The organism is Arthrobacter sp. Leaf337 (assembly GCF_001423745.1).
Lineage (GTDB): Bacteria > Actinomycetota > Actinomycetes > Actinomycetales > Micrococcaceae > Arthrobacter.
This window is the reverse complement of record NZ_LMPC01000012.1, coordinates 339,612-395,399: the sequence shown is the minus strand read 5'-3', so window position 1 is coordinate 395,399 and position 55,788 is coordinate 339,612. Positions and strand designations below refer to the sequence as shown.

The window sequence follows — 55,788 nt, the reverse complement described above, 5'->3', positions numbered from 1 at the left end:
ACCGGGGCAAAAAGAATGGCCGAATCGAGCGGGACGGGAGGTTCGTCGTCGGCGTCCCCGGCGAAAGCCGCCCCGAGTTCCAGGGCGAGGCGCCGGGCCTCCTCGGAGCGGGTCATGACGTACACGCTGGCTCCGCGGTGCATGGCCACCTGGGCGGCCAGGTGGGCGGAACCGCCGAAACCGTAGATGCCGAGGCGCCCGCCGTCCGGGACCTGGGCCCGGCTCAGTGCGCGGTAGCCGATGATCCCCGCGCACAGCAGGGGAGCGGCCTGTTCGTCCGAAAAGACCTCCGGGATCCGGTAGGCGTAGTCCTCGTTGACCGTCACCCGGTCCGCGTAACCGCCGTCCCGGTCCCAGCCCGTGAAGGTGGGGGACAGGCACAGGTTTTCCTGCGAACGGAGGCAGAAGCGGCAGCGTCCGCAGGTTGCCCCAAGCCAGGCGACGCCCACGCGTTCCCCGATCCGGAACCTGGTGGCACCTTCGCCGAGCTCCAGCACTTCCCCCACCACTTCATGGCCCGGAATGATGCCGGGCTGGCGGGGCGGCAGGTCACCTTCTGCCAGATGGAGGTCGGTGCGGCATACTCCGCACACGCGCACGGCAAGCAGGACCTCTCCCGGCCCGGGGATTGGATCAGGGCGCTCGCCGAACACTAACGGATGCCCCGTCACCACGGGCCCCGGTTTGCCAACCCACCAAGCACGCACGGCACACTTCCTCTTCTGCTATTCCGGCACGGTTTTTACCGCGTGATCAGCAGGTTGCACAGCGCCCGCTCCAAGGCCGAGGACACGGTGCTCCCCGGATGGCCTTCCCGGTGATGGGCGCCCAGGACCAGGACGTCGGCCTGCGCCGCGGCGGTCAGGAGTTCCTTGGGAACGGGGTGGGTCTCCAGCAGGATGCCCTCCACGGGAACGTCGGGGGCGAGGCTCCTTGCGAGTTCTACCGCCTGGTCCAGGAGTTCCTTGCCATGCAGCGGCGCGTGCCGCCCGTGCGCTGCGTGGTGCTGATCCCCGGCCACATGGATCAACTGAAGGGGCACGTTGAAGGCGGCAGCCAGCCGGGCCGCCTCCGCCACCACCTGCTCACGCCGGGGTTTTTCGTCTATCCCGGCCGCGACGGGCTGGCCGGGACGGTTCGGGTAGCGGACCACCATCAGGGGGCACGGTGAGTGGACGGCAAGGTCGAGGCAGGCGGAACCCACCAGCTGCCCCAGGAAGCGGCCCATGCCGCGGTGGCCCACGGCGAGGACACTTGCGCCGTCCGCCGCAGCGCGGAGAACCTGGCCGGGAAGCCCCGGCTCGATGACGCCGTCGATCTCCAGGGGGTGCGCCATGCCTTCGGTGTCCTCCCGCCCGGCTGCCACTTCGGAAGCCACCTCGTCAGCCACCGAGCGGGCGAGGTCCAGGCCTTCCTGGAGGGTGGCTTCGGCGGCGTGCCGGAGCCCGCTGCCCTCAACGCCTTTTACGGGACCAAGGTTTTTGGTGAAGACGGGCCATACCCACGCATGGATTACCTTCAGTTTTCGGTTGGTGGCGGCGGCATATCCGGCGGCCCAGCGGACGGCAAGCTGTGCCGGTTCGGACCCGTCGTAGCCCACCGCGACCGGTCCGTCCGGAATCGGCGCGTTCCTCGGTGAGGCCGTCGGCATGGGCCCTCCCCTCCATAGGCGATGGCGGCGCAATGTCCACCCAGTAGAGTCGGGAGTGCCCGTCCGCGCTAGGGGCTTTGGTCCCGTTCGTCGTCCCGGCGTTTGCGCTCATGGCGTTCGCGCAGGTCGCGTCCGCGCCGGATGTCCTCTTCTTCCCGGAGCTGAAGTTTGTCGCTTTGCTTGGTGTCCCGGGGCGGCAGCTGGATCGTTTCCTCGGCTTCAATACCGGCCTGCAGCTGGCGGCCGCGTTCCATCTCGGCGTCGAACTCGGCGCCGAACAGCAGGGACATGTTCAGGATCCACAGCCAGAGCAATGCGATGATGACTCCACCGATTGCGCCGTAGGTCTTGTTGTAGCTGTTGAAGTTGGCCACGTAGAAGCCGAACGCCAGGGAAGCCAGCAGGAACACCACAACAGCGATGGCGGATCCCATGCTCATCCAGCGGAATTTCGGCTGTTTGACGTTTGGGGTGGCGTAGTAAAGGATGGCGATCGCCGCGATGACCAGCACCAGCATCACCGGCCACTTGGCGATGTTCCAGACGGCCAGGAACGCTCCGCCCAGGCCGATGACGTTCCCGACGGACTCCGCCACCGGCCCGCTGAGCACGAGCATCGCGGCCAATACGACGACGATCAGCAAATTGACGAGAGTGACGCCGAGCATGGTGCCACGGAGCTTGAGGAACGGCCGGCCCTCATCGATCTCGTACACCCGGTTCATGGCCCGCCCAAAGGCCCCCACATAGCCGGACGCGGACCACAGGGCCGTCAGGATACCGATGATCAGGGTGAGGCCGGCAGCCGAGGAGCTTGCCAGGTCTTCAACCACCGGGCGCATCGTGTTTACGGTCTCGCCCGGAGCGATGCCCTGGACGATGTCGAGCAGTGCGGCGGTGGTTTTCTGGGCGTCTCCGAAAATACCGAGGAGGGACACCAGCGCCAACAGCGCCGGGAAGATTGAAAGCACGGAGTAGTAGGTGAGGGCCGCAGCGAGGTCCGGGCACTGGTCCTTCGTGAACTCCCGCAGCGTCTTCTTCGCGATGTACTTCCAAGAGGGCTTGGTGACGTCGCCGGGGCTGTCGGGCTTACGGGAATCATCCGGCGCGGGCGCCGTGCGGGCCTTGGCGGTGCTGCTCTCAGCGGTCTCGGCGTCGTCCATGGAGCCAGTTTGCGCCTGGGTGAAGTTCTTGGCCATTGGAATCTTCTTTCGTGGTTAAGCGCAGCGGCCGGCTGCCCAGCGCATCAGCGAGGGCAACCGGCCGTCTTCCCGGTCGGGCTACACCTGCTGGACGTTGTCCTTGGCGTCCGCGGCGCGGTACTTGACGTCGTCGACGGCGCCTTGGCCCTCGGCCTTGACATGGTCGGTGGCTTGGGCGGCAGTAGCCTTGACGTTTTCCATGGCGTCCTGCGCGGGTGCCTTCAGGCCTTCAGCGACTTCCTTGGCGGCTTCAGTCAGCTCCGTGGTGAGCGGCTCGGCCTTGGTCTTGAGCGCGTCGGCGGCCTCGCGCTCCTTCTCACTTGCCGGGATCAGCGACGAGAACAGCATTCCCGCGCCGAAGGCGATCAGCCCGGCTGCCAGCGGATTGCCCTGCGTTTTGGCACGGACCTGGCGGGGAGTGTCCCCGATGGCCGCGCCGGCGTCCGACATGTGGGCTCCGGCGCCGCTGGCGCCCGAATGCACCCGGTCAGTGGTGTGATCCGTTGCTCCCATGACTTTCTCCTTCACGCCGAACACGGCGTCCTTCACTTTGTCCGTCTGGCGGTGGACGATATTCGACGGGGTAACTTTGTCAGCCACGGCGTCGACGTTGGTGCCGAGCCGCGCGCGCGTTGCTTCGATGTCGGCGCGGATGGCGTCCGGGTTTTCACTCATCGTGTGTACCTCGAGCTCTCTTGTACCTGGGTCTAGTGGCTGGGTTTGAGGGTGGGGGGTATTTCCTGGAGCGTCTCCGCCGTCTGCGGCATGCCCTTGATCGCGTTGAGCTGCTTGCGGCCAACGGACGCCAGGACGGCGGCGATGATGCCCCAGAGAACGGCGAGGACGACGGCGGACCAGCCGAGTCCCATGACCGTTCCCAGTGCCCACCAGATGGCCAGGGACAGGAACAGGAGGACGAAGTGGCCGGCCACGCCGGCCCCGGCGAGCATCCCGCCGCCTTTCCCGGCACGGGAAGCGGACTGCTTCAGTTCGGCCTTGGCGAGGTCCACCTCCTGGCGCATTAGCGTGGAGAGGTCCCGCGTCACGTCGCCCAGCAGGTCACCGAGGGAGGTGTTGTCAGCCTTCGCATGCGCGGCCGTGGAAGGTGTTTCGGGATACTGGCTGCTCATCGCTGCCCTCCGCGCCAGGGGTCATCGCGCAGGGCGTCCCCACGGGACGGATCGTCGGCCAGGGGGTCGGCGGCCAGCGGATCCTTCGCCAGCGGATCTGCGGCCCACTGATCCTGCTGCGTTTGATCCTGCTGCGTTTGGTCCCGGTGCATTCCTTCGTCCGCCAGCGGGTTGGGCGGGTAGGTGTCCGCCGGATAGCCTTCGGCACCGGTCTGGGGGCTGTCAGCGTAGGCGCTGTCGCCATAATCGGTGTCGGCATAAGCACTGTCGGCGTAGGCACCTGTGCCCGCTCCAGCCACTCCTGCGCCGGCCATGCCCGCGGTGGTCGCGTTCGGGGCCGGCATCTGCACCGGCGGCGGGGGAACCGCTGTCCCGGTGTCCGGGACGTAGCCGGGCACGCTGGAAATGGGTGCGGTAGTGGTACGGCCGCCGGCTGAGGCGTCCGTCGATTCGGGTGCGCCCGCACTGAGGCTGCGTGTCAGCCGGCCAGCCAGGATGCCAGCTCCGGCCGCCAGCATCAGGAACGTGCCCGGCCGCTGCCGGGCGAAAGTCTTCACCTCGTTCAGCAGTGAGCCGGGGTCGCGGCCTTCCAGCCATGACGCCACGGAGGCGGACCGGTCCGCAGCCTGCCGGATGAGGTCCGTGGCCACGCCGGGCTGTTCGGACGCGTCAGCCATGGTGCGGAGTTCCCCGGAAATTGAGTGGAGGCCGTGCGCTACCTTTTGCTGCTGTGCGCCAGCCTGGTCCGTGAGGTCCGTCTTGGCCTGGTAGAGCAGATCCTTGGCGTTTGCCTTGACCTCGCCGGCGACGTTGGCTGCCTCGGCTTTGGCGGTTTCCGCCACGTGCTGGGCGGAATCGGTTGCCTGGTGGGCTAGGTCCCCGGCCTCGTGTTTGGCCGTCTCCGTCTTCGACGGCGTGCCTTGGGTTATGGGAGCCGCCGGGTAGGCGGCGTCGTTTACCGAAGTTGCCGGGTAAGCGTCGTCGGTTTCCGGAGTCACCGGGTAAGCGGTTTGCTCTGCAACCCCAGGGGTGCCGTAGCTACCGTCCTGCGGCCATCGGTTCTCTGACATCTTCGCGCTCTCTTTCCAAGAAGGTCGGCTGCTGATCAAGAACCAGTAAGAACTGGCCGTTAAATAGTAAGCATGATTACTATCAGATAGTAAGTACCCTTGGTGTATTAGTTTTTCCGAGACTGGATCTTCCGGTGCATTAGCCGTCCAGCCGCCTCCGCGGATCAGCTGCGGGGGTGCAGCAGGGGAGAGCCCGCCATCCCGCGTCCGCCCGTCAGGCCTTCGATCAGCTCGCGGATGGCGTCCACCGAGGAGGTGCGCGGCTCCCACCCGAGCACCTGGCGGGCGCGGGTTGTGTCCATCACGGGCGCGCCTTCAGCCATCGCAATCCAGCCGGCATCCGTTGGCTGCAGATGTAGCCGCCAGCTCAGGTCCACGGCCGCGCGGACCAGTGGGAACGGAATGGGCAGCCACCGCCTCGCATGGAAAATCCGCGCGAGTTCCACCGGCGTAATGACAGGCTCGGCGGCAATGTTGAATGCGCCGGCGGCGCGGCGGTCGAGAACGCGCCAGTACGCGTCAGCGAGGTCGTCGGCGTGAACTGCCTGGAAGGCCAGCCCGCGGGGCAGCGGAACGATCGGCAGGCTGGGATTCCGCGGCAGCAGCCGGGGGATGAGGCGGCCGAGGAAGTACCGGCCGATCTGGCTGCCTGCCTCAGCCTGGAAGGAGAGCGCCGGACGCAGCATGGAGACGGTAGTACCTGGGTTCTCTGCCGCAAAGCGGTCCAGCAGGGCTTCCTGTTCGGCCTTGTGCCGGCTGTAGTGGGATTCCTGGATGCCGGTGACCGGCCAGTCCTCGGCCCGCCGCGTTTCCTTGCCGGAACGGCTGTACGCCCCCATCGAGGACGCGCACACCACATGCCCCACCCCGGCTTCTCTGGCGGCGCGGAGGACGTTGGCCGTCCCTGTCACGTTCGTTCGGTGCAGGACCGCCTCGTCGCGGTTCGGCTGGAGGATCCACGCGAGGTGCACCACCGCATCCGCCCCGGAGAGCGCCGCGCGCAGCGGCCCGCCGTCGTCGTCCGCTATGTCCAGCGAGTGCCATTCCACGCCGGCGTACGGCGCCACCGTGTGGTCCGGCGTGCGCCGTCCGATTCCCACAAGTTCCAGCGTGCCCGGCCGTTCGGTGCCGGGGCGCGCCGACCGCTCCCGCTGGAGGCGCCGCAGCAGGGCCGTGCCCACATTTCCGCTGGCGCCAGTGATGACGATCCGCATGCCCGTCCGCCTTCCGAATGGCTGGAAGCACCGGCCGACGTACCGGTCGGGCCGGCCAGCGTGTTTGGTTCGGAATTAACGCTACCGGCGATCACACAATGAGCAACCGTATGGCTTTCCGCTTCAGTCCGCCCTGCGCCGAGGCTACGGCCGGGGCGCCGCGGGCGTCGGCGGAGGTGCGCCGGTCAACTAGGGTTGAGGCATGAGCAACACGGTGGCCGGCTAAATGGCACGTAAGGGCCGGTCTGCCGGCAGGAACGCTGAACGTTCGACGCCGGGAGTCGTGGAAGTGCCGAAGGGAACCCGCCCTGACGGGCCGGTTGAGGGCGTGTATTACATCGACACCGGGGACTGCGAGCTGATCGCGGACCAGGACAACTCGAACGGCTGGCTCCTGCGGATCAACGGCGTCATGAGCTCGCACATCGACCTGGCGGACCCGCTCTTCCTCGATTTCGAGTACATGCGGTGGATGGCCGCCCTGGTGGAATCGCGGTGGCCCCGGGAGGCCAGGCCCAAACTGCGCGCCCTCCACCTGGGCGGCGGTGCGTGCTCGCTGGCGCGCTACTTCCACGCTGCGTACCCGGAAGCCCGCCAGGTGGTGGTTGAGCTGGACGGCAAGCTTGCCGAATACGTCCGAGGCTGGTTCGACCTGCCCAAGGCCCCGTTGCTGCGGCTGCGCGTGGGCGAAGCGCGTGAGGTGACGGAGTCGCTGACGCCCGAGACCCGCGACGTGATCATCCGCGATGTGTTTGCCGGTGCCCTGACCCCCCGGCCGCTGACCACTGCCGAGTTCAACGGGCACGCCCAACGCGTGCTGGCTCCCGGCGGGATCTACGTGGTGAATTCCGGCGACGCTCCGGACCTGAAGAATGCACGTGAGGACGCCGCCACCATCGCGGCGGTCTTCGAACACACCCTGATCATCGCCGACCCCGCCATGCTCAAGGGCAGGCGCTACGGCAACATGGTGATGGCCGGCAGTGACCAGCCGTTCGACGACGACCCCCAACTGGCCCGCAGGCTCCTGGGCGGCGGCGTCCCGGCCCATATCTGGGATGACGCCAAAGTGCGTGCCTTTGCAGCCGGCGCAGCAGTCCGTCATGACCCTGCACCGCCGGCACCCGGCTCGTCGGCTGCATAGCCGCCACCTATATAGCTGCCACGCAACGTAGGCGCAAGGCCGGTGCAACAAAAGCCCCGGCAGCCGCAAAGTTGACTCAAGAATCGGCTTTTGTGCCCTTTTTCGCCATCCGGGCCCTGTACTCGCTGTAAGTTTGTGGAAGCTCTCCGCTTTCCCCCAAGACCGGAGGGCAGGAAGCCCCCGCGCTTGAGTCCACTGACTCGCGCAGGGGCTTCCTTCATTCCTCCCTTGTCGCGGTCAGCCCTTGCCGTCGGGAAGTTCGGATGTCCGCGGCGATGGTGTGAAGCTTGTTGTCGCTGGCCCGTGCCGCCAGGTGCAGGAGCTCCATGGCCTGGTCCCGGCTGCAACGGTTCTGCAGCATGACCAGGGACACTGCGGCGTCAATGACAGCCCGCGATTTGAGGGCTGAGCGGAGGTGCTCGGGATAGATCTCCGCCGGATGGACACGCAGCGCGAGTCGGAGGATCCGGGAGATCGAGTCAGTGTGCTCCTCGACGGAGGCGATCGTGGCGGCGTCGAATGCGTCGGTGCTTCGGGCATAGCAGTTCAGCGCAGCAGCGGCGCCGAGGTCGGTGCGGATCGGAACGGCGAGGACTGACCGGATGCCCTCTCCCGAGACGGCTTGCGCATAACGTTCCCACCGGCTGTCATTCAGCAGATCCGGCACCAGCACCGTGTGCTGTTCCCGGAGGGCCGTCAGGCAAGGACCGTCGTCGAAGGCATACTGCTTCTCATCCATCCGCAGCGCCTCTTCGCCACTGCTGGCCACCGTTGCCGGGCTGCCGTTGCGCTCAACCGTGATGGCACACAGCATCGGATCGCGGCCGCCCAGGCGGGAGGCGGAGATGGTGGTCAGGCCGAGGAGGAATTCCGTGAACCCCGGGCTGTCCAACAGCAGGTCCTGGAGTTGCTCAGCTGTGGGTGCGTCGTCTGTCTCGGGAGCCATGGCGGCCTCGATCCTTGAAAGCCGGGCCTCTTGGGGCTGGGCGCAGGTCGCGGACTCTTGATCGCCCGCAACCACGATGGTGGATATAGACAGATTCGACGCACTCACACCAGCGAAGGCTCTCCGACATCTCCTACTTTTGACACTACGCTGTGTGGGGGCCCGAACATAGTGCTCAGCGCCTGCCCAGCAAGGCCTCCCGGTGCTCTACTGTCTGGTCCCGGAGTGCCTGCACGACGGCGGCCACCGCCGGCCGCCGCATGGAATCGGGACGCAGCACCATCCAGTAGGGGAGCCGCTCGGAGAAGGCCTCCGGGAGCAGCCGGACCAGGTCCTGGTGGAGGTCTCCCATGAAGCAGGGCAGGAAGCCGATGCCTGCGCCGGCCCGGGTCGCCTCCACGTGGACGAAAACGTTAGTGGAGCTCAGGCCGTCCTTCATGGCGGGGACGAGCCGGCGCGGGGCATCGAGGTCATCCACCTGGAGCATCGAGTCGACGAAATAGACCAGCGGATGTTCGGTTAGCTCCTCCACTGTTGCCGGCGTTCCGTTTTCGGCCAGGTACGCCCGGGAGGCGTACATTCCCAGCACATACTCGCCCAGTTTGAAGGCCTCGGCACGGTGCACCTGGGGCTCGCCCACCACCACCTCGATGTCGAGTCCGGAGCGCTGCTGCAGGGCCCGCCGGGTGACGGTCACGATCTCCACGCTGAGCCCGGGGTGCTGGCGGCGCAGCCCCGCCACCGCCGGGGCGGCGATGTAGGCGCTGAAGCCGTCAGTGGCGGTCATGCGGACAACACCTGTGATGGGGTCCGGTGCTTTGCCGGGCTGGCCCAGGCTGCGCACGGCCTGTTCAACCTGCTCGGCCACCAGCACGGCCTCCGCGCCGAGTTCAGTGAGCTCCCAGGCGCCGGCCGCGCGGGAGAGGACACGGCCGCCCAGTGTTTTCTCCAGCGCCGCTATCCGGCGCGAAACGGTGGTGTGGTTCAGTCCCAAGGCCTGCGCCGCCGTCGTGAATTTGGCTGAGCGGGAGACGGCCAGCAGGACCAGAAGGTCATCGGGATTAGTGTCCATATCTGCAATTCTGCACACAAGGGGTGCTGGTTTGGCCATTGAAGCGCAGAGTTTCTGCGGCAATACTCATCTGAGCCCATTCAGTGCTGTGGATCACAGCGCGTGTCATCGTGGACACTAAGGAGAACAAACATGAGCGTAGAACAACGCTCGGCAACACCGGCCGATTCCGCCCCAAAGGGCGCGGGCCTCAAGAAGATCGTCGCAGCATCCATGGTTGGCACCGTGGTGGAATGGTACGAATTCTTCCTCTACGCCACCGCAGCAACCCTGGTGTTCGGAAAATACTTCTTCCCCGCCACCGGCAATGAGCTGGACGGCATCATCCAGGCCTTCATCACCTACGCCGTTGGCTTCGTGGCCCGCCCGCTCGGCGGTATCGTCTTCGGCCAGATCGGCGACAAGCTGGGCCGCAAGCCCACACTGCAGCTCACCATCGTGATCATCGGTGTGTCCACCTTCCTGATGGGCTGCCTCCCCGGTTTTGCCGAGATCGGCTACCTCGCACCGGCACTCCTGGTATTCCTGCGGTTCATCCAGGGCTTCGCGCTGGGCGGCGAATGGGGCGGCGCGGTGCTTCTGGTGGCCGAGCACAGCCCCAACAAGTCACGCGGATTCTGGTCCAGCTGGCCGCAGTCCGCCGTTCCCGTGGGCAACCTGCTGGCAACCCTGGTCCTGTTCATCATGTCCAACGTACTGAGCAGCGCGGACTTCCTCAGCTGGGGCTGGCGCGTGGCGTTCTGGCTCTCCGCCGTGATCGTGTTCGTCGGCTACTACATCCGCACCAACGTCTCCGAGTCGCCGATCTTCCTCGAAGCGAAGGCGCAGCTGGAGCAGGAACAGGCTGTCAGCTACGGCGTCGGCGAGGTCATCCGCAAGTACCCCAAGGGCATCCTGCAGGCCATGGGCCTCCGGTTCGCGGAAAACATCATGTACTACCTCGTGGTGAGCTTCGCGATCGTGTACCTCAAGAGCGTCCACAAGTACGACACTTCCTCGCTCCTGCTGGCGCTGCTGATCGCCCACCTCATCCACTTCCTGGTCATCCCGCAGGTGGGACGGCTCGTGGACAGCTGGGGCCGCAAGCCCGTCTACCTGGTCGGCGCCATCACGGGAGCCACCTGGCCGTTCTTCGCCTTCCCCATGTTCGATACGCGCAACCCCGTCATCATCGTGACTGCCGTGACGATCGGCCTGTGCCTGCACGCCTTTATGTATGCCGGCCAGCCCGCCCTCATGGCCGAGCTCTTCCCCACCCGGATGCGCTACGCCGGGGTGTCCCTGGGCTCACAGGTCACCTCGATCTTCGCCGGTTCGCTGGCGCCGCTCCTGGCCACCCAGTGGCTCAAGGACACCGGATCATGGGTGCCCACCGCCATCTACCTGGTAGTGGCGTGCGCCATCACCACGGTGGCAGTGTTGAGCCTCAAGGAAACCAAGGGCATCGCCCTGGAGGACGTGGACCGGGCCGACGCCGAACGCGAAGGCCTGCCTGTAGCAGCCACACGCTGAGCTGCCTGAGTTTCTTGGCCGGCTCCAGCCCCGCTGGAGCCGGCTGGCTCGTTGAAAAATCTTTGAACTGGAAGGCTGGTTATGGAAAACACGCTGAACGGCCGCAAGGCTCTGGTCACCGGGGGAGCCGGCGGCATCGGCGCTGCCAGTGTGCGGGCCCTCGCCGCGCGGGGCGCCAAAGTGGTGATTGCCGACGTCGACGAGGCCGCCGCTGCGACACTTGCCGATGAAGTGGGCGGCACCGCCTGGGCGGTGGACCTGCTGGATGTGGATTCCCTGGCAACCCTCAGCCTGGACTGCGACATCCTGGTCAACAACGCCGGGATCCAGCGCATCAGCCCCATTGAGGAATACGATCCGGCCGACTTCCGCCGGATCATCACCCTCATGCTCGAAGCGCCGTTCCTGCTGATCCGGGCGGCGCTGCCGCACATGTATGCGAACAACTTCGGCCGGATCATCAACCTCTCGTCGGTGCACGGAATCCGCGCCTCCCCGTTCAAGAGCGCGTACGTTTCCGCCAAGCACGGCCTGGAAGGGCTCAGTAAAGTGACGGCACTGGAGGGCGGGGAACACGGGGTCACTTCGAACTGCATCAACCCCGGCTATGTTCGCACGCCCCTGGTGGAGTCGCAGATCGCCGACCAGGCCAAGGTCCACGGCATCCCCGAATCCGAGGTGCTGGCGAAGATCATGCTGACCGAGTCCGCCATCAAGCGGCTCGTGGAGCCGGAAGAAGTCGCCTCGCTGGTCGCCTGGCTCGCCTCGAACGACGCCGGTATGGTCACCGGCGCCAGCTACACCATGGACGGCGGCTGGTCGGCTCGCTAGTTTCCGTGCCGCCCGCAGTTGCGGGCGGCACAAACTAGTGCTTTGTGCCTGTTAAAGCGAGCGTTCCTCCCAGGGCGATCATCATTGCTCCTCCTGTGGTGCTGAGCGTGGAGATGCGCCGGGGGGAGCGGGCGAACCACTGGCGGGCGGTGCCTGCTGCCAGCGCCCAGATGCTGTCCGAGACGAGGGCGATCAGCAGGAACACCGCCCCCAGGGTGGCCAGCTGCAGCGGGATTCCGCCGGCGGAGTACTCCACGAACTGCGGAAGGACTGCAACGAAAAACACCAGCGATTTCGGGTTGGTGGCACCCACAACGAATCCTTGCCGGAGGACCCGGAAAGTGTCGCCGGCACGCGAAGGATCGGCCGCCGTCGTACTTGTTCCCCGGTGCCGGATGGCCTGGATGCCGAGGAACACGAGGTAGGCGGCGCCGGCGAACTTCACGATGGTGAAGAGCAGGACGGACTGCGCCAGGGCAACACCCACACCGAACGCCACCGCAACGATCTGCGGGACCATTCCCAGCGCGTTTCCCAGGACACTCAGCAGTCCGCCCTTGCGTCCCAGAGCCAGGCTTCGTCCGATCACGAACAGCACGCTGGGCCCGGGGACGGCAATCAGGACAGCGGCGGCCAGGGCAAAAGTCAGCAGATTGCTCAGTGGAACCATGACTGATTTTAGCGCCGGGCGGCCCGCTAGTCCGGCGTCCTGACCTGCCGATAGTCGTAGTAGACCACCTCGGGCACCAGGTCGGGGTGGGCGTCAGCCGCCGTCCGCAGGCCCAGCGACGAGCCGTGGATGACTGTCACCACGCCAAGCCGGCGGCCGTTGAACGGGTCGTCGCCTAGGACCACGTCCCCGATCTTGAACGGCACGGTTGCCGTTCGCACTTTTTCGGCGGCGGCGTTCAGCCACGAGATCAAGCGGCGCCGGTCACGGGGGAAGGGAGGCCGGGAGGCTGGATGATCCTTCATCAAAACCACTCCTTTGCAGTGCCTGAACCAGCACGACTCGCAGGCGGTCCGGATGCTGCGACAAGTAGTTCAAGTCCGGTCTGCGCCTGGTGTCCAAGCTAAAGCCAAATCCCACCCGTCGCTTGCGTAACTCCTACCTCTTCTGTACCGTCCAACACTCGAAATTTATTGCGGACTACTTGCCCTGTTCTACAGTCCTCGACGCAGTCTCATCCACGAGTTCGGCGCGGGCGCGGCCATGGCCGCGGACCCACAGGCGGTAGGCCACCACCAGCAGGCCAAGCCACACTGCACCCACGTAGAGGGCAACCCGGGAATCCTCGAACGCACCCAGGATCGCGATCACCAGTGCCATGAACGCGATGGTCAGGACGGAGGCTGCCGGCCACCACGGGGACGGGAATTCCGACGCCGGGAGCCCCCTGCGGGCGATCTCGCGTTTCATGGCCACATGCGATGCCAGGATCATGACCCAGACCCAGACAGTGGCAAAGGTCGCGATCGAAGCGATCAGCAGGAACACGTCCTCAGGCATGACGGCGTTCAGGAACACGCCCACCAGCAGGACGCCGGCCATCATCACCACAGTCATCCACGGCACTCCGTGGCGGGACACCTTGCCGAAGCTGGCTGGAGCATGGCCCTGCCGGGCCAGTCCGAAGAGGATGCGGCCGGCTCCGAATATGTCGCTGTTGATGGCGGAGAGGGCCGCGGTAATCACCACGGCGTTGAGGATGTGCGGTGCGGCGGGAATGCCAAGGCCACTGAAGATCTGGACGAACGGACTGCCGTTGGCGCCCACCTCGTTCCACGGAAACAGGCTCATCAGCACGGCCAGGGTCAGCACGTAGAACAGCAGCACCCGCACGGGCACGGTGTTGACCGCCTTGGGAATGACCTTCTTGGGGTCGGCCGCTTCACCGGCCGTGACGCCGATGGTTTCGATCCCGCCAAAGGCGAACATCACGACGGCGAACGAGGCCAGGAGCCCTTCGAAGCCGTTGGGGAACAGGCCCCCGTGCTCGACGAGGTTGCCGATCCCCGGAGCGACCGTTGCCCCGCCGGCCTGGAAACCAAAGACGATGATGGCTGCACCGCCGGCGATCATGGCGATGATCGCCACGACTTTGATCAGCGAGAACCAGAACTCCAACTCCCCGAAAACCTTGACGCTGAGCAGGTTCAGGGCCGCCAGGAAGAAGATGATGGCCAGGACCCAGATCCAGCGCTCCACGTCGGGGAACCAGAACCCCATGTAGATACTGAAGGCCGTGACGTCCGCGATGGCCACGATCGCCATCTCGAACACATACGTCCAGCCGGTCACGAATCCGGCCAGCGGACCGAGGTAGCGGCTGGCGTACTGGCCGAACGAGCCGGAAACGGGGTGCCGCACGGCCATCTCGCCCAGCGCCCGCATCACCATGAACACGGCGGCGCCACCGATCATGTAAGCCAGGAGGACCGCCGGACCGGCCTTCTGGATCGCGGAGGCAGAGCCGTAGAACAGTCCTGTGCCGATGGCCGACCCCAGGGCCATGAAGCGGATGTGGCGGATGTTCAGTCCGCGGTTCAGGACGGTGTTGACGGTGGTGCCGGCAGCGGCGCGGACAGTGCTTCCGGCGGTGCCGGGTGACATTGTGGTGTCTTCGGGCGCGGCTTGTCCTGCTGTTTTGCTTGCTGTTGGGGCTTGTTGCATGCGAATACCTTCTCGTCATTGGGAGGGGGATCGCTATCCAGCAGACCATTTTCGCGCCCTACGTGATGAGCCTCACGGCGCTTTGGTGTCTTTCATCTCAGACTGTCCGGGCGGCTTCCGGGCGTATTGGCGCGAACGGACAGTTGCGGCCCCGTGGAGGCGTCATGAGTGACACCCTGAATGTCGGTGCCTCCGGAGATACTTTGGGTATGGAAAGCAAAGCAGCTGTGAAGACGATGGAGGCCGTCGAGGCCTCCGTCTCCGCGTTGGCTGTTCTTGTTCGCCGCGGGACGGGAAACTTTGGTTCGACCAGCGCTGACCCTCTTCGTGACCAGGCAGATGCGTGCCTGGACGGACTGGCCGAGGTGGCGCGGGCGGAAGCCCGACTGGCTGCCCTGAAGGTGCACTTCGCCGCCGGCTACGCGGATGCTGCCATAGCCTTGGCGCCGCCCGCCGTGTCCCCGCAAGCCCACACCGCGCAGGACATGGCTGTGACCGCTGAGGTTGCGTGCGTCCTGACGGTCAGCGAACGCACCGCCGGTGCCCTCCTGGCCGAAGCCCAAACACTGACCAATACCTTGCCGCTGACGATGTCCGCGCTACAGTCCGGGAGTATTTCGTGGCAGCATGCCCGGATCATGGTGGACGAAACCACCAACCTCGACAAGGCGGGGGCTGCGGGGTTGGAGGCACATTTCCTGGACCCGGACGCGCCCGCCGCTGCGCGTGGCTGCCCGGCCGGAGAACTTGTCCCGGCCCGGTTCCGGGCGAAGGTCCGTACCTGGCGGGAACGGCACCATCCGGTCAGCATCGAAGTGCGCCATGCCCGGGGCGTCGCTGACCGCCGGGTGGAATACACCCCGGACCGCGACGGCATGGCCTGGCTCTCCGCGTACCTGCCCGCCAGCCAGGCGGCAGGTATCTGGGACCGCACCACCGCCGCCGCAAGGGCCCTCCAAGGAGCGGACGAGGCCAGGACCCTTACCCAGCTCCGTGCCGATGTTGCCGCGACGTGGCTCCTGACTGCAGGGCGCGAAACTGCGGCCCGTGAGTTGGCTGGCAAGGTTCCTTCCCCTGCGGCGCAGGTGCTCATCACCGTTCCGGTGCTCTCGTTGCTCAGCCTATCCGAGGAACCGGCCATGTTGGACGGGTACGGCCCGGTCCCGCCGTCCATGGGGCGCGCCCTTGTCGCTGACGGGGCATCGTCGTTCCTGAGGGTGTTGACGGACCCCCGTGACGGTGCGCCGTTGGAGATCGGACGGGCCAGCTACCGCATCTCCAAAGCGCTGCGGCAGTGGCTGCGGCTAAGGGACGGGAAATGTCCGTTCCCTGGCTGTAACAACCAGTCACTGGACAATGACGCCGACCACCTCCTCGCCTGGGCTCGTGGCGGGACCACGGGGATCAGCAACCTCGGCCAACCGTGCCGCAAACACCACCGCCTCAAACACACCACCGGGTGGACACCCACCAGTGCCAGCGCCAATGAACCGCCGGGCTGGACTTCCCCCGCAGGCCGCCATTACGCCAGCGAACAACCAGACTGGGAACCACCTCTCTGGCCAAGCCAGATCCTGGCCATGACCATTAGCGCCGATCCGGGCACACTTGATCCGGACATACTTGGCCCAGGCATGCCCGACTACCACGACGACCCGCCGCCCGAATGCGATCTGACGGACCGTCCGCTAGCCGAGGACCCTTTCACGGACTGGGAGCTCTTCCTGGCATACGACTCGTACGCTCCTGCTTAGGAAAGTGCTGTCGGCCCCCGCGCGCTGCGCCCAGTACCTTGCCGCAGCAGAAGCTGCCGCCCAGGCTGAAAAGATGCATCGTCCTCGACCGGACGGGAACAGCCGTCCGCCGACACGGCCCCGGCTTCCGGGAACAAGCCCGGCGGCCTCACCGGCTGGACCATCCTGCTCATTCTCGGCGTGGCAGTTCTTGCTGCAGGGGCCATCTTCGGAGTCCTACGGCAGCGGAACGGAGCACGCTAATCGGAGCACGCTCAACGGGCGGACGTCAGCGGTAGCCGGTGGCGTCCGCCGGGCGCCCCGTTTCCTGGACCTCAACCAGATAGCGCCAGCAGTCCGGCCGCGAGCCGTCGATATCAGCGAAGCCGTACTCCCGTGCCAGGCCTCCGGAGGAGTACGAGCCACCGGTCCGACCATGCACGTCCGGGTCCGCGGCCAAGGCCGCGACCGCGCGGCCCACAAAGCGCGGGCTTTCAGAGATAGCGGCGAAATGGGGCTGGATGGCCGCAGCATCCCGCCAGTTCTCTTCGGTGACGCCGAAATGCTCCAACATCATTTCGGAGCGCATCCAGCCCGGCGTGAGCGCCACCGCGGTGCAGCCGAACTGCTTCAGTTCCTCCGCCTGGCTGAAGGCGAGCCGCAGCACTGCATTCTTGGCGAGGTCGTAGAACGTCGACACCCGGTAGCGCCCGGCGTTGTACTCCCGCGTGCCGTCGGTCATTTCCACCACCAGGCCGCCGGGGTTCCGGATGAGCAGCGGCAGCGCGAAATGGCTGGTGATCAAGTGAGTATCGACGGCGGTGTGCAGCATCCGCAGGCCGGAATCCAGGTGGTGGGCCCACACCGGAGCGTCCCATTCGATGAGGTTTTCCCCGCCCCAGATGTCGTTGACCAGAATGTCCAGGCGTCCGTGGTCAGCGTCGACCCGCTGCACCAGCGACTGTACGGCCGCAGGATCCAGATGATCCACCGCCACGGGAATGCCGACTCCACCGGCGGCATTGACCTGCACCGCTGTTTCCTCGAGGGTCTCCGGCCGGTTGTAGTCGGACTTGCGGCCGCCGGCGCTTCGGCCGGTGCAGTACACGGTGGCGCCCGCTTCGCCCAGTGCGACGGCGGTGCCCCGGCCGGCGCCCCGCGTGGCCCCCGCCACCAGGGCGACTTTCCTGCCAGCGGTTTGGTCATGGCTGAGTTCCTAGCCCTTCTGCTGCACGGCCAGCACGATGATGGCGGCGTTGATGCCGAGGGCAATGAGCCACCACCTGTTGAAGGTCAGCAGGAGCAGCGCGGCTGACAGGGCTGCTCCCGTGATGGTCGCCGGCAGCCACCATGGTGCCCCGGCGATAAGTCCCACGCCGCCGGCCGTCAACACAACGGCGGCCGCAACGGCCAAGGCGGCCGCGGTGCGCCTGACATTGCCGGCGAAAGGGGAGTGGCCGGCGTCGAACGGGGCCTTCGGATCGGCCTTCGGCAGCCAGATGGCGAGATGGATCAAGCCGTGGGCGATCAGGAAGAGCCCGGCAATCCAAACCATGGGGGCCTCCTCGCAGCAGTCCGTGACCTCCATCGAAGCACCGGATGGGGGAAACGGCATAGGGGCGGAAGTCCCCGGCCAGTCCCCGGCCTCCCGCTGGCCGCGCATGTCTGGTATCCCGGACGGCAAAGTGGTTCGATGGCCGTCTACGGTGTCACGCAGGGAACACGCTTAAGTACGGGATACCGGACACCCCTTGATCCGGCGCGAACGATGGAGGAAGCATGGCGGACAGCGAATCGCCCGCACGAACAGCGGCTAAGGCGCCTGTGAAGGTGGCGTCGAAAGTCCCGGCGGCGGAAAATACCTTGCGAATCCTCAAACTCCTGGCTTCCAAGCGCGGTCCGATGGCGGCGTCGAACATTGCCACGGCTCTGGGGTTGCCGCGCTCAAGCGTCTACCACCTGCTCGGCGTCATGGAGGCCAACGGCTTCGTGATGCACCTGCATGAGGAGCAACGGTACGGACTGGGCATCAGCGCCTTCGAACTCAGCTCCGCGTATTCGCGGCAGGAGCCGCTGTCCCGGATCGGCCGGCCGATGCTCGCCTCGCTGGTGGACGTCGTTGGCGAAAGTGCGCACCTGGCAGTGCTGCACGGCCGCGATGTGTTGTACATCGTGGAGGAGCGCGCCAAGAACCGGCCGTCCCTGGTGACCGACGTCGGCGTCCGGCTGCCCAGCCACCTCACTGCCAGCGGGCGGGCCATCCTCGCGGCGCTGCCCAAGTCGCAGGTCCGCGCGCTGTACCCGAATGCTGCCGCCTTCACCGCCCGGCATGAGGTGGAGGGCGCCATCATGAAGTACTCGGCGCTGTCCTCGCACCTGGACCAGGTCCGTCAGCGCGGCTACGCCACCGAACACGGTGAGGTGACTCCCGGTTTCGGCTCGATTGCTGCCGCGGTCACGGACCACGTGGGATGGCCGACGGCGGCCGTCGCCGTCACGTTCCTCGAGGACAAACTGCCGGCTGACCAATGGCCGGCACTCGCTGCCCGCGTCCGGAAAGTGGCGGACGAGTTGTCCATACGCATCCACGGCCGCCCGGCCACGTAAGTCCCGCCGAGTAAGCCCGCAGCTCCACCCAACTGACTGGCAGTTAACGTCGTCAAACCGGCGTTTCGCGACGTTAACTGCGAGTCAGTTGGGTAAGGAGGGGCGCGTCTGGAATCCCGGACAGCACCGGCTTCAACCCACTGTTTCCGGGGCTGCGGACACGCTTTAGTTGATACAGAACCTCAACGAGCCGGCGGACGCCGGACAAACCATCAAGCACACGAAGGAGCGCCTCATGGCACCCGCCGATTTCACCGCCGGTGCCCGCCCGGTCAAAGCAGCCCGCGGCACCGAGCTCACCGCCAAGAGCTGGCAGACGGAAGCACCGCTGCGCATGCTGATGAACAACCTGGACCCCGAGGTCGCCGAGCGCCCCGATGACCTGGTGGTCTACGGCGGCACCGGCCGGGCAGTTCGCAGCTGGGCCGCGTTCGATGCGATCACCCGCACCCTGGAAACCATGGAGAAGGACGAGACCCTCCTGGTCCAGTCCGGCAAGCCGGTGGGCGTCTTCCGCACCAACGAGTGGGCGCCGCGCGTGCTGCTGGCCAACTCCAACCTCGTCGGCGACTGGGCAAACTGGCCCGAATTCCGCCGGCTCGAGGCCGAGGGCCTGATGATGTACGGCCAGATGACCGCAGGGTCCTGGATCTACATCGGCACCCAGGGCATCCTGCAGGGCACCTTCGAGACCTTCGCCGCGATCGCCCGCAAACTCACCGGGGACGAGAACGGCACGCTCGCCGGCACCCTGACCCTCACTGGCGGCTGCGGCGGCATGGGCGGCGCCCAGCCGCTCGCCGTCACGCTGAACGACGGCGCCTGCCTGATTGTCGACGTCGACGAAAGCCACCTGCGTCGCCGCGCCGGCAAGCGCTACCTCGACGAGGTCGAAACCGACCTCGACGCCGCCATCGCCAAGGTGCTCAAAGCCAAGGAAGAGCGCCGCGGCTGGTCCGTGGGCTACGTCGGCAACGCCGCAGAGGTCTTCCCGGAGATCCTGCGCCGTCACAACGCCGGCGAGCTCACGGTGGACATCGTCACGGACCAGACCTCCGCGCACGATCCCCTGAGCTACCTCCCCGAGGGCATCACGGTGGAGGAATGGCACCGCGAGGCAGCCGCCGATCCGGAGGGCTTCACCAAGAAGGCCCAGGCTTCGATGGCCAAGCACGTCCAGGCGATGGTGGAGTTCCAGGACGCCGGCGCTGAAGTGTTCGACTACGGCAACTCCATCCGCGACGAGGCCCGCAAGGGCGGCTACAACCGCGCCTTCGAATTCCCCGGCTTCGTCCCGGCCTACATCCGCCCGCTGTTCTGCGAGGGCCTGGGCCCGTTCCGCTGGGTTGCGCTCTCCGGTGACCCCGAGGACATCGCCGTCACGGACAAAGCCATCAAGGAACTTTTCCCCGAGAACAAGCACCTGCACCGCTGGATCGACGCCGCGGCTGAGCGCGTTGAGTTCGAGGGCCTGCCGGCCCGCATCTGCTGGCTGGGCTACGGCGAACGCGCCAAGGCCGGTCTGCTGTTCAACCAGCTCGTCAAGGAAGGCAAGGTCAAGGCTCCCATCGTGATCGGCCGCGACCACCTCGACTCCGGCTCCGTCGCCTCGCCGTACCGCGAGACCGAAGCCATGGCCGACGGCTCCGACGCCATCGCCGACTGGCCGCTGCTCAACGCCCTGCTCAACACAGCTTCCGGTGCCACCTGGGTGTCCATCCACCACGGCGGCGGCGTGGGCATCGGCCGCTCCATCCACGCCGGACAGGTCTCGGTCGCCGATGGCACCGAGCTCGCCGCGGAAAAGCTCGCGCGCCTGCTCACCAACGACCCCGGCATGGGCGTCATCCGCCACGCCGACGCCGGCTACGACCGCGCCGTCGAGGTCGCCAAAGAACGCGGCGTCCGCATCCCCATGAACGAAACCCGCTAACCAAGGCCCAACCCCACATCGATTGCTCCGTAGGCGCCGTATTGAGCCACCAAAAGGGCGTCTGCGGAGCAATCGATGAGAATTGAAGTAGGAACACCATGACTCTCACCACCCACGAACCGCTCACCGTCACCCTCGGCTCCAGCGGCGTCACCCCCGAGGACGTCGTCGCCGTCGCCCGCCACGACGCCAAGGTGACCATCTCGCAGGAAGCCCTCGACACGGTAGCCACAGTCCGCGCCCACATCGACGACCTCGCGCACAGCGAGGTCCCGGCCTACGGCATCTCCACCGGCTTCGGTGCGCTGGCCAACAGGCACATCCCCAATGAGCTGCGCACCCAGCTGCAGAAGTCCCTGATCCGCAGCCACGCCGCCGGCATGGGCCCGGCCGTGGAACGCGAAGTGGTCCGCTGCATCATGTTCCTCCGCGCCAAGACCCTCGCCTCCGGCCGCACCGGCGTCCGCCCCGTGGTGCTGCAGACCATGGTGGACGTCCTCAACGCCGGCATCACGCCGGTGGTCCGCGAATTCGGCTCGCTCGGATGCTCCGGCGACCTCGCGCCCCTGTCGCACTGCGCCTTGGTACTCATGGGCGAGGGGGAAGCAGAAGGGCCCGACGGCGTAACTTACGGCGGGCGCGGCGAACGGACTGTCGCCGAGTTGCTCGCCGAACACGGGATCGAACCCGTCACGCTCGCCGAGAAGGAGGGCCTGGCGCTGGTCAACGGCACCGAGGGCATGCTGGGCATGCTCCTGATGGCCATCGCGGACATCCGCCAGCTGCTTACGACGGCGGACATCACCGCCGCGCTCAGTGTCGAGGCGCTGCTCGGCACGGACCAGGTGTTCCTGCCCGAGCTGCATGCAGCCCTCCGGCCGCACCCGGGCCAGGCCGCAAGCGCGGACAACATGCTCCGGGTCCTGTCCAACTCGCCGATCGTGGCCTCGCACCGGATCAACGACACCAAGGTCCAGGACGCCTACTCGTTGCGCTGCGCGCCCCAGGTGGCCGGGGCCGTCCGCGACACCGTGGACCACGCCGCCCTGGTGGCCTCGCGCGAGCTGGCAGCCGCCATCGACAACCCTGTGGTCCTGCCGGACGGCCGGGTCAGCTCCAACGGCAATTTCCATGGCGCACCGGTGGCATATGTGCTTGATTTCCTGGCCATTACCGTGGCGGATCTGAGCTCCATTGCTGAACGCCGCACGGACCGCATGCTGGACCCGGCGCGTTCTCACGGGCTGCCGGCCTTCCTGGCCGCGGATCCCGGAGTGGACTCCGGCCTGATGATCGCGCAGTACACGCAGGCCGGACTGGTCTCGGACAACAAGCGGCTGGCCGTCCCGGCGTCGGTGGACTCGATCCCGAGCTCCGCGATGCAGGAGGACCACGTCTCCATGGGCTGGCACGCGGCCCGGAAGCTCAGGAAAGCCGTGGAAAACCTGCGCCGCGTCCTGGCCATAGAACTGGTGACGTCTGCACGGGCGATCGATATGCGGACCCAGCTTTCCGGTGGGGAACTGACTCCGGGGCCGGCCGGCGCGGCAGTGATCGCGGCGCTGCGCGACGTCGTCGACGGTCCGGGCACGGACCGGTTCCTGTCACCTGAGCTGGAGGCGGCAGACCGGCTCGTCGCGTCTGGCGAGGTCCGGGCGGCAGCCGAATCCGCCGTCGGGATTCTGGCCTAAAAGTGAATTTTATGCATTCAGAATGACAATTTCCCGGTGCCCCCGAAATACTGCGCGACACAACAGGCGGGGGCCCGGGAATTGTAGTAGAACTAAAGATGTAGTGATGAAGCCCACACCAATGATGTTGTGGCAAAAGAACATATACAAAGGGGTAGAAGTTCAATGAAAGCACGGGGGACGGTTCTGTCCAGGCGGGCGGCATTTGCTGCCACGGTTACCGACTGGAGGAACCTCAAAGCAGGCGAGCGGGTGGAAATCCTCAAGCATGCGCATGTGGTGGCCGCAGGTGAAGTTGAGGAAATTTCCGTGAGCGGAAACGTGCTCTGGCTGGTGCCCGCGGGCCCGTCGGAATCCCAGCTGTTTATGAAGTCAGACGGTGTGCAGGTCCGCAGGACCTAAGACCAGGATCTAAGACCAGGACCGGAGCCGCGTAGTTAGGCGGCGATGTCCTCGTAGGTTTCACCGAAGGGGACGGACTCGTCCAGGGCCACGGTGAACGCGCCCGGCTCGTGGCGGGTTACGCGGATACCGCAGTTGCCTTCTTCTACGGCAGCTTCGATGAGTTCCTTGACGGCGCTCTCCAGTCCGTCGTGGACCTCTTCGGCGCTCGAAAAGGTCAGTCGGATGGACCGAACGTTGGTCTGGGATTCGAGGATGGCTGAGCTCATTGCATGACTTTCTCTAAACGATGTGCCGGTTGGCCACGATCCATTCTACCGGCATTGTCAAAAAAGGTAAGATGTCTGGCATTTGTCCCTCCGGGTTTCGGTTCTGCCGAAGCCCGGAGGGACAGCCTTTTTTAAGCCGCCCTGCAGGGGGCCCGAGCCCTGGTGGAGGGCCGATTGTCTAGCGCTTGACCGCGTCCAGCTTCAGCATCTTGGCGATGACGCCGTCCAGCTCGGAGTCGTCGAAGATTTTCTTCCAGTCGTCCTTGATGATGGTGTCCTTGCCGTACTGGATGGCGATTTCGCAGGCCTCGGAGAACGGGTTGGAACCACGGAGAGCGTTGGTCAGGGCGATCTGAACGTGGCCGAACAGCATTGCCTTGGCAGCCTCCTCCGGGACGCCGGCGGTGTGCACGGTCTCGTGCAGTGCCTCGTTGAGCAGGGTGCCGATCATGCAGGCCACGGTCTCCACCAGGGTGGGTTCCAGGATGGCGAGCTGCTTCACGGTGACCCAGTGCACGTCGATGACGGGGGCGTAGATGGTGCGGATGACGGCCTCGGCTGAATCGCGGGTCGCTGCCGGTGCGTTCTCGTCGATCGCGGCGACCACGTTCTGCGGGGCGCCCTCGCCGCCGAAGGTGTCGGCCCATTCTTCCTTGGTGGTGCGCTCCAGGAACACGGACGGGTGGCACGGGTGCGCAACGGACTGGACCACGTCGTCGCGCTTGGCCAGCAGCCCGGCGTAGGCGGCGGCGGGGTCCAGGGTGAGCAGGATCGCGCCGGCCTTCATCTGGGGGACGACGCCTTCGGACACGATGCCCAGGACGGTGTCCGGGACGGCGAGGATTACCACGTCGGCGCCCTTGACGGCGTCGTCGGTGGAGGTGATTTCACGGCCTTCGGCGCGGACGCGGTCCTGGCCTGCGGGGGAGTTCTCGCTGTAGAAGACGGTGTGGGCGCTCTTCTGGAGGTTCCGGGAAACGCGCATTCCCATTTTGCCACCGGCTCCGATGACGGCGACGGTCAATTGTTCTGCTGACATTTCACTTGCTCCTTAGGAAATCGATGCTTTGCTGGGTCCACTGGTTTTCGAGGCGGATGGTTTCCGCCTCGGAGTCCTGCCACGGCAGCCAGTGTTCGACGATCTGGTTGATGCTTCTTTCTTTGGGCTGAAGCTTCCCGGCCATGTAGTCGTAGTCGAGAAGGCCTTCGCCGAGGGGAGCGCCGGAGTACGTAAACCCGACCCACCCCTCCTTGCGGCTGAACGCAAAGTCTTTGATGTGCATGTTGAGGACGTAGGGCGCGACGGCGTCAATCACCTCGCGCGGCATCTCCAGCGCCGCGACCGTGTTGGCCGGGTCGCTGCAGATGCCCAGGTACGGGCTGTCCACTCTGCGGATGACCTCCAGGATGCGGGAGGTGGGGACCTGTTCGTAGGTTTCCACCGCGATCTTCACCCCGGCGGCCTCGAACTCCGGCAGCACTTCCTTGAAGATCGCCACCGCTTCCTCCGCCGTCGGGGTGTGGCCCGGGGCGTTGAACATGGTGCGCAGCAGGGGCGAGCCCAGGATGCCGGCGATGTGCAGGAATTTCCGCAGGTGCTCGGGCCGGATGCCTTTGGTGCCGAGCTCCAGCGCTACGCCCAGCGAGTCCGCGGTGGCGCGGACGGCTTCCAGTTCGGCGTCGGTCATGGCTTCCAGCGGGGCGTAGTCGCAGATCTGGAAGAGATCCACACCCAGGGCAGCTGTCCGTTCCAGCGCCTGGTGGATGCTGAGCGGTTCGGACACCTGGTCCGAGAGCTGCCAGAAGTACGCGTAGCTGCTCAGTCCAATCCGTGAAACCTTGCCAATTCTTGAGCCCGGGCCGCTGATGGCGTTGGCGGGCGCGCTCATGCGGCCACCTTCTTCGCGGCAAGCCGTGCGGCGGTCTCGTCCAGGATGGTCTTGAGCGCCTTGGGATCGTGGGCGAACCGGCCCAGGAACAGGCCGGCGACGGCGGTGTCCAGTTCCGTGATCAGGCCGGGGCCTGCACTGCCGCCGTAGATCACCCGGCTGTCCGACTGGCCGGGCAAAGTTCGCAGGTGCGCGTCCAGGCCGGTGATGACGGCGCTGATGTACTCCGGCGACGCCGGCTCGGGGGCGCCGATGGCCCACTGCGGCTCGTACGCCACGATGGTGCGTCCGGCCGGTCCCAGGGACTGCGCGCGGTTCAGGGCGGCGTCGAGCTCGGCGCTGCACCGGGCGATGGCCTCCTCCGGCGAACCGGCGTTGAGTTCGCCGACGCACAGGACCGGGGTCAGTCCGTTGCGGTAGGCGGCGGCAGTCTTGAGCCCGATGATCCTGTCGTCCTCGCCGAAGATCCGGCGGCGTTCGGCATGGCCAACTTCGGCGTAGCGGCCGCCGAGTTCGGCCACCGTCTTGCCGCCCACCTCGCCGGTGAACGCGCCTTCGTCTTCCCAGAAGATGTCCTGGGCTCCGGCGGCGGCACCGGCCGCGCCCAGGATGCGGGCCGCTTCGGGCAGCACCGGCAGGGTGGGCAGCACGAACAGTTCGATGTCGCCGCTCTGGACTGCCGGGTGGGCGAACGCGATGGTCGCCACGTCGCGGCAGTAGTCGAGCGAGCGCTGGTAGCCGAAGTACATCTTCAGGCTGACGCCGATGATGGCCGTCGCTTGTGGCGTTGTGTCTTCGGCGCTGGCCGAAGCACTCTTAGCAGGAAGTGACACCTTCATAGTCCTTAATCAGGGTGACTTTTTCGGCCGAGGCGGAGGTCTCGTCGAAGGTATAGGTGAGCCATTCGCGGGCGAGCCGGCGGGCGAGTTCCAGGCCGACGACGCGCTGGCCGAAGGTGAGGACCTGGGCGTTGTTGCTCAGGACCGAGCGTTCCACGGAGAAGCTGTCGTGCGCGGTGACGGCGCGGACGCCGGGGACCTTGTTCGCGGCGATGGCCACACCTAGGCCGGTGCCGCAGACCAGCAGGGCACGGTCGGCCTTGCTGGCTGCGATGAGTTCGGCGGCGGCGATGGCCACGGACGGGTAGGGGGTGTGGCTGGTGGCGTCCACCCCGACGTCGGTCACGGATTCGACCAGCTCGGAGGCCTCCAGGTCAGCCTTCAGGGCTTCCTTGTATTCGAATCCGGCGTCGTCGGCCCCGATGACCAGGCGCAGTTTGGCGCTCATGCGTTCTCCTTGACTGTGTTGTTGCTGAGGGTGTTCTTGGCGGAAGTGTTCTCGGTAAGCGTGTTGTGGATTGCCCGGACGATCAGTGCCATGGACACCGCTCCGGCGTCCGGGGTGCCCAGGCTCTTCTCGGCGTGCGGGCGGGCGCGGCCCATGAGGGGGAGCAACTGGGCGGTGTCTTCGGCGGCCTGCTGCGCAACGGTGGCAGCGGCGCCCCAGGCCTCGGTGAGGGACATGCCGGCGTTCACGCCCGCAGTGAGGGCGTCGCGGAACGGGACCAGGACGTCCACCAGGGTCTTATCCCCGGGCTTGGCCTTGCCGAAGTCCATGATCGCGAACGCGGCACCGGCTACTCCGGCAGCGACAGCACCGGCGTCGGGGGCTTTGGTGTCACCCACGGCGTCACCGACGGCCCGCAGGGCCATGCCCCAGAGGGCGCCGGACGTGCCGCCGGCCTTGTCGGCCCAGGCGTCTGCGGCGAAGTGCAGGGTGGTGGCGGCCCCGGCGCCGCGGGCGACGGCGTCACGTGCGGCGTCGACGGCGGCGCGGACGCCGCGTTCCATGCCGATGCCGTGGTCGCCGTCGCCGGCGATCGCGTCGATCCGGCCCAGTTCGTCGGCATTGGCGTCCACCACGTTCTTCGCGGCACCGAGCGCTGCGAGGACCCGGACGGCGCCGGCGCGGGACTCTGCCGTCGCTTCCGGGATGGAAAGCTCGACGTCGTGCAGTTCAGTTGCGTCCGACGTGTCCAAAGCGGCGGCCGTAACGGCGCCCCGGCGGAAGGCGGGAGCGTCGGCGGGGGCGTTCCAGAGGGTCTCGAGTTCGTCGTCGAGCCAGAAGAGGGTCAGGGAGGTGCCCGCCATGTCGAAGCTGGTCACGAGCTCGCCGACCTGCGGGTCCACGGCTTCCAGGCCGGCGTCGGCCAGCAGCTGGGCGACGCGGCGGTAGACCACGAACAGCTCTTCGTACTTGACGCTGCCCAGGCCGTTAAGGATCGGAACCACGCGGGCGCCGGTGGAAGTCCGGACACCTTCAGGGACTTCGGTGAGGAGCTTGGCGACCAGCAGTTCGGCGAGTTCATCCGCCGTCGGGATGTCCGTCTCACCGATGCCGGGCTCACCGTGGATGCCCATACCCACGGCCATCCGGCCCTCGGGGACGGAGAAGAGCGGGTGGTCGGCGCCCGGCAGGGTGCAGCCGGTGAAAGCGACGCCGAAGGAACGGGTGCGGTCGTTGGCGCGCTCGGCGATGGCCACGACGTCGTCCATCGAGTGGCCGGCCTCGGCGGCTGCGGCAGCCACCTTGAATACGGTCAGGTCCCCGGCGATGCCGCGGCGCTTGGTGCGTTCGGCAAGCGGGGCGGAGGAGACGTCGTCGGTGACGGCAATGCTGCGGCAGTCGATGCCATCCTTGCGGAGGCGGTCCTGAGCCTGGTTGAAGTGCAGGACGTCCCCGGCGTAGTTGCCGTAGCCCAGCAGGACGCCGGCGCCGTTGTTGGAGGCTTTCGCCACGTTGTAGACCTGCTGCGCGGAGGGGGAGGCGAAGAGGTTGCCCATGGCGGCGCCGTGCGCCAGGCCCTGCCCCACCAGGCCGGCGAAGGCCGGGTAGTGGCCGGAGCCGCCGCCGATCACCAGCGCCACCGTGTCCGGGGTGCTCTTGGTGTTGCGGACGACGCCGCCGGAGACACGCTTCACCCAGCGGCCGTGGGAGGCTACGAAGCCTTCGATCATCTCGTCAGCGAAAGCTGCTGGTTCATTGAACAGGCGGGTCATGGGAAGCTCCTGGGCCTAACTAAGGAAGTCGTTCGGGGTGGGGCGGATGGGCGGGTTGGAGCGGGGGCGTCCCCGGGCAAGGGGGACGCCCCCGGGCTTGTTACGGCTCGGGCTGTTACGGCTCGGGCTGTTATGGCTCGGAGTGGTGTCCGGCTCCTGCCGGGTCCAGTGCCTCGGCCGGGACGCCTTCGCTGACCTTGCCGGAGCGGCTCAGCACCACCATGAGGATGGAGGACAGGAGCATGAAGCCGCCGACGACGAACATCGGCACCGTGTACCCTCCGGTGAGGTCCTTGAGCCAGCCGGTGACGTACCCGGCGCTGAAGCCGGCCAGGTTGCCCACGGTGTTGATCAGGGCGATGCCTGCAGCTGCTGCTGCGCCGGTGAGGAACTGGGTGGGTACCGTCCAGAAGTTGGGCAGGGCGGCGAAGATGGACATGGCCGTGATGGTGATGACGGCGATAGTGGCCGCCGGCGAGCCGGCGAACAGTGCCAGCGGGATGCTCAGGCCGCCGATGAGGGCGGGGAGTGCGATGTGCCAGGTCTTGACGCCGCGCCTGCTGGCGTCCTTGGACCAGAAGTACAGTGCGAACGCCGCGGGCAGGTACGGGATTGCGGTGATCAGGCCCTTCTGGAAGACGTCGAACTTGGTGCCGTAGATGCCTTCGAAGCCCGCGATGATGGTGGGCAGGAAGAAGCCGAGGGCATACAGGCCGTAGATGAAGCCGAAGTAGATCGCGGAGAGCATCCAGACCCGGCCGTTGCCGAAGACAGTGCGGACGCTTACGTGCTTGTTGCTGGCAGCGGTTTCGTTCTTTTCCTTCTCCAGCGCGCCGGTCAGCCAGGTCTTTTCCTCCTGGGTCAGCCACTTGGCCTTGGCGGGGGAATCGGCCAGGTAGAACCACGCGATGACGCCGACGATGATGGCGGGGATGGCCACGCCGAAGAACATGACGCGCCAGCCGGCGAGTCCGAAGAGCCCGTGCTGCTGGATGAGGAGGCCGGCCAGCGGGGCACCGATCACGGTGGTGAGCGGCTGGGCCAAGTAGAACAGTGCCAGGATCTTGCTGCGGTGCCGGGAAGGAACCCACAGGCTCAGGAACAGGATGGCGCCGGGGAAGAAGCCAGCCTCGGCCACGCCCAGGATGAACCGGAGGACGTAGAGCTGTTCCACGTTGCCCACCCAGGTGAACAGCAGGGAGACGATGCCCCAGCTGACCATGATGCGGGCAAGCCAGCGGCGGGCGCCGAACTTGTGCAGTGCCAGGTTGCTGGGAACTTCCAGCAGGATGTAGCCGATGAAGAAGACGCCGGAGGCGAAACCGAACTGTGCCGCCGAGAGGGCCAGGTCGTTGTTCATGCCGTTGGGGCCGGCGAAGGAGATGGCCGTCCGGTCAAGGTAGTTGATGAAGAACATCAGGGCGACGAACGGCACCAGCCGGATCGCCACTTTCCTGATTGCAGATTTTTCGACCACCGATTGTGTGGTGTCCACGTTGACTCCTAGAGGTTGATGTCCCGGCCGCATCCTGCGCTGGAGGCGTGGGGCTGGTTTCGAGGCTTAGCGGCGGGGGCGTATCAAGTGGGGCTAGGCCTGTGACTTCCACCATAAGGCCGGAAAGCTGAATTGGTCAACCGGTTGACTGATTGGCTTTTTTCGTGACGTGCCGGACCATGCCTGCCCGCGTGTGGTTGCTACGCTGGGAGTGTGTCCGTAAACTCCGCCGCCTCGTCGGCCAAAATCAGTGCCGCGCTTGGTTCCATGGGGCAGGGTTCTGTCGTCTCCGAGGTCGCCGAGAGGCTGATGGCCTACTTCACCAGCGGCGACATCGCCGCCGGAACCCGCCTCCCCGCCGAGCGCCAGCTGGCCGCCTCGCTCGGAGTGGGGCGCTCGGCCGTGCGTGAAGCCCTGGCCGCACTGGAAATTTTGGGCATCGTCATTGTCCGTCCGGGCTCGGGAACGTACCTGCGCGACGGCGTTTCGGAGCTCCTGCCCCGGACCCTCAGCTGGGGGCTCATGCTGGGCGAGCCCAGGACCCGTGAGCTCATCGAACTACGCAGCGGCCTTGAGGTGCAGGCCGGCCAGCTCGCCGCGGCCAGGATTACCGACGAGTCCCTGGCGCGAATGCGAGCCAACCTCGACTCCATGGAGAAGAACCTGGGCAACCTGGCGGCATTCGTCGAAGCCGATGCCGCCTTCCATAAGGAAATTGCCACCAGCTCCGGAAACCAGGTGCTGCAGGAACTCCTCCAGAGCATCCGCTCGCTGCTGCGGATCTGGGTTGATCGCGCCCTCACGGACGAAGGGCATGCCGCCGCAGCGCTTGCGGAGCACCGTGCCATCTTTACGGCCCTCGAAAAGCGCGACGCCGCCGCGGTGACCGATGCCATGGCTTCCCACATGGGCACCGCGTCCCGCCGCCTGCTGGCAGGATATGACGCCGCGCAGTAGGCGCACACTAGCCGCACAGCAGGCGTTGACGGACGGCCATTGAGCCTCCGGGCCTCTTCCGATATGGTCAAATCCACAGGACCGGCCCGGGGTCAGCTGGGCGCAGTCACCAGCCACCAGAGAGCAGCTTCCCGTGTCTACCGAGCCCTCCGCAACCCTGCACCCCGCAACACTGTCCGCCGCAGTACCGTCCGCCGCAGCGGATTCCGATCCCCGCCCCGCACTCGAGCGTCGCCTCGATCCGCAGATCCGGAAGCTCGCTGTGGGCGTCTGGACGGCGGAGCTGGTCGGGGACGAACTGGCGAACATCAGCTACGGCGGCCGGCCGGTTCTCCGTGCCATCAAGGCGGTGGTGCGGGACCACGAGTGGCGCACCTTGGCGCCGTCGGTGCGGGACATTGAGGAACTGAAGGACGACGACGGCGTCAGCCTCCGCATCCACGTTGACTACGCGGCACCCGGCACTGGCACCCTGGCCTACGAGGGCATGCTGATGCTGCGGGTCACCCCGGCCATCGTTGAGGTGTCGTTCTCCGGCCGGGCGAAGGCGGCGTTCCGCCGCAACCGGATCGGTCTGGTGGTGCTCCATCCCACCAGCGAAGCCGGGCGGGACGTCAGCGTGGTGTCGCCGGACGGCAATGTCGCCAGCGGGGCCTTTCCCACCGACATCAGGCCCGACCTGGTGTTCACGGACATCTCCTCGCTCGAATGGGCCGACGCCGGAACCGCCTTCGACCTTGGCTTCTCCGGAGACATCTTCGAAACCGAGGACCAGCGGAACTGGAGCGACGGTTCCTTCAAGACCTACAGCACCCCCTCGGCGCTGCCCACTCCCGTGGACGTTGCCGTGGGGGACACCGTGAACCAGTCGGTCAGCATCGAAGCCCTGAGCATCGAGACGCCGGACAACCCCGTCCGCGAGAGCCACGAGCAGGCGGCTTTTGCGGTGGGCGGGCCGGTGGGAACGGTTCCGGCGCTGGCATTGTCCGTGGACTCAGCCGACACCGGGAACACCGGGGACGCCCACAACGGCCCGCAGCTGCCGGGCCTCGACGCCATCCTGGTGGAACTGTACGAACCCCAGGAAGCATGGCCTGCCAAGCTTGCCGCCGCAGCCCGGGAGGCGGACCGCCACGGAGCCGCCTTGGACGTGCGGGTGGTGTCGGACTCGGCCGACGGTGTGGCGGAAGCGCTCAGCAGCGCCTTGGGCGGATCGCTGTCCCGAATCGTCCGGCTGGGACTGTTCCGCCCCGCGACGCAGTGCACCGATCCGGCAGCGTTTGACGCACTGAAGGCTTCGCTCAACGAGACTGGTTTCAGCGGCCAGTTGCTGGCAGGCACCCGCTCGCATTTCACTGAACTCAACCGGTGGATTGCCGGCAGCGGCGGCGGCAGCGGTGCCGGCAGCCCCGTTCCAAAAGACGCCGATGCCCTGACCTTCAGCCTCGCGCCGCAGGTGCACAGCACGGAAATTCCCCACATCGTGGAGACCGTCCCGGTCCAGCGTCTTGCCGCCGCAAACGCCCTGAAGCTTGGGGAAGGGCGTCCTGTCCACGTCGGACCCATCACGCTCAAGCCCCGACTTCACGGCCCGGACCAGCATGCGGAGGGCGACGAGCTCCAGGACCACAGCTTCACCGCTGCCTGGACCTTGGCCAGCCTCCACGCCCTGACAGTGGAAGGCGTGGCTTCCGTGACGTACTTCGAAGCAGGACCGCCCCGGGGCATCACGGCCGCGGGCGGGACCCTTAACCCCGCAGGGGAGCTGCTGCAGAAGCTCGCGGCGTGCAAGGGCGATCCGGTGCTGGCCGCTACACCCGTGCAGTCGCAACGGGCGGCAGGTAAGAGCCCCGTGACGGTCTACCCGGTCCAGTCGGACGCCGGCCTGCAGCTGTTCCTGGGCAACCTCAGTCCCCGCGAGTCCACGGCCCGGCTCACGCTTCCGCAGGGGGCAGCTGCCAGTGCCGCTCCGGGGGAGGCGGACGTGACGGTCATCGGTGCCGCTGCAGGCGCCCGGGCTGACGCCGCTCAAGCGGACGCATCATCAGCGGACGACGGCGCCCTGACGGTAACGCTGGGACCGTGGTCCGCCGCCGTCGTCACCTTCAGTGCCTGACGACAGGCGAGGGGCCTAGCCCAGCAGGGTGTTGACCAGCCGCGCGGCCACCTTGGCCGTGCGCTGGTCGATGTCGAACTTCGGGTTCAGCTCGGCCACGTCCAGGTGGAGCAGTTTCCCGCTGGCAGCCACCTGGCGGCACACTGCGCTGATCACCGGCAGCGGGACCCCGAAGGCGGCCGGCGCGCTGACCCCCGGCGCCACGGCGGCAGGCAGTACATCCAGGTCGATGGTCAGGTAGAGCACGTCCACGGTGTCCAGGAAGTCGGCGACGAACTGCCGGGTTGCTTCGGCCGAGCAGTCCTCGTCGAGAAGATACTTCACGCCCAGCCGTTCGGCGGTTTTGAAGAGCACCCGGGTGTTGTTGGGCTCTGAGATTCCGACGACGGCGTAGTTCAGTTTTCGTTCGGCGGCTTCCTCCGCCCTGGCCATCTGGAGGAAGGGTGTGCCGGAGGATGGCTCAGGGGCGTCGCGGAGGTCGAAGTGGGCGTCCAGGTTCAGCACGCCCAGGCGCCGCCCGCTGCGGACGGCGTCGGAACCGGCCACGCCAAGATAGCTGGCGAACGCGGTCTCGTGGCCGCCGCCGAGCAGCACGGTGAGGTTGCCGGCGTCGAGCATTTCCGTAACGGCCAGCCCGGCGCGGGCCTGCCCGGCCTCCAGCGCGCCGTCCCTGACGGTCACATCACCGGCGTCGAACACCTCGCGGGGGAGGTGGAACGCGAGCGGCCCCAGGGCGGCCCGGATGGCGGCGGGGGCCGCGGCTGCGCCCACCCTGCCCTTGTTGCGCACCACTCCCGCGTCGCTGCTGAATCCTAGAATGACGGAAGGACGGTGGCCTGGCTCCGGCGTGCCGGTCGGCAGGTGCTCCGGCAGCGGAGCAACAGGACCGTGGCGGTACGGCTGGACGGCCTGCCACCAGCGGCGGTGCTCGGCGCCGTCGCCATCGAACCGGCCCCGCCAGGTGAGCGGCGGACTATCGACTGTGAGGGCTGTATGCGGCATACATCAAGCTCACCGCAGCGGAGCCCCGAAAACCAGCCCCGCCGCCGTCGGACTGTCCCAAATCCCGGACACCGCGCTTAAATGCCCCCTCGGCGGGAGAAAACCGGACTACAGGACGCCCAGCGCCTGCTCGATGGGGCCGATGCCGAAGAACAGCAGGAACGCGGCGGCCACGGCCCACATCAGCGGGTGGACGTCGCGGGCGCGGCCCTGGAACGTGCGGATCAGTACGTAGGCGATGAAGCCGGCGCCCAGGCCATTCGCGATCGAGTAGGTGAACGGCATCAGCGTGAACGTGAGGAACGCGGGAATGGCGATGCCCCAGTCCTGCCAGTCGATCTTGCCCACCTGGGCCACCATCATGAAGCCCACCACCACGAGGGCGGGCGCCACGGCCTCGAACGGGACCAGGTTGATGAGCGGCGTGAAGAACATGGCCACCAGGAAGAGCAGGCCCGTAACGATCGAGGCCAGGCCGGTGCGTGCGCCCTCACCGATGCCGGCGCCGGATTCGACGTAGATCTGGTTGGAGGAGACGGACGCGCCGCCGCCAACGATCGCGCCGAGCGCGTCGACCTGCAGGACGCGGTCCACGTTGGGGATGTTGCCGTCCTTGTCCACGGTGCCGGCCTCGTTGGCCAGGCCCACCATGGTGCCCATGGCGTCGAAGAAGATGCTGAGCAGGATCACGAAGGCCAGCAGGGTTGCGGCCACGAAGCCGAGGTGTTCGAACGCGCCGATGGGGTTGGCCTTGCCGATCAGCGACAGGTCCGGTGCTGCCCACTCGGTGAACTTCGGTGCCACCAGGGACCAGCCCTGCGGGTTGACGTTCTTGCCGTCGAAGCTCGGGCCGATGTGCAGGGTGAATTCCAGGATGACGGCCAGGATGGTGGAGGCGATGATGCCGATAAGGATGGCGCCCTTGACCTTGCGGACCAGCAGGCCGATGGTCAGGATGAGCCCGAAGACGAACACCACGGTGGGCCAGCCCAGGAGCTTGCCGTCGAAGCCCAGCCCCACCGGGACGGTGGTGCCGGCTGCGTCCGGGATGCGGCGCACGAACCCGGCGTTGACCAGGCCGATCAGGGCAATGAACAGGCCGATGCCCACCACGATGGCCGTCTTGAGGCCGTCCGGGACGGCCTTGAACACCGCGGTCCGGAAGCCGGTGAGGACCAGGATCAGCATCGTGACGCCGGAGAGGACCACCAGGCCCATCATGTCCGGCCAGGTCAGGCCCGGATTCGTGGCGACTGTGACCGCCACGAAGGCGTTGACGCCCAGTCCGGTGGCCATGGCGAACGGGTGCTTGGCCCAGGCGCCCATGAGGATGGTGAGGATGCCCGCGGCAAAGGCGGTGACCGCCGCGACGGCCGGGAAGCCCAGGACTGCGCCGCTGGAGTCCGGTCCGGAGAGGATCAGGGGGTTCAGCACCACGATGTAGCTCATGGCGAAGAAGGTGGCAAAGCCTCCGCGGATCTCGCGGGAGTAGTTTGACCCCCGCTCGGATATCTTGAAGTACCGGTCCAGTGCAGAGCCCTGCTTAAGCATTAGTCCTCCGGGGAGAGTATTGGGGATTACTTGAATCCTAGTAGGTTGGCGGGTTGCGACCCCGCGATTTCGCCTAGTCTGTAAGGAAGCCAACACACAGGAGTAGCCCCGCATGCGTTCCATCCGCCACCTGCTGAGCGCCCTTATCGGGGCACTGATTTTCGCGGCCGCAGTGCTGTCCGCAGCGGCCCCCGCCTCTGCCCACGATGCCGCGGAGTCCAGCAGCCCGGCCCAGGGGTCCACGGTTGCCACTCCGCCGGAGAAGGTTTCGGTGACCTTCAACAAGGACCCGCTGGCCCTCGGCTCGCAGATCCAGGTGAAGGATGCGGCAGGCGCGAACTGGGCGGATGGCCCGGTGGAGATCGTGGACAACGTGGCGTCGCAGAAGCTCCGCGCGGGCGCCCCGGCCGGGAAGTTCACCGTGGTGTGGCGCGTGGTCAGTTCCGATTCGCACCCTATTGAGGGCACATTCAGTTTCACGGCCACCGCCGCAGCGGCGGGTTCCGGCTCTGCCAGTCCGGCGCCGGGCAGCTCGACGCCGGCGGGCCAGACAGCGGGTCAGGTCCCGTCGGCAGGCACCGCACAGCCCGGCACCACCCCCACGGTCCCTGAGCCCGCGCCGGACGCGTCGGAGCCGTTCCCCTGGAGCCTGGTGCTGTTCGCCGGAACCGCCCTGGGCATCCTTGTGGCGCTCGGCGTGCTGGCGAAGCGGAACCTCAAGAACAACGACAGCGACACCTCCGCGGACAGCGACCTCAGCTAAGCCGGAGGCGGCAGCGCGGCGAAGCTTCCCGTGAGCACTGAAGGGACACTGTCCGGGTAGACCTTCGCGGAAATCGCCTGCCCCACAACTTTGGCCTGGCGGAGTACTTCCTTGGGCGTGGGCGTGATGAGTTCCCCGACGCCGACGAGGTAGATTCCGATGGCCCGCATGGCGGCGCCCAGGCTCTGCCCCAGGGCCAGCCCAAAGTCGGCGAGCATGCGGCGCAGCTGGCTGTGCGCACCGCGGGTCAGGACAATGTGGTGGGCCAGCAGGATGCCGTCGGGCGTGTGGACTGCCCACTGGTGCACGGGCGGCTGGGAGAGCCCGGTGCCCAGCAGGTTCAACTGGACGGCACGGGTGTTGTTGCGGATGTCCAGGTTGTGGCTGCTGGCGTAGTTCCTCAGGTGCCGGAGGATTTCGTTCCGTTCCTGCATGGTGGCTGAATTCGGCGCGTCACAGCGGGGCAGTGACACGGTATTGGCGGACTGGATTCCGCCCAGGGTTTCGAGCGCATCCACGGTGATAGAGTCCACGCCGCGCCGCCGGAGCTCGCTGGCAATTGCCAGGCCCGGAAGCCCTGAGCCGATGATCACCGTGGTGGTCTGCTCGGTTCCACCATAAATTGGCATGCTCGACACTGCTCGTTCCTCCTCGAATGGTTCGCTGTGCAGGTCTGGTTCCCCTGTACTTTCCGTAACCCCCAAAGTCCGGCCGCCGCGCCTGAAGCTGGAAATGTGTTCTGAAACACGTATCTCAGATTCGCAACGCCTCGACATTACAGAACTTTTGGAGCTCTGGATAGCCCTTGCCGGACATTGGCTATCCCAACAATCTCACACTTGTAATTTCCCTCATGGGAGGTGGGATCTTTATGTTTCAGCGCTGTAAAAAGTGGTAGCTGGCTTGGGTGTCCACAGCCTCTCCGAAAGCCTTTGGCGGCCGGACTGAGGGCCGCTTGCTTAGCGTTCGCCAACCGAGAATAGTGGTCTAAAGGAGCGATTATTCGGCCAGAATCAGCCCCTGACGCCCGGTTCGCCCGGCGGGCGGCCACTTCTGGCAGAATAGCGGCAACATCAGGCAGTATCGCGAGGAGGCGGACCCCATGGGCCGAGATCAGGTGCACCCGTCAAGGGATGACGACGGCGGTTCTGCCGCCCCCGAGGGGATCGTTGTGGGTGTGGACGGCTCCGACCATAGCCAGTGCGCCCTCGTCTGGGCCGCACGTGAAGCTGAGCGCCGCCGCCGCCCCCTGCACATCGTTACCGCATACTCCGTGCCGATCTTCGCGGCGTCCGGCTTGGACGGCGGCTATGCCACTGTTGACGACTCGGTGATCCGCGAGGGTGCCGAGGCCATCCTGAAGCAGGCGCTGGATAAGGTGGCCCCGTACGACATCGACGTTGACGCGTCCGTGGAAAACGGCGACGCCTCCGGAGTGCTGCTGGAGATGTCCGAATCCGCGGAACTGCTGGTGTTCGGCACCCGCGGGCGGGGCGGCTTCGTAGGCAGGCTGCTCGGATCCGTCAGCAGCGCCCTGCCAGCACACGCCAAGTGCCCCACGGTCACCGTGCCGCTGATCTGCGCGGACCGCCTGGGCGAGACCACGGATGACAAACACGTCAAAGCCGAACGGGCCAAGTCCGGCAGCCAGCCGGTGGAACACGTTGTTGTGGTGGGCGTTGACGGCTCCGAACAGGCCCGCGTCGCCGTTCTGGAGGCTGCTGACCAGGCCGAACGACTCGGTGCCCCGCTCCGCGTTGTGTGCGCCGTGCCGCAGTACAGTGGTTCGCTGGCGTGGGTCCCCGCGCCAATGGACAGGGAAGCGTTGTTCGCGGACATCAGGGTGCAGCTCGAAGCCGGCGTTGCGTGGCTGAAGAGCCACTACCCCAAGCTGACCGTGGAGACCCAGCTCGTGGACGGTTCCCCTGTCGAGGTCCTGGTGGAAGCCAGCCGGCACGTGGAGCTGGTGGTAGTGGGAACCCGTGGCCGTGGCGGCTTCACCGGAATGCTCTTGGGGTCGACGTCGGACGGCATCCTTCACCATGCCAAGGGGCCGGTGCTGGTGGTTCCGGACCGGGACGACCCGCGGCTCGCCGACCGCGCCAGCTTCGGGCCCATGCTCGGCGCAGCGTAGCCCGCCCTTCCGACCCTCGAGACGGCCGGCCGGGAGCACCCACACCAGGCCGGGCGAACACACCAGGAGGCCAGCGGTGACCCAGGGCAGCACTCAGGACGTTTCCGCGGACGGCCTTGTGCTGGGGCTGGAGCTGATCAACGCCGGAATGCTGGCCCGGGTGGGCGGCAAGGCGGCCAACCTGGGCGAAACCATGGGGGCCGGGCTCCCCGTGCCACCCGGCTTTTGCCTGACCACGGAGGCCTACCGGCGGGCGGTGGGCCCCGCGGGACTCGAAGACGTGCACGCCGCCCTCGCCGCTACCGGGACCAACGACCTCGCGGGCCTGGCCGCGCTGGCGGCCCGGGCGCGCGAGCTCATCCTCGGCGTGGACGTTCCGCCGGAGATTGCCGACGCCGTCAGGGAATCCTACGCCGCGCTGGGCACGGACGTTCCGGTGGCCGTGAGGTCGTCGGCGACGGCCGAGGACCTGCCGCTCGCGAGCTTCGCGGGGCAACAGGACACCTATTTGAATGTGGTGGGCGCTGACTCCGTTCTGGCCGCCGTCCGGAAGTGCTGGGCGTCGCTGTGGACGGACCGGGCAGTGACCTATCGGGCCACCCACGGGATCAGCCCGTCCACAGTGGCGTTGGCGGTGGTAGTCCAGACCATGGTGGATGCCGAGGTGGCGGGTGTCCTGTTCACGGCGAACCCGGTCACGGGACGGCGGCTTGAGGCCGTGATCGATGCCAGTCCCGGGTTGGGCGAGGCGGTGGTTTCGGGAGCCGTGAATCCGGACCACTTCGTGGTGGACACGGCCACCAAGGAGATCCTGGAACGGCGGAAGGGGGATAAGGGGCTAGCCATCAGGCCGCTCGCCGGAGGTGGTACCGAGCGGATCAACCTTGTCCCGGATTCCGTCCCTGCCCTCAGCGACGGCCAGATCCGGGACCTGGCCGCCCTGGGCAGCAGGGTGGAACGGCACTACGGGGCGCCGCAGGACATCGAATGGGCCATCGACGCCGCGGACAAGCTCTTCCTGGTGCAGTCCCGGCCCATCACCACGCTGTATCCCCTGCCGGATCCGCGCCCCGACCTGCAGGTGCCCGAGGGTGCGCGCGTCTTCCTGTGCTTCAGCCTTGCCCAGGGGCTGACCCGCCCCCTCACCCCGATGGGGATGGCCGCCTTCCGGATGATCGCGTCCTCCGTGGCGCGTGCGGCCGGCTTCGACGTGCCCGAACCGCGCAACGGCCCGGCCCCGTTCCGGCAGGCAGGGCAGCGCCTCTTCGTCGACCTCACCCCGGTGGTCCGCAGCAGCGTGGGCCGCGCCATTGTGCCCCGTGTTTTCGACATTATGGAGGCCAGATCCGCCACGGTACTCCGCCGGCTGTTTGCTGACCCGAGGTTCTCGGTCACGCTCAGGTCGCCGTGGCCGCTCCTCCGGCATGTTGTTCCGCTGGCGGCGAAGGCCAGGGTTCCGGAGTCGTTCCTCCGGGCGCTGCTTCGACCGGAAGCGGCGCTTCAGCGTGTGGACAGATTCGGCGCGCGGTTCCGGGCTGCCCTCGTGGTCCCGGCCACGGCCACGCCGGCGGAACGGCTGGACCAGGCCGAACGCATCCTCGGCGAGAGGCTCTTCCACATCGTTCCAGCGGTGATGCCGCTGCCCGCCCTGGGGTTCGGGCTGCTGGCAGTCGCCGGGAAGCTGGCCGGGCAGGGCGCCGAGTCCGGCGCGCTGCAGGGCGTGCTCCGGGGTCTCCCCAACAATGTGACCACCGAAATGGACCTTGCCCTCTGGCAGCTGGCCACGGACATCCGCTCCCACGCCGGCGCCGCCGCCGTTTTTGAGGGAGCCTCTCCGACTGAATTGGCGCGGCAGTACCGCTCCGGCGGACTTCCCGGCGTCGTGCAATCCGGACTGGCGGGCTTCCTGGCACGGTACGGCCACCGGGCCGTGGCGGAAATCGACCTCGGCATGCCCCGCTGGTCAGACGACCCCGCGCACATCCTGGGAGTCCTGGCGAACTACCTCAAACTCGACGATCCCGCGCTGGCGCCGGACCGGCAGTTCGCCAACGCCGCACGCGAGGCGGAGGCCCAGATCGAGAGGCTGACAGCCATCGCCGGGAGCAAAGGCGGTCCGGCCGGCAGGCTGCGGGCCCGCGTGGTGCGGGGCGCGCTGAGGCGGACCCGGCTGTTCGCCGGACTGCGCGAACTGCCGAAATACCACATTGTCGAAGGCCTGGCTTCGGTGCGGAAACTGCTGACGGCGGTGGGGGAGGAACTGGCCGCGGCAGGCCGGATCGCCGAGGCCGACGACATCTTTTTCCTCGACTTCGCCGAAGCGCACCGGGGCCTTGCGGGGGAGTCGCTGCGGGGGACCGTGGCGGAGCGCCGGGAGGCCTACGACGCCGAAATGGGCCGCCGTCGCATTCCCCGGGTGCTGCTTTCGGACGGAACGGAACCCGAGGCGCTGCACGCTGCCGCCACCGGCACGGCAGCCGGAGTCCTGTCCGGTACGCCGGCATCGGCCGGAACCGTCACTGCCCGGGCGCGCGTCATCCTGGACCCGCAGGGCGCCGTATTGGAGCCCGGTGAAATTTTGGTGGCTCCGTCAACGGATCCGGGGTGGACGCCCTTGTTCCTCACCGCCGGCGGGCTTGTGATGGAAATGGGCGGCCCCAATTCCCACGGCGCGGTGGTGGCCCGTGAGTACGGAATTCCCGCCATAGTGGGCGTCCCGGACGCCACCTCGGCCATCAGCACCGGGCAGCTGATAACGCTCGACGGCGGGGCCGGCACCGTCGCGCCGGCGGCGGGCTGATCCGCCCCGGTAAACGCAGGACGGCGTCGCCCCAAGGGGTGTAGCGGGCGGGTCCGAAGCGTACTCTGGAATCAATAAGCTGCAATGTTGGAGCGGAGTTGTCATGACCAGAAAGTGGCTGCGGTGGATGCCCGCCGCCGCCGTGCCAGCCGTTATTGCCGCCGCTGCGCTGGCGGGGTCCTTGCCGGCAAGCGCCGGGGACCCGTTGCCCGCCAAAACGCCGCAAGAGGTCCTGGCGCTGATGGCGCAGCACGCTGCTCCGTCCCTCTCCGGGACGCTGGAGCAAACCTCCGAAATCGGCCTGCCCGAGATCCCCAAAGCCGGCCCCACGTCAAGCAGCGGCGCCGCCGCCGCGCTGGAGCTACTGAGCGGCCCGCACACGGCCCGTGTCTTCGTGGACGGAACCAGCAAGATGCGGGTCCAGGTCCTGGACCGCCTCGCTGAACGCAATGCCGTGCGCAGCGGGGACCAGGTGTGGCTGTACAGCTCCAGGGACAACACCGCCACTCACCTGACACTCCCCGCCGATGCAGGCCGTCATGAGGATGTCGGCCAGTACAAGCATCCCGGTGCGGGCATGGATGGCGTGATGCCGACGCCGGAGGACCTGGCCGGGCGGTTCCTTGCGGCCGCGGACCCCGCCACTGAGATTTCAGTGCTTCCGGAGGTTAACGTTGCGGGCCGGGCCGCTTACAACCTGGTGGTTACGCCGCGGACGGAAGGCACCCTGATCGCTTCGGTGGCCATCGCAGTTGACGGCCAGAGCGGCCTGCCGCTGAGTGTCGAACTGAAGGCCCGGGGCCAGAGCGAACCGGCCTTCAAGCTGGCGTTCACCAGCCTCTCACTCGAAGCGCCGGACGCCTCCCTGTTCGCCTTTAGCCCGCCGCCGGGGGCTACCGTCAAGGAAGTCGAAGTGCCGGCCCACGGAACGGGAAGCCGGCCCGGACACAGTACGGAAGGCGGCGTGGTTCCTGACCCTGCGGTTCCGGAGTCCGTGGTTCCCGACGCCGTGGCCCCGGAGTCTGTGGCGCCGGATGCTGTTGCGCCGGATGCTGTCGCGCCGGATGCTGTCGAGGTGCGGCCCACGGTGACCGGTACCGGCTGGGAGAGCGTGGTCGAATTCCCCGCCAGCGCTGCATCTGCGGAGGCTGGTGCGATGATGTCCAGCGATCCGCTGCTTCAGCAGGCCGCTGTTGCGGTGCCGGGCGGACGGCTGTTCAGCACCGCCGTCGTAAATGTGCTGTTCACCGATGACGGGCGTGTTTTCGCCGGGTCTGTTCCCGCGGAGCGCCTGCTGACCGCTGCAGCCGCGAGGTGACCGCCGCGGGACGGAGCGCAGAGCTGGCCATAGAGACGCGTGGCCTCAGCAAACGGTTCGGCCATCAGCTGGCCGTGGACGGCGTCAACCTGGCCGTCCCGAGGGGTTCGGTGTTCGGTTTCCTGGGCCCGAATGGCTCCGGCAAAACCACCACCATACGCATGATGCTGGGCCTCGCCGGGGCCACGGACGGGTCGGTCAGCGTGCTGGGGCTGGAGATGCCGGAGCGCTTCCACGACGTCCTGCCGCGCGTGGGCGCACTGGTGGAAGGTCCCGCGTTCTACCCGTTCCTGTCCGGGGCGGCCAATCTTCGGCGCCTCGATGCGGCGGACCCCTACGCGGTACAGTCCACACGGCGTTCCCGGGTGGAGGCCGCGCTGGAACGTGTGGGCCTGACGCACGCCGCCGGGAAGAAAGTCCGCGCGTATTCGCTCGGCATGAAGCAGCGCCTGGGCATCGCCAATGCGCTTCTCTCGCCCCGGGAACTGCTGGTGCTCGATGAGCCCACCAACGGCCTGGATCCCCAGGGCACCCGCGAGGTGCGCTCCCTGGTCCGCTCCCTCGCGGCCGACGGCGCCACGGTTTTCGTCTCCAGCCACCTGCTGGCGGAAGTGGAGCAGATCTGCACCCACGCGGCGGTCATGAGCGCGGGCCGGCTGGTGGCGCAGGGAACGCTCGCTGAACTGCGGGACGAGGGCAAGGTCCGGATCCGCCTGGTAACACCCGACGCCGGCCTGGCCGAGGGCGTTTTCGCCAGGTTGGGAATGACGCCCATGGGCGGACGGAGCAACGGCGCGCTGGTTTACGGCGACAGCCGGCAGACCGGCGACGGCGGGCAGACCGGCGACGGCGGGCAGGCTGGAGACGCACGGCAGCCGGGGGATGCTGTGGAGCCGGAGGCCGTGGTTGCCGCCATGGTGGCGGCCGGTGTGCGGGTCCGCGGCTTCGCTGTGGAGCAGGGCAGCCTGGAGGACCGCTTTGTGGCGCTGACGGGGGAGGGGTTCGACATTGCCCAATAGGGATATGGCAACGCAGGAGCTAGCTGCACGAGCATCCTCCGGCTGGCCTCTGCTGGCCTCCGAACTGAGCGTCCTGTTCCGCCGGCGCCGGACCTGGGCCATGCTGCTGGCGCTCGCGGCCGTGCCGGTCCTGATGGCCATCGCCGTCCGCGTGTCCTCGGCCGTTCCACCCGGCCGTGGACCTGCCTTCCTGGACAGGATCACCCAGAACGGGCTGTTTGTGGGGGTAACGGCGTCGCTGGTGTGCGTGCCGCTGTTCCTGCCGCTCACCGTGGGAGTGGTGGCCGGGGATACGATCGCTGGCGAAGCCGGCCTAGGGACCTTGCGCTACCTCCTCGTGGCGCCAGCCGGCCGCGTGCGGCTGCTGCTGGTCAAATATGCAGGCGCTGCCGCGTTCTGCGTCGTCGCCCCGCTGGTGGTGGCGCTGGCGGGGGCAGGCATCGGTGCGGCGCTGTTTCCGGTGGGGCCTGTGACGCTGCTGTCCGGCGACGTGATCACCCCGGGGGAGGCAGTGGTTCGCCTCCTGCTCGTGGCGGCGTACCTGACCGTGTCGCTGCTGGGGTTGTCCGCCGTCGGGCTGTTCCTCTCCACGCTGACCGATGTTCCGGTGGGCGCCATGGCGGCCACCATCGTGGCGTCCGTGGTGTCACAGGTGATGGGTGAGCTGCCCCAGCTGGAATGGCTTCACCCCTGGCTGTTCAGCCACTACTGGTTCGGTTTTGCGGACCTGCTGCGCCAGCCGATTGCCTGGGATTCCTTTGGCAGCAATGCGCTGCTGCAGGCCGGGTACATTGCGGTCTTCGGGGCGCTCGCCTACGGCCGGTTCGTCACGAAGGACGTTTTGTCCTAGTACCGGGCAACGGTCGGGTGGAGCTGCATTCCGGCCATCCATGTCAGGTCCGTGACCGTGATGCCGTCGTCCGGGCTCAGGGCCTGGACCACGCGTCCGCCGCCAAGGTAGATGGCCACGTGGTAGAAATCGGGGGCCGACCCCCAGACCAGGAGGTCACCGGGCTGCGCCTGGGAAAGCGGCACGTGCACGGGCGCCTGCGCGTACTGCTGGGCCGCCGTGCGCGGAAGGTACTTGCCGGCCGCAGCGAAGGCGTTCTGCACCAGCCCGGAACAGTCGAAGCCGAGCGGTCCGGAGCCGCCGTACTTGTAGAAGTAGGGAGAGCCCACCTTGCCCAGCGCCACCGAAATGGCCGTCTGGTTGGAGCCACCCGGAGACGGCGCGGGAGACGGTGCGGGAACAGGTGCGGGTGCCGGAGCCGGGACGGCCGGAGCCGGGACCACGGGCGCGGGTTCGGCCGGTGCGGGGACCACGGGCGCGGGCGGACCGGGTGCGGGCGGGGCCGGATTCGCGGGCGCGGGGTTGGCCGGCGTGGGTGCCGCGGGGGCATCCGGTGCGGGTGCGGGGGCACCCGGGGCCGGGCTGTTGGGTGCTGCTTCCGCCTGGGCCGCAGCCTGGGAAGCTGCTGCGGCGGTGACGGCAGCCAGCCGTTCCTGGGCACGCTGGTGGTCCAGGGCATCAACCCTGGCTGATTCGAGTGCCACCGTGGTGTTCTTGAGGCTTGCCAGTTGGTCCACGAGCACGGTGCGCTGGGCCTTCGCCTCGGAGACTGCCTTCGCCTGGGCCGCGTTAGCGCGTTCGGCTTCAACCTTGCGGTCTTCGGCGGACCTGGCGGCGTCGTCAGCGGCACGGTTGGCGTCCTCCGCCGCGGCAGTTAGTGACTGGGCGGCCGAGGCAGCGTTGTCGGCCGCCTCAAATGCCCGGCTCCGGCTCGCGGAAATGGCTTCGAGGGTGGCGGCCTGCTTCAGCACTTCGCCGTTTCCGCTGACAAAAGTGCTCAGTGCAGGATTGAGTCCGCCGTTGCGGTAGAGGTCCCCGGCCAGCTGTCCCACCTGCTTGCGGGTCTTTGCCTGTTCGGCCTGGGCGGATACGGCCTTCGCCGAGGCGAGTGCGGCGGCATCGCGGCGGATCCCGAGCGTGACCAGGGCATCACCGTAGGCATTGTTGGCCTGCATGGCCGCGGCGAAGCTGGCCTCTTGGGCTGAGGCGGCGTCGGCCAGGATCCGGTCGATTCTGGTGACCTGGTCCGCCGTCGCGCTTTCACTGGCTTTGGCGGCCGCGATCTCCTCTGGCGAGGGAATCTCCGGTGATGCCGGAACGCTCAGAGCGGGCACTGCGGCGCCCGTCAGCGGGGCCGCACCGGCGGGCAGGGCGAGGGATCCGAGGAGTACGACGGCGGTGCACAGCACAGCCGCTTTGCGGCCGGATCCGGTCAAACCCATCAAGTAACCTCGCAACAGTCAGGCTGGAGCGCGCGAGGAATTGAGTTTCACCCGTGATTTTCACAGGGAATGCCCCGCTGCGGAGAGTCAGCACTCCCGAGGCTACGTGGCCAGTTGCAACTTTGGCAACACTGATCACATCAATAACATAAACAACAACAGTGTGATTCCGTCGCATTTCCGGTCGGCGTGTCGGGAGAGGACTTAACAAGTAGTCGCCACGCTAGCGACCGATTGAAGGCCCGCCGTACCGTGAACAGATTGGGGGCCTGATCCGTTCGGGCGAGGGGATTTCTCATGCAACAGCGCCGCGGCCAAATACTTTCCGCCAGGCACGGGAGGGGCAGGTCCGGCATCGCTGTCCTGCTCGCCCTGATGATGGTAGTGCTCGGCGCTCCCGCCCCGATGACGGCGTCGACCTCCGGCTACTGGGTGTCGGCGTCGTTTCCGGCCGCGGGAAAGACCAGGTTCGCTCCGTCGCTGGCGGTGAGCCCGTCAGGAACCACGCTGTACGTCTCACATTCCGTGATAGGGAGCCCGGGCAACGTCACCGTCCAGGATGCTTCCACTGGCGCCGTTCAAGCTACCGTCCCGGGTGTCGTAGGCACCACCGGAGTCGTGCTCAGTGATGACGGTTCGAGGCTCTATGTTGCCAATAGTGGCGTTACCGGAAGACCGCGCAACCCGAGTACTGCCAGCTTCATCCAAGTCGTGGACACCCGCACCAACACCGTGACGGCCAGCATCGAAACTGACCGTGGCGCGGCGCACTTGGCGCTGTCACCGGATGGGGACATGCTGTACGCTGCTGCCTACCAAGGGCGAAGCGTTACTTTCATCGATACAGCCTCCAATGCCGTTGCTGCCACGGTCCCGATTCCCGGCTACCCGTCCGCAGTCACGGTGAGTCCCGACAGCAGCACCTTGTACATAGCGGATCAGGTTTCGTCCAAGATCTTCGTTGTTTCTGTCGGAGAGAAAAAGGTCATTGAAACCATCGAAACAGGCTTGGCTGAGCTCTGCGGGGCACTCTACGGCCTGACCTTGAACCCCTCCGGCTCTCAGTTGTTCACCACCGGATGCCCAAGCACGGAAGCGGTCAACCCGAAGGGCCTCATGATCATCGATGTCGCCACCATGGAACAACACTCAATCCCGGTTGCGGGCCATGCCACCGACGTGGCGTTCAGCCCGGATGCGCGCACGGCATACGTCACTGTCTACGGCGTCTATGGGCACGTCGCCGTCGTCGACACCGCCACCAGATCGGTATCCGCGACATTCCCGGCGGGGTGGGCGCCCGTGGGCATTGTGGTCACCCGCGATGGCTCAGCCCTCTTCATCGTCCACGGCGGTTCAGCGGTCTCGCGCATTGACCTGACCCAAAACGGCCGGCAGGCATTCACCGACGTCCCCGCAGGTGCCCAGTTCTTCCACGAGGTCAGCTGGCTCTCGAACTCGGGGATCAGCACCGGATACCCGGACGGCTCGTTCCGGCCCCTGGACAGCGTTCAACGCGACGCCATGGCCGCCTTCCTGTTCCGGAAGGCAGGATCCCCGGCTTGGTTTGTTCCGCCTGCCGTCTCCCCGTTCACGGACCTGGCGCCCGGGGACATGTTCTATAAAGAAGTCACCTGGCTGGCCGGCCAGGGCATCACCACCGGCTACTCCGACGGCACGTTCCGCCCCCGGTCGCCGGTTTCGCGCGAAGCCATGGCCGCGTTTCTCTACCGGTACGCCACATCCTTGAACGCGGCGCCCGTCTACGCCGCGCCCGCCACCCCGCCGTTTGGCGACGTCCGTCCCGGCGACCCCTTCCACCGGGAAGTGAGCTGGGCCGCTGCCGCGGGGATCAGCACAGGCTATCCGGACGGCACCTTCCGGCCCGGCGCGCCGGTTTCGCGTGAGGCCATGGCTGCGTTCCTGTACCGGCTCACCAACCCGGACAAGCCCATGCCGCAGTAGCCAGGGATGCGGAACCGCCTGGCAGGGGCACCACAACCCCGAAGGCTCAAACCCCTCAGGCGTGCTGGTGGGACTCGTGCTCGGAGTGGCTCTCGGGCTCCAGTTGGAAAGTGCAGTGCTCGGTGTCGAAATGCGAGCCCAGGCAGGTGGCGAGCTTGTCCAGGACCTGGTCGGCGCCGCGGGCGCTCAGTACAGCATCCTCCACCACCACGTGGGCGGAGAAGACCGGGACGCCGGAGGTGATGGTCCAGATGTGGATGTCGTGGACGGACACCACTCCGTGCACGGACAGGATGTGCTCACGGATCATCTGGACTTCAACGCCCTTGGGAGTGGCTTCCAGCAGCACGTCCACCACGTCGCGGAGCAGGTGCCACGCCCGGGGCAGGATCATCACGGCGATGACGATGGAGGCAACCGTGTCCGCCGTCTGGAAGCCGGTCACCATGATCACCACGGCAGCGGCAATGACGGCGAACGAACCCAGCAGGTCCCCGAGCACCTCGAGGTAGGCGCCGCGCACGTTCAGGCTTTCCTTCTGGGCGCCGCGAAGGATCAGCAGGGACACCAGGTTGGCCACGGCACCCAGGACAGCGGCCCAGAGCATTACGTCGGTCTGGACTTCGGGTGCCGAACCGATCCGGCGAATGGCTTCGGTAAAGATCACCACGGAGATCACAATCAGTACCAGCGCGTTGGCCAGGGCCGCGAGGACTTCGGCCCGCTGGTACCCATAGGTCCGCTGGTCGCTGGCGGGCCGGGTGGCGATCCACGCGGCCAGGAGGGCGATGAACACACCGGCGGCATCGGACAGCATATGGCCGGCGTCCGCCAGCAGGGCCAGGGATCCGGAGATCACGGCTCCGACGACCTGGATCAGGACCACGGCCAGGGTGATGCTGAGGACGGCGATCAGGCGCTTGCGGTGCTTGCCGGTGCCAGTGGCTGAGAGGCCGTGCGAATGGCTGTGGTCGTGTCCCATGCCTACAAGGCTAGCTAGTCCCAGCCGAGTTCGTGCAGCCGTTCATCGCTGATGCCGAAGTGGTGGGCGATCTCGTGTGTCACGGTAATGGCCACCTCCTGGATCACCTCTTCCCGGGACGAACAGATTTCCAGGATGGGCTGGCGGTAGATGGTGATGCGGTCCGGCAGCGACCCCGCACCCCACCACGCATCACGCTCGGTCAGCGGCACGCCTTCGTAGAGGCCCAGCAGCACTGTGTCCGGGTCCTCGCCCGGCTGCGGGACGTAGTCGTCCTCGATGAAAACGGCAACGTTGTCCATGGCCTTGGCCACTTCCGGCGGAATCCGGTCCAAGGCGTCGCTGACGGCCGATTCGAAGTCCTCATCGGTCATGGGGAACGGTGCGTCGTTGTCCGCCCCGTCCGGGACGATCGGCAGGCCGGGCGGCAGGTTGGCGGGCATACCAAGACTCTAGCGGGATCTGCGCCGCGTCAGCCCCACTCCCACCAGGCAGATCACGCCGCCCACCAGGCCCCACACGGTGGGCACTTCGCCGAGCACCAGCCACGAGATGAGGATGGTGGTGCCGGGCACCAGATAGGTGGTGGCGGCCAGTTTTCCGGCATCGATGAGGGACAGCGCATACGCCCACGTGGTGAACGCAATCGCCGTCGGGAAGATCCCCAGATAGACCAGCCCGAGGGTGGCCGCCAGCGGGGCCTGCTGCAGTTCGGCCACCAGCTGGCCGCTGAAGGGAAGGCAGCAGACGGCACCCACCATGATGCCGAACCAGGTGGCCTGGGCCGCCGGGAACTTCCTCAACACCGGCTTCTGGACAATCACGCTGACGGCGGCGAGCACAGCGGCCAGGAGGCAGAGCAGCACACCGGCCACATCCGCCGTCGAACGCTGGCCCGAACTGAGCGCGATCACCGCGACGCCGGCGAACGCTATCAGGCTGCCGATGATCAGCCAGCGGGGAAAGCCCTCCTTGAGGAGAAGGCCGGCCATCACGGCCACCAGGATGGGGTTGACGTTGATCAGCAGGGCCGCGGTGCCGGCGTCCAGCAGGTGCTCGGCGGCGTTGAGGGCCACGTTGTAGCCGCCGAACCACATGACACCGTACGCGAGGATGGGCCACCATTCCCGGCCCTTGGGCAGCATCCGGAGCTTCGGCAGCACTACCAGGCCGAGTACGACGGCGGCAATCGCCAGCCGTCCCAGGGTCAGGGGGCCGGGCGAGAAGCTTGGGCCCACGGCGCGGATGCCCACGAAGGCGGAGGCCCAGAGGACCACCGTGATAGCGACGGCGGCGACGCCCAGTTTGTTGACTGGCGTCCTCTCCGGGGCGGGTACGGGGGCAGCGTTCGGGGACCCTTCGTGGGGGCCAGCGGACGGAGTGGGGCCGGGTGCGGCGGTTGTAGCCATGCTGCCAATCTAGCCCCCGCCGCGGCGGCGGGGCTGGCGGAAATCGGCCACGTCTAGTCGAGATCCTGCCAAAGTTGCCCCGCTACCGGCAGGGCGCTATTGCCGGTCGTCACCTCAGCACGCGGGCCGCGTCCTGGATCGCAGCCGCGACGCCGTCCAGCACGGCCGATCCGTAGCGCCACTGCTGCCAGTGCAGCGGGACGTCGACGAAGGATTTGGCGGCCAGGGTCTGCAGCGTTCGCCGGTCCAGGTCGTCGCCGATTTCGATCTCGGGAAGAAGGCCCCATCCCATGCCCAGCCGGATGGCCTCGCCGAACTCGTGGGCTGCGGGGACGTAGTGGCGCCGCGGCTCGAGGGGCTTCCGGCTGAACCGCCGCAGATAGCGGTCCTGCAGGTCGTCCTTGCGGTCGAAGATGATGACCGGGGCCTTGGCCAGCGCCTCCGCCGCCCCCGCGCCGTCGAACGCGGCCCCGCCGTCGAACCACTGCTCGGCAAAGGCCGGCGTGCAGACCGGCAGGTAGCGCATGACGCCGAGCCGGCGGGACGTGCAGCCCGGGGCCGGTTTGGCGGTGGCCGTGATGGCCGCTGCCGCCGCGCCGCTGCGGAGGAGCTCCAGCGAATAATCCTGGTCCTCGCGCAGGATTTCCAACTGGACCGTCCCGGCCACCGCAGCCAGCCCGGCCAGCGCCCACGTGTGCAGCGAGTCGCTGTTGATCACGAGGGTCAGGCGGGTATCCGGGTTGGCGTTTCCCGGCTGCAGTTCATCGGCGAGGTCCGCCGAGAGCATCTCCAGCTGCCGGGCGAACCGCACCACGGCCTGGCCGGACTCCGTGAGTTCAATCGGCCTGGTCCTTCTCAACACGGGACGGCCGACGGCGACTTCGAGGGCGCGGATGCGCTGGCTGACCGCGGAGGAGGTAACTGACAGATGGCTGGCGGCGGCATCGAAGCTGCCCTTCGCGACGATGGCTGCAAGCGTCCGGGCCTGGTCCGGATGAATGTCTATCATTAGCTCATCTTATCTATCAGAAGAATGTTTAACTGGTTTCATGCTGAGGTTCCTCCTACCGTTGGGAGGGTGATCCTTCCCGTGCTTTCAGGCCTGGCCAGCGGCCTCTCGCTCATCGTCGCCATCGGCGCCCAAAATGCCTTCGTGCTCCGCCAGGGGCTCCAGCGCTCGCATGTCGCCCTCGTCATTGCCGTCTGCGCCGTCTCGGACCTGGTGCTGATCCTGCTGGGCGTGGCGGGCATCGGCGTCGTGATTGAACAGGCTCCGGCCGTGCTGGAGGTGGTGCGCTGGGCCGGGGCTGCCTTCCTGGCGGCCTATGGTGCCTTCGCCGCCTGGCGGGCCATCCGCGGACAGGCGCTTGGACAGCTCGGAACAGGTCAGGCTGCCGGCTGGGTCGCTGTCCTCGGAACCGGACTGGCTTTCACCTGGCTGAACCCGCATGTGTGTCTGGACACTGTGCTGCTCCTCGGGTCACTGGCCAGCACGCACGGCCCGGACGGCCGGTGGTGGTTTGCGGCCGGCGCGGGGCTGGCCAGCATCGCCTGGTTCACCGCCCTGGGCGTTGGTGCGCGGTTCCTTGCTCCGGTGTTCCGTCGCCGCAGTGCCTGGCGCATTCTCGACGCCGTCATCGCCGCCGTCATGGTGACGATGGCAATCCTGCTGGTCGCCTGATTCCGCCCCCGTTACCGTGCCGCCGGAACGTCGGGGGCCGGTCGGCCCTTGTCCGCTCAACACGGCGGGTTCACGCTTGCTGGTATGAAAGCATCCGATGCCTCGGCCCGTGACAGAAAGCGGGCCGCGATCGGCACGGCGGCCTTCGCCGTTGCCCCCGCGACGGTGGCCGGCGTGGTTCCGTGGCTCCTGACCCGCTGGGAAGTGGCGGCGCCGGTCCCCGGCGGAGTGCCTGCCCAGGTCACGGGCGCCCTGTTGATCGGTGCAGGGGCGGCGGTGATCGCGAACTCCTTTGTGCATTTTGCCGTGGAGGGCCTCGGGACCCCTGCACCCTTTGCCCCGCCCAAGCATCTGGTGGTGGGCGGACTCTACCGTTACGTGCGGAATCCGATGTATGTGGCCATTGCCGCAGCCGTCGCAGGGCAGGGGCTCCTGCTGGGCCAGCCGAAGCTCCTCGTGGCCCTGGCCGTCGGCGCCGTTCCGGTTGTGGCGTTCGTCAGGCTTTACGAGGAGCCGGTCCTGGCCCGGAAGTTCGGTGCCGAATACGAGGAGTACCGCCGGAACGTTCCGCGCTGGCTGCCCCGGCTCACACCGTGGCGGCCGCAGGGTCCGGAGCCATCCCGGAGTTGAGGCCCCGGCCGGGAGCCAAGGTCCTGGCCTGGGACCCCGGCAGCTCGCTACTTCCCCCGGCCGGTCCACTCCAGCAGCCGGTCCAGCGGCCAGGTGGTGACGATCCGTTCGGCAGGCACACCGTTCAAGGCGGCCCGCTCGGCGCCGTACTGCAGGAAGTCCAACTGGCCCGGAGCGTGGGCGTCGCTGTCGATGCTGAAGAGGCAGCCGGCATCGAGGGCCAGCCGGATCAGCTCGTCCGGCGGATCCTGCCGCTCGGGCCGGGAATTAATTTCGACGGCGACATCCTGCTCGGCGCACGCCGCGAACACCCGCTCGGCGTCGAACTCTGACTCGGGCCGTGTTCCCCTGGACCCCTGGAGCAGCCGGCCGGTGCAGTGGCCGAGCACATTCATGTGCGGATCGCTGATGGCGCCCAGCATTCTGGCGGTCATGGTGCGCCTATCGGAACGAAGCTTCGAGTGGACGCTCGCCACCACGACGTCCAGCCGGTCCAGCAAGTCCGGGGACTGGTCCAGGGTCCCGTCCTCCAGGATGTCCACTTCGATTCCGGCGAGCAGGCGGAAGCTGCCGCCGTCGTCGTTGTTTATGCCGGCCACGGTGTCGAGCTGTTCGGTGAGGCGTTCGGCGCTCAGCCCGTTGGCGATCTTGAGGCTGGGGGAGTGGTCCGTCAAGGCAAGGTACTCCCGGCCAAGGGTGCGGGCGGCGTTCGCCATCAGTTCGATCGGAGACCCGCCGTCGGACCAGTCGCTGTGGCTGTGCAGGTCTCCGCGGAGTGCGGAGTGCAGTTCGGTGCCGCCCGCCGCGAGGGGCTGCTGCCCCCGTTCGCGAAGCCCTTCCAGGTAGTCGGGGACGCCGCCGTCGACCGCCTGCCGGATCACCTCGAAGGTTCTGTCCCCGATGCCCTTCATGCTCTTCAGCCTGCCGCTGCGGGCCCGGGCCGCCATCTCGGCCGGATCCAGGCCGCCGATGATGCCGGCCGCTTTCCGGAAGGCCTGAACCTTGAACGTGGGGGCCAGTTCGCGTTCCAGCCAGAAGGCGATCTCATTGAGGGCATCAACGGCATCCATCAGTCCATCTTGCACCCGCCCTGCACCGAATTCTGCAGGAGTGCGATGCCGATTTTGGATATTCCCAAGGTCTGCCCTACACTTTTATAGTCCAGTTCGGAGCAACTCGAAAGGGCGGAAACGAAAGGCTTCGGCCCTTTATTTTTGCCCTGAATGAGCCGGATTGAGTTCAGGCCCCCATCGTCTAGCGGCCTAGGACACCGCCCTTTCACGGCGGCGGCACGGGTTCGAATCCCGTTGGGGGTACGCAAGGAAGTGGTCAAACCGGATGAAAAAGTCTGGTAGGCTGGAAGCCTTGAAAAAAGCAGTAGAGATACTGTTGAAGCAGTAAACAAGCAAGGCCCTGTAGCGCAGTTGGTTAGCGCGCCGCCCTGTCACGGCGGAGGTCGCGGGTTCAAGTCCCGTCAGGGTCGCTCTGATTGCCAGAAGAAATTCCGGCCGTCAAGGTGACATGTCACCTAGGCTCTGTAGCTCAGTTGGTAGAGCGTTCGACTGAAAATCGAAAGGTCACCGGATCGACGCCGGTCGGAGCCACCACTGGGAAGCATCAGTTCTTCGGAACTGGTGCTTTTCTTCTTTAACGCCCCGCCTGACCTTCGTATATCCGGGTTGCAGGGCCTTAGATCCGCCCGGGCAACCCACTGGGCTCTGCGTCACCCCTGACGGAGCCCGGCCGCATGCCCGCCCGCCCGCCCGAGTAGTTTCGACGCGCAAATGTCCCTGTGACGCGCAAATGCTCCCGCGCCCCCCTTATTCCGGTGTCGCCAGGTAATTTGCGCGTCGCCAGGCGATTTGCGCGTCGTCGGGATCAGGCTGGCGCGCAGCCCTTGATGACATTCCTGCGGCTATCGGGCCCCGCGCGGGAGCCGCCGGCTACGCGGCCGACGTGGACGCGGGAACCGCCGGCTACGCGGCCGAAGTGGTCCTCGGCACGTGAACCTGGACCCGAACGAGGCTGGCGCGGATCTTCACGCTGCGTGACGGCGTCTTCAATCCCGCCAGCAGCGGCATAACGACCCGTTCCGGCAGTCGTGCCCAGATGAATTGCGGGTGGCCAGCGGGTGACGTTTCACACTAAATCTGATTTATCGCGCAACATTTGACTCGAAAAATTGGATGTGGCACGCGCGCGCAATGGGCAATGTAAGCGCTTGCACAAACGGAGCGAAACTCGGTTTTTAGCCGCTCGAAACACGGCTTGATAAGCCTGCTTATGCGTGCCAGCGTAGAGACCGGCGCAGGAAAGGGTTCCTTTCCGAAGCGCCTTCCGGGGCCCTACCCAAGCCCCGTCCCCCTCGACACAAAGGCGTCCTCGATGACGCCTGCCGTGTCATCGGGAACGCCGGAGTTTCGGGGAATGAGGGCAGATGCCCGTCTTCCACGAATGGTCTCAACTCCGCGAGAAGAGCAACAAATGCACAAGCACCCCAATACACACCGGATGCTGCGGTGGCGCCCTGCCGCCGCAGCACTGGCAACGGCCGTGGCGGCTTCCGCCTTCCTTGCGGTTCCTTCGGCCCTGGCCAACGAACCCTCGGACCCGCCCGCCACCCAGCAGATGCCGGCACCCACGCCCGGCTTCCCGCTGCCCACCGATCACAGCCAGCAGGCGTATGATCCGGCGGCGGACTTCACCTCAAAGTGGACCCGCGCCGACGCCAAGCAGATCATGGCGCAGAGCGACTCCACCGTGGCACCCGGCCAGAACTCCATGAGTCCGGATGTCACCATGCCGGAAATCCCCGAGGATTTCCCCGCCATGAACGACGACGTCTGGGTCTGGGACACCTGGTCCCTGACTGACGAGAACGCCAACCAGATCAGCTACAAGGGCTATGACGTCATCTTCTCCCTGGTGGCCGACCGGCACGCCGGCTACGGCTTCGACCAGCGGCACTGGAACGCGCGGATCGGTTACTTCTTCCGCAAGACCAACGCCGACCCGGCCAAGGACAAGTGGAACTACGGCGGACACCTGTTCCTGGACAACACCTCCATCGGCAACACGGAATGGTCCGGTTCCACCCGCCTGATGCAGGGCAACCAGGTCAACGTGTTCTACACGGCCACCACGTTCTACGACGTTGCCGAGCGCAACGCTGGCGGCGGCGGCATCGCGCCGGACGCTGCCATTGCCAAGGCACTCGGCAACATCCACGCCGACAAGAACGGCGTCACGTTCGACGGCTTCAAGCACACCAAACTGCTGGAACCGGACGGCAAGATGTACCAGAACAAGGCACAGAACCCGGGCTTCGCCTTCCGCGACCCGTACACGTTCGCCGACCCCGCCCACCCGGGCAAGACCTTCATGGTTTTCGAAGGCAACACCGGCGGCAAGCGCGGCGAATACGAGTGCAAGCCCGAGGACCTGGGCTACAAGGCCGGCGACCCGAACGCCGAGAGCCTCAACGAAGTCAACAGCAGCGGCGCCTACTACCAGACCGCCAACGTGGGACTGGCCGTGGCAGACAACAAGGACCTGACCAAATGGTCCTTCCTGCCGCCGGTCCTCTCGGCCAACTGCGTCAACGACCAGACCGAGCGTCCGCAGATCTTCATCCAGAACGAAGGC

At 66.9% G+C, this 55,788-nt stretch carries 50 protein-coding genes and 3 tRNA genes (2 of these 53 running past the window's edge); 23 read left to right on the top strand and 30 right to left on the bottom strand.

Annotation, left to right across the window (positions count from 1 at the left end):
• The 7 genes from ASF98_RS11000 to ASF98_RS10970 form a co-directional block, all read right to left on the bottom strand.
• Positions 1-707: the 5' portion of a zinc-dependent alcohol dehydrogenase family protein gene (locus ASF98_RS11000; RefSeq protein WP_055801446.1), read on the bottom strand. Its footprint begins 298 nt before the window's first position; the window shows 707 of its 1,005 coding nt (coding positions 1-707); its start codon is at positions 705-707; the stop codon falls past the left edge of the window.
• Positions 708-742: 35 nt separating this feature from the next.
• Positions 743-1,651: a universal stress protein gene (locus ASF98_RS10995; protein WP_055801444.1), complete on the bottom strand. Its 909-nt coding sequence runs from the start codon at positions 1,649-1,651 to the stop codon at positions 743-745.
• A 68-nt stretch (positions 1,652-1,719) separates the two neighbouring features.
• The gene (locus ASF98_RS10990) at positions 1,720-2,850 is read right to left on the bottom strand and encodes a YihY/virulence factor BrkB family protein (RefSeq protein WP_235505819.1); all 1,131 of its coding nucleotides are present in this window, start codon (positions 2,848-2,850) and stop codon (positions 1,720-1,722) included.
• An 81-nt stretch (positions 2,851-2,931) separates the two neighbouring features.
• Complete coding sequence (locus ASF98_RS10985) at positions 2,932-3,528, bottom strand: DUF3618 domain-containing protein (RefSeq protein WP_055801441.1); 597 nt, start codon at positions 3,526-3,528, stop codon at positions 2,932-2,934.
• A gap of 32 nt (positions 3,529-3,560) precedes the next feature.
• Positions 3,561-3,983 carry a phage holin family protein gene (locus ASF98_RS10980; RefSeq protein WP_055801436.1) on the bottom strand — a complete coding sequence of 141 codons (423 nt, stop codon included), beginning with the start codon at positions 3,981-3,983 and terminating at the stop codon, positions 3,561-3,563.
• Complete coding sequence (locus tag ASF98_RS10975; protein ID WP_055801433.1) at positions 3,980-5,053, bottom strand: hypothetical protein; 1,074 nt, start codon at positions 5,051-5,053, stop codon at positions 3,980-3,982. Before ASF98_RS10975 ends, ASF98_RS10980 begins: the two co-directional genes overlap by 4 nt.
• A 164-nt stretch (positions 5,054-5,217) precedes the next feature.
• Positions 5,218-6,267 (bottom strand): NAD-dependent epimerase/dehydratase family protein, encoded by a 1,050-nt coding sequence (locus tag ASF98_RS10970; protein ID WP_055801430.1) that lies wholly within the window; start codon positions 6,265-6,267, stop codon positions 5,218-5,220.
• Between the two features lie 226 nt (positions 6,268-6,493).
• Between ASF98_RS10970 and ASF98_RS10965 the strand changes: the two genes are divergently transcribed.
• Positions 6,494-7,411, top strand: a complete 918-nt coding sequence (locus ASF98_RS10965; RefSeq protein WP_055801427.1) for a spermidine synthase — start codon at positions 6,494-6,496, stop codon at positions 7,409-7,411.
• A gap of 217 nt (positions 7,412-7,628) precedes the next feature.
• Here the strand turns inward: ASF98_RS10965 and ASF98_RS10960 are convergent, their stop codons facing one another.
• On the bottom strand, positions 7,629-8,357 hold the full coding sequence (locus tag ASF98_RS10960) for a GAF and ANTAR domain-containing protein (RefSeq protein WP_055801424.1): 729 nt from the start codon (positions 8,355-8,357) through the stop codon (positions 7,629-7,631).
• A 175-nt stretch (positions 8,358-8,532) separates the two neighbouring features.
• Complete coding sequence (locus tag ASF98_RS10955; protein WP_055801421.1) at positions 8,533-9,429, bottom strand: LysR family transcriptional regulator; 897 nt, start codon at positions 9,427-9,429, stop codon at positions 8,533-8,535.
• Positions 9,430-9,561: 132 nt separating this feature from the next.
• On the opposite strand from ASF98_RS10955, the gene ASF98_RS10950 reads away from it, so the two are divergent.
• Together ASF98_RS10950 and ASF98_RS10945 are read left to right on the top strand one after the other, a co-directional pair.
• The gene (locus ASF98_RS10950; RefSeq protein ID WP_055801420.1) at positions 9,562-10,941 is read left to right on the top strand and encodes an MFS transporter; all 1,380 of its coding nucleotides are present in this window, start codon (positions 9,562-9,564) and stop codon (positions 10,939-10,941) included.
• An 81-nt stretch (positions 10,942-11,022) separates the two neighbouring features.
• A complete protein-coding gene (locus tag ASF98_RS10945; protein WP_055801419.1) occupies positions 11,023-11,772 on the top strand; it encodes a 3-hydroxybutyrate dehydrogenase in 750 nt (249 codons plus the stop codon).
• Between the two features lie 34 nt (positions 11,773-11,806).
• Here the strand turns inward: ASF98_RS10945 and ASF98_RS10940 are convergent, their stop codons facing one another.
• The 3 genes from ASF98_RS10940 to ASF98_RS10930 form a co-directional block, all read right to left on the bottom strand.
• Positions 11,807-12,442, bottom strand: coding sequence for a LysE family translocator (locus ASF98_RS10940; RefSeq protein ID WP_055801416.1), 636 nt, complete (start codon positions 12,440-12,442; stop codon positions 11,807-11,809).
• Between the two features lie 26 nt (positions 12,443-12,468).
• Positions 12,469-12,747 (bottom strand): hypothetical protein, encoded by a 279-nt coding sequence (locus ASF98_RS10935; RefSeq protein ID WP_055801414.1) that lies wholly within the window; start codon positions 12,745-12,747, stop codon positions 12,469-12,471.
• Positions 12,748-12,922: 175 nt separating this feature from the next.
• Positions 12,923-14,446 (bottom strand): amino acid permease, encoded by a 1,524-nt coding sequence (locus tag ASF98_RS10930; protein ID WP_442854035.1) that lies wholly within the window; start codon positions 14,444-14,446, stop codon positions 12,923-12,925.
• 209 nt (positions 14,447-14,655) lie between these two features.
• Between ASF98_RS10930 and ASF98_RS10925 the strand changes: the two genes are divergently transcribed.
• Entirely contained in the window at positions 14,656-16,200 is a 1,545-nt protein-coding gene (locus ASF98_RS10925) for an HNH endonuclease signature motif containing protein (RefSeq protein WP_082506796.1), read from the top strand.
• A 268-nt stretch (positions 16,201-16,468) separates the two neighbouring features.
• On the opposite strand, the gene ASF98_RS10920 is transcribed toward ASF98_RS10925, so the two are convergent.
• Both ASF98_RS10920 and ASF98_RS10915 read right to left on the bottom strand, forming a co-directional pair.
• Positions 16,469-17,353, bottom strand: a complete 885-nt coding sequence (locus tag ASF98_RS10920) for an SDR family oxidoreductase (RefSeq protein WP_235505817.1) — start codon at positions 17,351-17,353, stop codon at positions 16,469-16,471.
• A 42-nt stretch (positions 17,354-17,395) separates the two neighbouring features.
• Entirely contained in the window at positions 17,396-17,734 is a 339-nt protein-coding gene (locus ASF98_RS10915; RefSeq protein WP_055801405.1) for a hypothetical protein, read from the bottom strand.
• A gap of 224 nt (positions 17,735-17,958) precedes the next feature.
• On the opposite strand from ASF98_RS10915, the gene ASF98_RS10910 reads away from it, so the two are divergent.
• The 4 genes from ASF98_RS10910 to ASF98_RS10895 all read left to right on the top strand — a co-directional run bounded on the left by ASF98_RS10910 (position 17,959) and on the right by ASF98_RS10895 (position 22,812).
• On the top strand, positions 17,959-18,786 hold the full coding sequence (locus tag ASF98_RS10910) for an IclR family transcriptional regulator (protein ID WP_055801401.1): 828 nt from the start codon (positions 17,959-17,961) through the stop codon (positions 18,784-18,786).
• 235 nt (positions 18,787-19,021) lie between these two features.
• Entirely contained in the window at positions 19,022-20,719 is a 1,698-nt protein-coding gene (locus ASF98_RS10905) for a urocanate hydratase (RefSeq protein ID WP_055802420.1), read from the top strand.
• A 98-nt stretch (positions 20,720-20,817) separates the two neighbouring features.
• A complete protein-coding gene (hutH, locus tag ASF98_RS10900; RefSeq protein WP_055801398.1) occupies positions 20,818-22,410 on the top strand; it encodes a histidine ammonia-lyase in 1,593 nt (530 codons plus the stop codon).
• A 165-nt stretch (positions 22,411-22,575) separates the two neighbouring features.
• The gene (locus tag ASF98_RS10895) at positions 22,576-22,812 is read left to right on the top strand and encodes a hypothetical protein (RefSeq protein WP_055801395.1); all 237 of its coding nucleotides are present in this window, start codon (positions 22,576-22,578) and stop codon (positions 22,810-22,812) included.
• A gap of 35 nt (positions 22,813-22,847) precedes the next feature.
• Here ASF98_RS10895 and ASF98_RS10890 read toward each other — a convergent pair whose 3' ends face one another.
• The 7 genes from ASF98_RS10890 to ASF98_RS10860 form a co-directional block, all read right to left on the bottom strand.
• Positions 22,848-23,081: a hypothetical protein gene (locus tag ASF98_RS10890; RefSeq protein WP_055801392.1), complete on the bottom strand. Its 234-nt coding sequence runs from the start codon at positions 23,079-23,081 to the stop codon at positions 22,848-22,850.
• A gap of 178 nt (positions 23,082-23,259) precedes the next feature.
• Positions 23,260-24,120, bottom strand: coding sequence for a phosphogluconate dehydrogenase C-terminal domain-containing protein (locus ASF98_RS10885; protein ID WP_055801390.1), 861 nt, complete (start codon positions 24,118-24,120; stop codon positions 23,260-23,262).
• A 1-nt stretch (position 24,121) separates the two neighbouring features.
• Complete coding sequence (locus tag ASF98_RS10880; protein ID WP_082506795.1) at positions 24,122-24,970, bottom strand: sugar phosphate isomerase/epimerase family protein; 849 nt, start codon at positions 24,968-24,970, stop codon at positions 24,122-24,124.
• Positions 24,967-25,803, bottom strand: coding sequence for a triose-phosphate isomerase family protein (locus tag ASF98_RS10875; protein ID WP_235505815.1), 837 nt, complete (start codon positions 25,801-25,803; stop codon positions 24,967-24,969). Before ASF98_RS10875 ends, ASF98_RS10880 begins: the two co-directional genes overlap by 4 nt.
• Positions 25,787-26,257 (bottom strand): ribose-5-phosphate isomerase, encoded by a 471-nt coding sequence (locus ASF98_RS10870; protein ID WP_055801384.1) that lies wholly within the window; start codon positions 26,255-26,257, stop codon positions 25,787-25,789. Before ASF98_RS10870 ends, ASF98_RS10875 begins: the two co-directional genes overlap by 17 nt.
• Complete coding sequence (locus ASF98_RS10865) at positions 26,254-28,029, bottom strand: dihydroxyacetone kinase family protein (protein ID WP_055801381.1); 1,776 nt, start codon at positions 28,027-28,029, stop codon at positions 26,254-26,256. Before ASF98_RS10865 ends, ASF98_RS10870 begins: the two co-directional genes overlap by 4 nt.
• A gap of 130 nt (positions 28,030-28,159) precedes the next feature.
• Positions 28,160-29,524 carry an MFS transporter gene (locus tag ASF98_RS10860; protein ID WP_055801379.1) on the bottom strand — a complete coding sequence of 455 codons (1,365 nt, stop codon included), beginning with the start codon at positions 29,522-29,524 and terminating at the stop codon, positions 28,160-28,162.
• 213 nt (positions 29,525-29,737) lie between these two features.
• Here ASF98_RS10860 and ASF98_RS10855 point away from each other — a divergent pair, with 213 nt between their 5' ends.
• A complete protein-coding gene (locus ASF98_RS10855) occupies positions 29,738-30,481 on the top strand; it encodes a FadR/GntR family transcriptional regulator (protein WP_055801376.1) in 744 nt (247 codons plus the stop codon).
• Between the two features lie 133 nt (positions 30,482-30,614).
• Positions 30,615-32,597: a hypothetical protein gene (locus ASF98_RS10850; RefSeq protein ID WP_055801373.1), complete on the top strand. Its 1,983-nt coding sequence runs from the start codon at positions 30,615-30,617 to the stop codon at positions 32,595-32,597.
• A gap of 15 nt (positions 32,598-32,612) precedes the next feature.
• On the opposite strand, the gene hutG is transcribed toward ASF98_RS10850, so the two are convergent.
• Complete coding sequence (hutG, locus tag ASF98_RS10845) at positions 32,613-33,599, bottom strand: formimidoylglutamase (RefSeq protein ID WP_055801370.1); 987 nt, start codon at positions 33,597-33,599, stop codon at positions 32,613-32,615.
• 108 nt (positions 33,600-33,707) lie between these two features.
• Positions 33,708-35,150, bottom strand: a complete 1,443-nt coding sequence (locus tag ASF98_RS10840) for an NCS2 family permease (protein ID WP_055801367.1) — start codon at positions 35,148-35,150, stop codon at positions 33,708-33,710.
• Positions 35,151-35,262: 112 nt separating this feature from the next.
• Here ASF98_RS10840 and ASF98_RS10835 point away from each other — a divergent pair, with 112 nt between their 5' ends.
• The gene (locus ASF98_RS10835) at positions 35,263-35,913 is read left to right on the top strand and encodes a copper resistance CopC family protein (RefSeq protein WP_055801363.1); all 651 of its coding nucleotides are present in this window, start codon (positions 35,263-35,265) and stop codon (positions 35,911-35,913) included.
• Here the strand turns inward: ASF98_RS10835 and ASF98_RS10830 are convergent.
• Positions 35,910-36,542: an FAD-dependent monooxygenase gene (locus ASF98_RS10830; RefSeq protein ID WP_055801361.1), complete on the bottom strand. Its 633-nt coding sequence runs from the start codon at positions 36,540-36,542 to the stop codon at positions 35,910-35,912. The genes ASF98_RS10835 and ASF98_RS10830 overlap by 4 nt on opposite strands.
• A gap of 473 nt (positions 36,543-37,015) precedes the next feature.
• Between ASF98_RS10830 and ASF98_RS10825 the strand changes: the two genes are divergently transcribed.
• From ASF98_RS10825 to ASF98_RS10805, 5 genes are all read left to right on the top strand, one after another.
• Positions 37,016-38,047, top strand: coding sequence for a universal stress protein (locus tag ASF98_RS10825; protein WP_055801358.1), 1,032 nt, complete (start codon positions 37,016-37,018; stop codon positions 38,045-38,047).
• Between the two features lie 148 nt (positions 38,048-38,195).
• A complete protein-coding gene (locus tag ASF98_RS10820; protein WP_200939351.1) occupies positions 38,196-40,847 on the top strand; it encodes a PEP/pyruvate-binding domain-containing protein in 2,652 nt (883 codons plus the stop codon).
• A gap of 103 nt (positions 40,848-40,950) precedes the next feature.
• The gene (locus ASF98_RS10815) at positions 40,951-42,165 is read left to right on the top strand and encodes a LolA family protein (RefSeq protein ID WP_055801352.1); all 1,215 of its coding nucleotides are present in this window, start codon (positions 40,951-40,953) and stop codon (positions 42,163-42,165) included.
• On the top strand, positions 42,162-43,184 hold the full coding sequence (locus ASF98_RS10810) for an ABC transporter ATP-binding protein (RefSeq protein ID WP_055801349.1): 1,023 nt from the start codon (positions 42,162-42,164) through the stop codon (positions 43,182-43,184). The genes ASF98_RS10815 and ASF98_RS10810 overlap by 4 nt, the downstream gene beginning before the upstream one ends.
• A 4-nt stretch (positions 43,185-43,188) precedes the next feature.
• The gene (locus ASF98_RS10805) at positions 43,189-44,034 is read left to right on the top strand and encodes an ABC transporter permease (protein WP_055801347.1); all 846 of its coding nucleotides are present in this window, start codon (positions 43,189-43,191) and stop codon (positions 44,032-44,034) included.
• On the opposite strand, the gene ASF98_RS10800 is transcribed toward ASF98_RS10805, so the two are convergent.
• Positions 44,031-45,476, bottom strand: a complete 1,446-nt coding sequence (locus tag ASF98_RS10800) for a C40 family peptidase (RefSeq protein WP_055801344.1) — start codon at positions 45,474-45,476, stop codon at positions 44,031-44,033. The genes ASF98_RS10805 and ASF98_RS10800 overlap by 4 nt on opposite strands.
• 297 nt (positions 45,477-45,773) lie before the next feature.
• Here ASF98_RS10800 and ASF98_RS10795 point away from each other — a divergent pair, with 297 nt between their 5' ends.
• A complete protein-coding gene (locus tag ASF98_RS10795) occupies positions 45,774-47,441 on the top strand; it encodes an S-layer homology domain-containing protein (RefSeq protein WP_055801341.1) in 1,668 nt (555 codons plus the stop codon).
• Positions 47,442-47,496: 55 nt separating this feature from the next.
• Here the strand turns inward: ASF98_RS10795 and ASF98_RS10790 are convergent, their stop codons facing one another.
• The 4 genes from ASF98_RS10790 to ASF98_RS10775 all read right to left on the bottom strand — a co-directional run bounded on the left by ASF98_RS10790 (position 47,497) and on the right by ASF98_RS10775 (position 50,841).
• Positions 47,497-48,423 (bottom strand): cation diffusion facilitator family transporter, encoded by a 927-nt coding sequence (locus ASF98_RS10790; protein WP_055801337.1) that lies wholly within the window; start codon positions 48,421-48,423, stop codon positions 47,497-47,499.
• Between the two features lie 14 nt (positions 48,424-48,437).
• A complete protein-coding gene (locus tag ASF98_RS10785; protein WP_055801335.1) occupies positions 48,438-48,866 on the bottom strand; it encodes a metallopeptidase family protein in 429 nt (142 codons plus the stop codon).
• A 9-nt stretch (positions 48,867-48,875) separates the two neighbouring features.
• Positions 48,876-49,832 carry a DMT family transporter gene (locus tag ASF98_RS10780; protein WP_055801333.1) on the bottom strand — a complete coding sequence of 319 codons (957 nt, stop codon included), beginning with the start codon at positions 49,830-49,832 and terminating at the stop codon, positions 48,876-48,878.
• 109 nt (positions 49,833-49,941) lie between these two features.
• Positions 49,942-50,841, bottom strand: a complete 900-nt coding sequence (locus tag ASF98_RS10775; protein WP_055801329.1) for an ArgP/LysG family DNA-binding transcriptional regulator — start codon at positions 50,839-50,841, stop codon at positions 49,942-49,944.
• 69 nt (positions 50,842-50,910) lie between these two features.
• Between ASF98_RS10775 and ASF98_RS10770 the strand changes: the two genes are divergently transcribed.
• Both ASF98_RS10770 and ASF98_RS10765 read left to right on the top strand, forming a co-directional pair.
• Positions 50,911-51,513 (top strand): LysE/ArgO family amino acid transporter, encoded by a 603-nt coding sequence (locus ASF98_RS10770; RefSeq protein ID WP_055801326.1) that lies wholly within the window; start codon positions 50,911-50,913, stop codon positions 51,511-51,513.
• Between the two features lie 84 nt (positions 51,514-51,597).
• Positions 51,598-52,143: a methyltransferase family protein gene (locus ASF98_RS10765; protein WP_082506793.1), complete on the top strand. Its 546-nt coding sequence runs from the start codon at positions 51,598-51,600 to the stop codon at positions 52,141-52,143.
• Positions 52,144-52,190: 47 nt separating this feature from the next.
• On the opposite strand, the gene ASF98_RS10760 is transcribed toward ASF98_RS10765, so the two are convergent.
• Positions 52,191-53,213: a PHP domain-containing protein gene (locus tag ASF98_RS10760; RefSeq protein ID WP_055801325.1), complete on the bottom strand. Its 1,023-nt coding sequence runs from the start codon at positions 53,211-53,213 to the stop codon at positions 52,191-52,193.
• A 173-nt stretch (positions 53,214-53,386) separates the two neighbouring features.
• On the opposite strand from ASF98_RS10760, the gene ASF98_RS10755 reads away from it, so the two are divergent.
• The 4 genes from ASF98_RS10755 to ASF98_RS10740 form a co-directional block, all read left to right on the top strand.
• A tRNA-Glu gene (locus tag ASF98_RS10755) sits at positions 53,387-53,459 on the top strand.
• A 93-nt stretch (positions 53,460-53,552) separates the two neighbouring features.
• A tRNA-Asp gene (locus ASF98_RS10750) sits at positions 53,553-53,626 on the top strand.
• A 48-nt stretch (positions 53,627-53,674) separates the two neighbouring features.
• A tRNA-Phe gene (locus tag ASF98_RS10745) sits at positions 53,675-53,750 on the top strand.
• A gap of 877 nt (positions 53,751-54,627) precedes the next feature.
• A protein-coding gene (locus ASF98_RS10740; protein WP_055801323.1) for a glycoside hydrolase family 68 protein crosses the window boundary here: on the top strand, positions 54,628-55,788 show its 5' portion. The gene runs 435 nt beyond the window's last position; 1,161 of the gene's 1,596 nt are visible here — the first part of the coding sequence; it begins with the start codon at positions 54,628-54,630; the stop codon falls past the right edge of the window.

Excerpts from the sequence above, each read along its gene's own strand:
- ASF98_RS10995 (WP_055801444.1), bottom strand. The coding sequence starts at position 1,651 with ATGCCGACGGCCTCACCGAGGAACGCGCCGATTCCGGACGGACCGGTC.
- ASF98_RS10990 (WP_235505819.1), bottom strand. The coding sequence starts at position 2,850 with ATGGCCAAGAACTTCACCCAGGCGCAAACTGGCTCCATGGACGACGCC.
- ASF98_RS10985 (WP_055801441.1), bottom strand. The coding sequence starts at position 3,528 with ATGAGTGAAAACCCGGACGCCATCCGCGCCGACATCGAAGCAACGCGC.
- ASF98_RS10980 (WP_055801436.1), bottom strand. The coding sequence starts at position 3,983 with ATGAGCAGCCAGTATCCCGAAACACCTTCCACGGCCGCGCATGCGAAG.
- ASF98_RS10975 (WP_055801433.1), bottom strand. The coding sequence starts at position 5,053 with ATGTCAGAGAACCGATGGCCGCAGGACGGTAGCTACGGCACCCCTGGG.
- ASF98_RS10970 (WP_055801430.1), bottom strand. The coding sequence starts at position 6,267 with ATGCGGATCGTCATCACTGGCGCCAGCGGAAATGTGGGCACGGCCCTG.
- ASF98_RS10965 (WP_055801427.1), top strand. The coding sequence starts at position 6,494 with ATGGCACGTAAGGGCCGGTCTGCCGGCAGGAACGCTGAACGTTCGACG.
- ASF98_RS10960 (WP_055801424.1), bottom strand. The coding sequence starts at position 8,357 with ATGGCTCCCGAGACAGACGACGCACCCACAGCTGAGCAACTCCAGGAC.
- ASF98_RS10955 (WP_055801421.1), bottom strand. The coding sequence starts at position 9,429 with ATGGACACTAATCCCGATGACCTTCTGGTCCTGCTGGCCGTCTCCCGC.
- ASF98_RS10950 (WP_055801420.1), top strand. The coding sequence starts at position 9,562 with ATGAGCGTAGAACAACGCTCGGCAACACCGGCCGATTCCGCCCCAAAG.
- ASF98_RS10945 (WP_055801419.1), top strand. The coding sequence starts at position 11,023 with ATGGAAAACACGCTGAACGGCCGCAAGGCTCTGGTCACCGGGGGAGCC.
- ASF98_RS10940 (WP_055801416.1), bottom strand. The coding sequence starts at position 12,442 with ATGGTTCCACTGAGCAATCTGCTGACTTTTGCCCTGGCCGCCGCTGTC.
- ASF98_RS10935 (WP_055801414.1), bottom strand. The coding sequence starts at position 12,747 with ATGAAGGATCATCCAGCCTCCCGGCCTCCCTTCCCCCGTGACCGGCGC.
- ASF98_RS10930 (WP_442854035.1), bottom strand. The coding sequence starts at position 14,446 with ATGCAACAAGCCCCAACAGCAAGCAAAACAGCAGGACAAGCCGCGCCC.
- ASF98_RS10925 (WP_082506796.1), top strand. The coding sequence starts at position 14,656 with ATGGAAAGCAAAGCAGCTGTGAAGACGATGGAGGCCGTCGAGGCCTCC.
- ASF98_RS10915 (WP_055801405.1), bottom strand. The coding sequence starts at position 17,734 with ATGGTTTGGATTGCCGGGCTCTTCCTGATCGCCCACGGCTTGATCCAT.
- ASF98_RS10910 (WP_055801401.1), top strand. The coding sequence starts at position 17,959 with ATGGCGGACAGCGAATCGCCCGCACGAACAGCGGCTAAGGCGCCTGTG.
- ASF98_RS10905 (WP_055802420.1), top strand. The coding sequence starts at position 19,022 with ATGGCACCCGCCGATTTCACCGCCGGTGCCCGCCCGGTCAAAGCAGCC.
- hutH (WP_055801398.1), top strand. The coding sequence starts at position 20,818 with ATGACTCTCACCACCCACGAACCGCTCACCGTCACCCTCGGCTCCAGC.
- ASF98_RS10895 (WP_055801395.1), top strand. The coding sequence starts at position 22,576 with ATGAAAGCACGGGGGACGGTTCTGTCCAGGCGGGCGGCATTTGCTGCC.
- ASF98_RS10890 (WP_055801392.1), bottom strand. The coding sequence starts at position 23,081 with ATGAGCTCAGCCATCCTCGAATCCCAGACCAACGTTCGGTCCATCCGA.
- ASF98_RS10885 (WP_055801390.1), bottom strand. The coding sequence starts at position 24,120 with ATGTCAGCAGAACAATTGACCGTCGCCGTCATCGGAGCCGGTGGCAAA.
- ASF98_RS10880 (WP_082506795.1), bottom strand. The coding sequence starts at position 24,970 with ATGAGCGCGCCCGCCAACGCCATCAGCGGCCCGGGCTCAAGAATTGGC.
- ASF98_RS10870 (WP_055801384.1), bottom strand. The coding sequence starts at position 26,257 with ATGAGCGCCAAACTGCGCCTGGTCATCGGGGCCGACGACGCCGGATTC.
- ASF98_RS10865 (WP_055801381.1), bottom strand. The coding sequence starts at position 28,029 with ATGACCCGCCTGTTCAATGAACCAGCAGCTTTCGCTGACGAGATGATC.
- hutG (WP_055801370.1), bottom strand. The coding sequence starts at position 33,599 with ATGCCGCATACAGCCCTCACAGTCGATAGTCCGCCGCTCACCTGGCGG.
- ASF98_RS10840 (WP_055801367.1), bottom strand. The coding sequence starts at position 35,150 with ATGCTTAAGCAGGGCTCTGCACTGGACCGGTACTTCAAGATATCCGAG.
- ASF98_RS10835 (WP_055801363.1), top strand. The coding sequence starts at position 35,263 with ATGCGTTCCATCCGCCACCTGCTGAGCGCCCTTATCGGGGCACTGATT.
- ASF98_RS10830 (WP_055801361.1), bottom strand. The coding sequence starts at position 36,542 with ATGCCAATTTATGGTGGAACCGAGCAGACCACCACGGTGATCATCGGC.
- ASF98_RS10825 (WP_055801358.1), top strand. The coding sequence starts at position 37,016 with ATGGGCCGAGATCAGGTGCACCCGTCAAGGGATGACGACGGCGGTTCT.
- ASF98_RS10820 (WP_200939351.1), top strand. The coding sequence starts at position 38,196 with ATGCTGGCCCGGGTGGGCGGCAAGGCGGCCAACCTGGGCGAAACCATG.
- ASF98_RS10815 (WP_055801352.1), top strand. The coding sequence starts at position 40,951 with ATGACCAGAAAGTGGCTGCGGTGGATGCCCGCCGCCGCCGTGCCAGCC.
- ASF98_RS10805 (WP_055801347.1), top strand. The coding sequence starts at position 43,189 with ATGGCAACGCAGGAGCTAGCTGCACGAGCATCCTCCGGCTGGCCTCTG.
- ASF98_RS10800 (WP_055801344.1), bottom strand. The coding sequence starts at position 45,476 with ATGGGTTTGACCGGATCCGGCCGCAAAGCGGCTGTGCTGTGCACCGCC.
- ASF98_RS10795 (WP_055801341.1), top strand. The coding sequence starts at position 45,774 with ATGCAACAGCGCCGCGGCCAAATACTTTCCGCCAGGCACGGGAGGGGC.
- ASF98_RS10790 (WP_055801337.1), bottom strand. The coding sequence starts at position 48,423 with ATGGGACACGACCACAGCCATTCGCACGGCCTCTCAGCCACTGGCACC.
- ASF98_RS10785 (WP_055801335.1), bottom strand. The coding sequence starts at position 48,866 with ATGCCCGCCAACCTGCCGCCCGGCCTGCCGATCGTCCCGGACGGGGCG.
- ASF98_RS10780 (WP_055801333.1), bottom strand. The coding sequence starts at position 49,832 with ATGGCTACAACCGCCGCACCCGGCCCCACTCCGTCCGCTGGCCCCCAC.
- ASF98_RS10775 (WP_055801329.1), bottom strand. The coding sequence starts at position 50,841 with ATGATAGACATTCATCCGGACCAGGCCCGGACGCTTGCAGCCATCGTC.
- ASF98_RS10765 (WP_082506793.1), top strand. The coding sequence starts at position 51,598 with ATGAAAGCATCCGATGCCTCGGCCCGTGACAGAAAGCGGGCCGCGATC.
- ASF98_RS10760 (WP_055801325.1), bottom strand. The coding sequence starts at position 53,213 with ATGGATGCCGTTGATGCCCTCAATGAGATCGCCTTCTGGCTGGAACGC.